51 protein-coding genes, 1 tRNA gene and 1 pseudogene (1 of these 53 only partly in view) are annotated in these 57,671 nt (G+C 68.0%); 14 read left to right on the top strand and 39 right to left on the bottom strand.

Annotation, left to right across the window (positions count from 1 at the left end):
- Positions 1-59, bottom strand: the 5' portion of a protein-coding gene (locus ACFVXE_RS08490) for a major capsid protein (protein ID WP_389670248.1). It extends 1,654 nt beyond the left edge of the window; the window shows 59 of its 1,713 coding nt (coding positions 1-59); the start codon lies at positions 57-59; the stop codon falls past the left edge of the window.
- A 280-nt stretch (positions 60-339) separates the two neighbouring features.
- Between ACFVXE_RS08490 and ACFVXE_RS08485 the strand changes: the two genes are divergently transcribed.
- Together ACFVXE_RS08485 and ACFVXE_RS08480 are read left to right on the top strand one after the other, a co-directional pair.
- Complete coding sequence (locus ACFVXE_RS08485; RefSeq protein WP_389670247.1) at positions 340-2,376, top strand: DEAD/DEAH box helicase family protein; 2,037 nt, start codon at positions 340-342, stop codon at positions 2,374-2,376.
- Between the two features lie 9 nt (positions 2,377-2,385).
- Positions 2,386-3,672, top strand: coding sequence for a hypothetical protein (locus ACFVXE_RS08480; protein ID WP_389670246.1), 1,287 nt, complete (start codon positions 2,386-2,388; stop codon positions 3,670-3,672).
- A gap of 1,024 nt (positions 3,673-4,696) precedes the next feature.
- On the opposite strand, the gene ACFVXE_RS08475 is transcribed toward ACFVXE_RS08480, so the two are convergent.
- From ACFVXE_RS08475 to ACFVXE_RS08465, 3 genes are all read right to left on the bottom strand, one after another.
- Positions 4,697-8,614, bottom strand: a complete 3,918-nt coding sequence (locus ACFVXE_RS08475; protein ID WP_389670245.1) for a phage minor head protein — start codon at positions 8,612-8,614, stop codon at positions 4,697-4,699.
- A 231-nt stretch (positions 8,615-8,845) separates the two neighbouring features.
- A complete protein-coding gene (locus tag ACFVXE_RS08470; protein WP_389670244.1) occupies positions 8,846-10,582 on the bottom strand; it encodes a hypothetical protein in 1,737 nt (578 codons plus the stop codon).
- On the bottom strand, positions 10,582-10,920 hold the full coding sequence (locus tag ACFVXE_RS08465) for a DUF1360 domain-containing protein (protein WP_389670243.1): 339 nt from the start codon (positions 10,918-10,920) through the stop codon (positions 10,582-10,584). Before ACFVXE_RS08465 ends, ACFVXE_RS08470 begins: the two co-directional genes overlap by 1 nt.
- 189 nt (positions 10,921-11,109) lie before the next feature.
- Between ACFVXE_RS08465 and ACFVXE_RS08460 the strand changes: the two genes are divergently transcribed.
- The 7 genes from ACFVXE_RS08460 (at position 11,110) to ACFVXE_RS08430 (ending at position 24,971) form a co-directional block, all read left to right on the top strand.
- Complete coding sequence (locus tag ACFVXE_RS08460; RefSeq protein ID WP_389670334.1) at positions 11,110-11,673, top strand: hypothetical protein; 564 nt, start codon at positions 11,110-11,112, stop codon at positions 11,671-11,673.
- A 1,364-nt stretch (positions 11,674-13,037) separates the two neighbouring features.
- On the top strand, positions 13,038-16,574 hold the full coding sequence (locus tag ACFVXE_RS08455) for a LamG domain-containing protein (protein WP_389670242.1): 3,537 nt from the start codon (positions 13,038-13,040) through the stop codon (positions 16,572-16,574).
- A 201-nt stretch (positions 16,575-16,775) separates the two neighbouring features.
- Entirely contained in the window at positions 16,776-23,231 is a 6,456-nt protein-coding gene (locus tag ACFVXE_RS08450) for an RHS repeat-associated core domain-containing protein (protein ID WP_389670333.1), read from the top strand.
- Positions 23,232-23,299: 68 nt separating this feature from the next.
- On the top strand, positions 23,300-23,515 hold the full coding sequence (locus ACFVXE_RS08445; protein ID WP_389670241.1) for a hypothetical protein: 216 nt from the start codon (positions 23,300-23,302) through the stop codon (positions 23,513-23,515).
- 53 nt (positions 23,516-23,568) lie between these two features.
- On the top strand, positions 23,569-23,844 hold the full coding sequence (locus ACFVXE_RS08440) for a polymorphic toxin type 43 domain-containing protein (protein ID WP_389670240.1): 276 nt from the start codon (positions 23,569-23,571) through the stop codon (positions 23,842-23,844).
- 22 nt (positions 23,845-23,866) lie between these two features.
- Positions 23,867-24,271 carry a hypothetical protein gene (locus tag ACFVXE_RS08435; RefSeq protein ID WP_389670239.1) on the top strand — a complete coding sequence of 135 codons (405 nt, stop codon included), beginning with the start codon at positions 23,867-23,869 and terminating at the stop codon, positions 24,269-24,271.
- A 475-nt stretch (positions 24,272-24,746) separates the two neighbouring features.
- A complete protein-coding gene (locus ACFVXE_RS08430; RefSeq protein WP_389670238.1) occupies positions 24,747-24,971 on the top strand; it encodes a hypothetical protein in 225 nt (74 codons plus the stop codon).
- Positions 24,972-25,512: 541 nt separating this feature from the next.
- Here the strand turns inward: ACFVXE_RS08430 and ACFVXE_RS08425 are convergent.
- The 7 genes and pseudogenes from ACFVXE_RS08425 to ACFVXE_RS08395 all read right to left on the bottom strand — a co-directional run bounded on the left by ACFVXE_RS08425 (position 25,513) and on the right by ACFVXE_RS08395 (position 31,471).
- Positions 25,513-26,688, bottom strand: a complete 1,176-nt coding sequence (locus tag ACFVXE_RS08425) for a hypothetical protein (protein WP_389670332.1) — start codon at positions 26,686-26,688, stop codon at positions 25,513-25,515.
- Positions 26,580-27,518: an HNH endonuclease gene (locus ACFVXE_RS08420; RefSeq protein WP_389670331.1), complete on the bottom strand. Its 939-nt coding sequence runs from the start codon at positions 27,516-27,518 to the stop codon at positions 26,580-26,582. The genes ACFVXE_RS08425 and ACFVXE_RS08420 overlap by 109 nt, the downstream gene beginning before the upstream one ends.
- Positions 27,519-27,615: 97 nt before the next feature.
- Positions 27,616-27,909: pseudogene (locus ACFVXE_RS08415) on the bottom strand (hypothetical protein); the annotation flags it as partial.
- 419 nt (positions 27,910-28,328) lie between these two features.
- Entirely contained in the window at positions 28,329-28,982 is a 654-nt protein-coding gene (locus ACFVXE_RS08410) for a hypothetical protein (protein WP_389670237.1), read from the bottom strand.
- Positions 28,979-29,917, bottom strand: coding sequence for a ParB N-terminal domain-containing protein (locus tag ACFVXE_RS08405; RefSeq protein ID WP_389670236.1), 939 nt, complete (start codon positions 29,915-29,917; stop codon positions 28,979-28,981). The genes ACFVXE_RS08410 and ACFVXE_RS08405 overlap by 4 nt, the downstream gene beginning before the upstream one ends.
- Positions 29,914-31,260: a hypothetical protein gene (locus ACFVXE_RS08400; RefSeq protein ID WP_389670235.1), complete on the bottom strand. Its 1,347-nt coding sequence runs from the start codon at positions 31,258-31,260 to the stop codon at positions 29,914-29,916. Before ACFVXE_RS08400 ends, ACFVXE_RS08405 begins: the two co-directional genes overlap by 4 nt.
- A 137-nt stretch (positions 31,261-31,397) precedes the next feature.
- Positions 31,398-31,471, bottom strand: a tRNA-Gly gene (locus tag ACFVXE_RS08395).
- Between the two features lie 135 nt (positions 31,472-31,606).
- On the opposite strand from ACFVXE_RS08395, the gene ACFVXE_RS08390 reads away from it, so the two are divergent.
- Positions 31,607-32,227, top strand: coding sequence for a hypothetical protein (locus ACFVXE_RS08390; protein ID WP_389670234.1), 621 nt, complete (start codon positions 31,607-31,609; stop codon positions 32,225-32,227).
- Between the two features lie 241 nt (positions 32,228-32,468).
- On the opposite strand, the gene ACFVXE_RS08385 is transcribed toward ACFVXE_RS08390, so the two are convergent.
- The 14 genes from ACFVXE_RS08385 to ACFVXE_RS08320 form a co-directional block, all read right to left on the bottom strand.
- A complete protein-coding gene (locus ACFVXE_RS08385) occupies positions 32,469-33,254 on the bottom strand; it encodes a hypothetical protein (protein ID WP_389670233.1) in 786 nt (261 codons plus the stop codon).
- Between the two features lie 84 nt (positions 33,255-33,338).
- A complete protein-coding gene (locus tag ACFVXE_RS08380) occupies positions 33,339-34,310 on the bottom strand; it encodes a magnesium chelatase domain-containing protein (RefSeq protein ID WP_389670232.1) in 972 nt (323 codons plus the stop codon).
- A gap of 136 nt (positions 34,311-34,446) precedes the next feature.
- Complete coding sequence (locus tag ACFVXE_RS08375; RefSeq protein WP_389670231.1) at positions 34,447-34,761, bottom strand: hypothetical protein; 315 nt, start codon at positions 34,759-34,761, stop codon at positions 34,447-34,449.
- Between the two features lie 111 nt (positions 34,762-34,872).
- Positions 34,873-36,663: a DNA cytosine methyltransferase gene (locus tag ACFVXE_RS08370; protein ID WP_389670230.1), complete on the bottom strand. Its 1,791-nt coding sequence runs from the start codon at positions 36,661-36,663 to the stop codon at positions 34,873-34,875.
- 166 nt (positions 36,664-36,829) lie between these two features.
- A complete protein-coding gene (locus tag ACFVXE_RS08365; protein WP_389670229.1) occupies positions 36,830-37,756 on the bottom strand; it encodes a hypothetical protein in 927 nt (308 codons plus the stop codon).
- Positions 37,757-37,832: 76 nt separating this feature from the next.
- Complete coding sequence (locus tag ACFVXE_RS08360) at positions 37,833-38,255, bottom strand: hypothetical protein (RefSeq protein WP_389670228.1); 423 nt, start codon at positions 38,253-38,255, stop codon at positions 37,833-37,835.
- 102 nt (positions 38,256-38,357) lie between these two features.
- Positions 38,358-38,819, bottom strand: a complete 462-nt coding sequence (locus ACFVXE_RS08355) for a hypothetical protein (protein WP_389670227.1) — start codon at positions 38,817-38,819, stop codon at positions 38,358-38,360.
- Positions 38,820-38,864: 45 nt separating this feature from the next.
- Positions 38,865-39,863 carry a hypothetical protein gene (locus tag ACFVXE_RS08350; RefSeq protein WP_389670226.1) on the bottom strand — a complete coding sequence of 333 codons (999 nt, stop codon included), beginning with the start codon at positions 39,861-39,863 and terminating at the stop codon, positions 38,865-38,867.
- Between the two features lie 90 nt (positions 39,864-39,953).
- Entirely contained in the window at positions 39,954-40,397 is a 444-nt protein-coding gene (locus tag ACFVXE_RS08345; RefSeq protein ID WP_389670225.1) for a hypothetical protein, read from the bottom strand.
- 103 nt (positions 40,398-40,500) lie between these two features.
- Positions 40,501-41,325, bottom strand: a complete 825-nt coding sequence (locus ACFVXE_RS08340) for an rRNA adenine N-6-methyltransferase family protein (RefSeq protein ID WP_389670224.1) — start codon at positions 41,323-41,325, stop codon at positions 40,501-40,503.
- Between the two features lie 89 nt (positions 41,326-41,414).
- Positions 41,415-44,270 carry a ParB/RepB/Spo0J family partition protein gene (locus ACFVXE_RS08335; RefSeq protein ID WP_389670222.1) on the bottom strand — a complete coding sequence of 952 codons (2,856 nt, stop codon included), beginning with the start codon at positions 44,268-44,270 and terminating at the stop codon, positions 41,415-41,417.
- Positions 44,271-44,296: 26 nt separating this feature from the next.
- The gene (locus tag ACFVXE_RS08330) at positions 44,297-44,683 is read right to left on the bottom strand and encodes a hypothetical protein (protein WP_327123687.1); all 387 of its coding nucleotides are present in this window, start codon (positions 44,681-44,683) and stop codon (positions 44,297-44,299) included.
- Between the two features lie 33 nt (positions 44,684-44,716).
- Positions 44,717-45,031, bottom strand: a complete 315-nt coding sequence (locus tag ACFVXE_RS08325; protein ID WP_327123688.1) for a hypothetical protein — start codon at positions 45,029-45,031, stop codon at positions 44,717-44,719.
- Positions 45,032-45,202: 171 nt separating this feature from the next.
- Positions 45,203-45,847: a hypothetical protein gene (locus ACFVXE_RS08320; RefSeq protein ID WP_389670221.1), complete on the bottom strand. Its 645-nt coding sequence runs from the start codon at positions 45,845-45,847 to the stop codon at positions 45,203-45,205.
- A gap of 180 nt (positions 45,848-46,027) precedes the next feature.
- Between ACFVXE_RS08320 and ACFVXE_RS08315 the strand changes: the two genes are divergently transcribed.
- Positions 46,028-46,309 carry a sigma-70 family RNA polymerase sigma factor gene (locus ACFVXE_RS08315; protein ID WP_389670220.1) on the top strand — a complete coding sequence of 94 codons (282 nt, stop codon included), beginning with the start codon at positions 46,028-46,030 and terminating at the stop codon, positions 46,307-46,309.
- Positions 46,310-46,422: 113 nt separating this feature from the next.
- On the opposite strand, the gene ACFVXE_RS08310 is transcribed toward ACFVXE_RS08315, so the two are convergent.
- The 3 genes from ACFVXE_RS08310 to ACFVXE_RS08300 form a co-directional block, all read right to left on the bottom strand.
- On the bottom strand, positions 46,423-46,914 hold the full coding sequence (locus ACFVXE_RS08310; protein ID WP_389670219.1) for a hypothetical protein: 492 nt from the start codon (positions 46,912-46,914) through the stop codon (positions 46,423-46,425).
- Between the two features lie 116 nt (positions 46,915-47,030).
- Entirely contained in the window at positions 47,031-47,729 is a 699-nt protein-coding gene (locus ACFVXE_RS08305) for a hypothetical protein (protein ID WP_389670218.1), read from the bottom strand.
- Positions 47,730-47,751: 22 nt separating this feature from the next.
- Entirely contained in the window at positions 47,752-48,099 is a 348-nt protein-coding gene (locus ACFVXE_RS08300) for a hypothetical protein (protein ID WP_389670217.1), read from the bottom strand.
- A gap of 333 nt (positions 48,100-48,432) precedes the next feature.
- On the opposite strand from ACFVXE_RS08300, the gene ACFVXE_RS08295 reads away from it, so the two are divergent.
- The gene (locus tag ACFVXE_RS08295) at positions 48,433-48,699 is read left to right on the top strand and encodes a hypothetical protein (RefSeq protein ID WP_389670216.1); all 267 of its coding nucleotides are present in this window, start codon (positions 48,433-48,435) and stop codon (positions 48,697-48,699) included.
- Positions 48,700-49,093: 394 nt separating this feature from the next.
- On the opposite strand, the gene ACFVXE_RS08290 is transcribed toward ACFVXE_RS08295, so the two are convergent.
- Together ACFVXE_RS08290 and ACFVXE_RS08285 are read right to left on the bottom strand one after the other, a co-directional pair.
- The gene (locus ACFVXE_RS08290) at positions 49,094-49,420 is read right to left on the bottom strand and encodes a hypothetical protein (protein WP_389670215.1); all 327 of its coding nucleotides are present in this window, start codon (positions 49,418-49,420) and stop codon (positions 49,094-49,096) included.
- 284 nt (positions 49,421-49,704) lie between these two features.
- Positions 49,705-50,625, bottom strand: a complete 921-nt coding sequence (locus tag ACFVXE_RS08285; RefSeq protein WP_389670214.1) for a hypothetical protein — start codon at positions 50,623-50,625, stop codon at positions 49,705-49,707.
- A 255-nt stretch (positions 50,626-50,880) separates the two neighbouring features.
- Between ACFVXE_RS08285 and ACFVXE_RS08280 the strand changes: the two genes are divergently transcribed.
- Complete coding sequence (locus ACFVXE_RS08280; protein WP_389670213.1) at positions 50,881-51,216, top strand: DUF6233 domain-containing protein; 336 nt, start codon at positions 50,881-50,883, stop codon at positions 51,214-51,216.
- Here ACFVXE_RS08280 and ACFVXE_RS08275 read toward each other — a convergent pair whose 3' ends face one another.
- A complete protein-coding gene (locus ACFVXE_RS08275; RefSeq protein WP_389670212.1) occupies positions 51,217-52,149 on the bottom strand; it encodes a Ku protein in 933 nt (310 codons plus the stop codon).
- Positions 52,150-52,312: 163 nt separating this feature from the next.
- Here ACFVXE_RS08275 and ACFVXE_RS08270 point away from each other — a divergent pair, with 163 nt between their 5' ends.
- On the top strand, positions 52,313-52,522 hold the full coding sequence (locus tag ACFVXE_RS08270) for a hypothetical protein (RefSeq protein ID WP_389670211.1): 210 nt from the start codon (positions 52,313-52,315) through the stop codon (positions 52,520-52,522).
- Between the two features lies 1 nt (position 52,523).
- Here the strand turns inward: ACFVXE_RS08270 and ACFVXE_RS08265 are convergent, their stop codons facing one another.
- The 8 genes from ACFVXE_RS08265 to ACFVXE_RS08230 all read right to left on the bottom strand — a co-directional run bounded on the left by ACFVXE_RS08265 (position 52,524) and on the right by ACFVXE_RS08230 (position 57,527).
- Positions 52,524-52,700 carry a hypothetical protein gene (locus ACFVXE_RS08265; RefSeq protein WP_389670210.1) on the bottom strand — a complete coding sequence of 59 codons (177 nt, stop codon included), beginning with the start codon at positions 52,698-52,700 and terminating at the stop codon, positions 52,524-52,526.
- Between the two features lie 170 nt (positions 52,701-52,870).
- Positions 52,871-54,019, bottom strand: coding sequence for a hypothetical protein (locus ACFVXE_RS08260; protein WP_389670209.1), 1,149 nt, complete (start codon positions 54,017-54,019; stop codon positions 52,871-52,873).
- Positions 54,016-54,417: a hypothetical protein gene (locus ACFVXE_RS08255; protein WP_389670208.1), complete on the bottom strand. Its 402-nt coding sequence runs from the start codon at positions 54,415-54,417 to the stop codon at positions 54,016-54,018. Before ACFVXE_RS08255 ends, ACFVXE_RS08260 begins: the two co-directional genes overlap by 4 nt.
- 33 nt (positions 54,418-54,450) lie before the next feature.
- On the bottom strand, positions 54,451-55,218 hold the full coding sequence (locus tag ACFVXE_RS08250) for a hypothetical protein (RefSeq protein ID WP_389670207.1): 768 nt from the start codon (positions 55,216-55,218) through the stop codon (positions 54,451-54,453).
- A gap of 4 nt (positions 55,219-55,222) precedes the next feature.
- The gene (locus ACFVXE_RS08245; protein ID WP_389670206.1) at positions 55,223-55,876 is read right to left on the bottom strand and encodes a nuclease-related domain-containing protein; all 654 of its coding nucleotides are present in this window, start codon (positions 55,874-55,876) and stop codon (positions 55,223-55,225) included.
- Complete coding sequence (locus tag ACFVXE_RS08240; protein ID WP_389670205.1) at positions 55,873-56,853, bottom strand: hypothetical protein; 981 nt, start codon at positions 56,851-56,853, stop codon at positions 55,873-55,875. Before ACFVXE_RS08240 ends, ACFVXE_RS08245 begins: the two co-directional genes overlap by 4 nt.
- A gap of 84 nt (positions 56,854-56,937) precedes the next feature.
- Entirely contained in the window at positions 56,938-57,144 is a 207-nt protein-coding gene (locus ACFVXE_RS08235) for a hypothetical protein (RefSeq protein WP_389670204.1), read from the bottom strand.
- Entirely contained in the window at positions 57,144-57,527 is a 384-nt protein-coding gene (locus tag ACFVXE_RS08230) for a hypothetical protein (protein WP_389670203.1), read from the bottom strand. Before ACFVXE_RS08230 ends, ACFVXE_RS08235 begins: the two co-directional genes overlap by 1 nt.
- Positions 57,528-57,671 lie beyond the last annotated feature (144 nt).

The following is a 57,671-nucleotide window of genomic DNA, read 5'->3' as shown; positions in this document are numbered from 1 at the left end:
GGAGAGTCCGGCCCAAAACCAGCGACATCGTGACGAATCCTAGCCCGCCTCCCACCCAAGCGGGCGTCAAGGCAGGACTCCTTCCCCGGGCCGGTCAGGCCTGATCCAGCTGTCCGCCACTTGTGGCCGTTAGCTGCCTCCCCCCAGGCGGGAAACAGCGAGCGACCTCTCTTCCCGAGTGCCCGTCAGACGGGGAGCGCCGCTCCGCCGACTGACAGTCACCGCCCTCCAGTCGGCAGTCACGTCATCCACCTATCGGACGACAACTCCTGATTGCACGCTCGTTGTCAGTGCAGAGCCTTACGCTGCGTCCAACGACGGTTCTGAGGGGGGCTGTTAGTGCAGCTTGATCCACAGCGCTTCTTCAATTCCCAGCAGCGTCACGTGCTGTATTCGCTCGCCGAGGGGCTCTGCGAGCTCTGCGGTGAGGAGCTCGGGATCGGCTGGCACGCCGACCATCGCATCCCGTGGGTCTCCGGTGGCCCGACGACGATCGAGAACGGACAGGCCCTGTGCGCAGGGTGTAACCACAAGAAGGGGCGGGAGATGCATTTCCAGGACACGTTCAAGCCGCGGCCATTCCAGGCAGACGTCATCACTCAGGTCATCGATGGTATCGAGTCGGGCCGGGACCGCACGGTGGTGCTCGCATCGCCAGGATCAGGCAAGACGTTGGCCTATCTCTCGTTGGCCACGCGTCTCTTTCGTGAGGGTCGTATCGATCACATAGCGGTTTTCGTGCCGCGAGTCACGTTGGCACAGCAGTGCGAGATCGGGTGGCAGCATCTAACCCCAGACCGGAATGAAGCAGGGCTGTGCGAGCTGTTCGAGTCGCCGCGCTTCGGAAAGATCTGGCATCGCACGAACGAGGTGCCGCTCACTGCCGGGAAGGGTACGGGGTTCGTCGCCACGTACAGCGCTCTGGCAACCAGCGAGTCGATCTTCACTGAGTGGGCCGTCAAGCATCAGGGCCGCTTCCTGCTGATCGCCGACGAAGCGCAGTTCTGTGGGGACGACAGGGACGGTGACGGTGGGGGGACGCGCGCCGGCACGCTGATACAGAAGCTTCATGGCTTCGCACTGCACAGCCTTCTGCTGACCGGCACTCCTTATAGGGCCGACAACAACCCTCTGGTGCTGGCGGACTACGAGGATGCGCGCCCAGGCGATCCCAAGGGTCTGCGACCCCTGGTGAAGCACGCAGAGGCCACCTACGCGGACGGCATCGCCGAGAACTACCTCCGCACCTTCGAGCTCTCGCGTACAGAGGCCCTGGTCTCCCGACGCACCCTCGGCGACCCCTCTGACCGCGGGAGCGGGGAGTCCCTCCTCACCTACAACCTCTCTGATGACGGCGACGGCCTGGCCGAAGTGCTGCGGGACCCCAAGATCTGGGAACCGCTGGTTGACCAGGTGGTTGCTAAAGTTCGGGACAAGCAGAAGTTCAACCCCTCCTACCGTGGGCTGATCTCCTGCATGGGCCAGAACGAAGCGAAGAGGGTCCAGAAGTACCTGCAGCAACGCCACCCCGGCCTGCGGGTAGGTATCGCCGTCTCGTCGGACACGGACGCTCCACGGGCGCTGGCAGAGTTTCGCTCGCTGCCGATGGACATCCTGGTCACGGTACGAATGGCCTTTATCGGCTATGACTGCCCGGAAATCACTGTGGTGGGAATCCTCACCCACTACCGCGACCGCGGGCACCTCATGCAGCTGGTCGGCCGTGGCCTGCGCGTGTGGAGCGGGATGCCGCCCCGCGAGCAGTCGTGTCTGATCATCGCCCCGGATGACCCGAAGATGCAGGAGTTCCTAGAGCACCTGCGCGGCGAGAAGGAGGAAGGTCTACGTCGCGTCAAGGAACGCGAGGCTGCTGCCGAGGGCGGGGATACGCCGGAGGAGCAGCAACTCGCTCTGACTTATGTGGAGTCGGCCGTGGCGACCACGGTACGTGCGGCGAGCAACGACACAGATATCGAGTCCGACGAACTGATGCTGATCGAGTCCATCAAGGTCGAAGTGGACTCCGCCGAAGACGCCACCAAATTCGCCCGGTTCCTGGAGCTCTACGGAATCCGGACGAAGCGGGTCCAGGACGTGCCAGGCCCTCGCAGCGATCAGGACACCGAAGTGATCGTTCAGATGCCTCAGCCGCCTCGCACGGACAAAGAGATCATCGAGGACGTCCGGAGCAGGACCACCAGTGCCATCACCAAGTATCTTCACGCCCGGGGGGTGACGCCTGGGTCCCCCGGCTACCAGGACGCCGTAACCAAGGCCACCTTTAGGGTCAATGAATCTGCTGGCTACACCGCGAAGACGGCCAACACCGTGGATCGCGCCGAGAAGCGGCTCAAGGCCGCGCTAGCCCTGAAATAGGAGGGCAACATGACCGTACGCGTAGATTCGAACTCACAGCTCACACCCGAGCAGGAGCGTGTCTACCGGCTCCGTAACGCTGCGGAGCGCGACGGCGGAACGCCCGGCGGGTTCCTCGAACTACTAGCCGCTGTTGTGGCTGACGAGACCTGGCGGCAGATTCCCTCAGGGGTCAGCTCTTCAGACCCGTTCTCCTCCTTCGCAGAGTTCATTGAGGCGAAGCCACCCTTCGGTCTGGGGCAGCGAGTCGAGGACGTCCACGTCCTTCTGCAGATGCAGCATCCCCACGAGGCGGCTGCTGAATTTCGCTCGAAGATGGACGCCATGCGCTCCGAGGTCCGTCGGCTGCTGGCACAAGACGGCATCACCGGATACTCCGAGCAGCAGCGCGACCGTGACATCCAGGCGTGGGCGGCGCTGGACAAGTCGGGCAGCTGGTGGCTGGCGTTCTTTGTGGCGTGCCAAGTGCATCCACAGACGTCGGGAGCGACGGCGGAGGACGGGGGGCGGGGGCGGGCAGCCAAAACGAAGATCTCCGCCAACGAGTTCGCCAAGCGGGCAGGAACGAGCGCCGACCGAGTCCTGCGGTACTACAAGGCATGGGAAGCGGCACATACCGCAGGCGCTGTAGCTCACGGTGCCGATCAACTCTGCCCAGGGCATGAGCCCGTGGACCTGCCGCCTGCCGAAGACTGGACGCTCTACTACAGCAGCCGGCGGAGCGCCTCAACGGACCGAGGTGCACTGATCAGTGCCGCGGCCGAGGCGCAAGGCATCCGGCCGACCAAGGCCCTGGAGGTTGCTGAAAATCCCACCGCCCTCCGAGCCGCCATCCTCGCCGACCCGAGAACCGCGGATGCGGCTCGCGCCGCGCTCAAGGCCCTGACGGTGGAAGAGCGCCGGTCCGAGCAGGTCGAGTACGTAAGGCAAGTAGCGGAGGAGGGCAAGGCTCAAGCAGCCTCCGGGCAGCTGATCGAGCTGCCCGAACAGATCAGGGCACAGGTATCCGAACAGCTGGCCTCCGTCACGGATACCCCTACCGATCCAGAACTAGTGACGAGCGCCTACGACCTGGTGCAGGAACTCGTCAATCGTGCAGTGGAGGCTGATCCGGAAGCACACGCCACAGAGCAGCGAGCACGATTCCAGACCGCGCTCAAGGCCACGCGGAAGACCATCGCGACCATCGATCCGGCCAGACTCCCGGATGTGATCGATGACGGGCTTCGCGAGGAAATCAGCGCGCTGCAGGAGTCTGTGAACGCTCTCGTAGCGAGCATCGCCCGTAACAAATAAAAACGAACTGGCGGCTGTTCCCACTCGCTGGCTGGTGTGGGTCAGCCGCCCCTCGTTTCAGGCTGAAGTCACATCACTGCGGCGGACCACGTAGTGCCGCTCGCACACCTCAGGGTCACTCACCAGCGTGGTGTCCCCAACCTGCGTCCATCCGCGCCAGTACGCCGCGCCGCCATGGTTCTCCCCCATGCAGCGACAGACACAGTCATCGCCCCGGGCATCCTGGCACCTGACATCACACCTCTGGCGGGTGGAGAACTGCAGGTAGACGTCGATTACCCCAAACTTGATGGCCATCGCCTCGATGAGCGTGCGCAGGTGAGGCCGGGCTATCTCCCACCGCGCTGGCTCAGCATCTGGGTTCCAGGTGGGGCGCATGCCATCCCCCAACTCCGCCAGTATCCATCTCCGGTTCGATCCGCCCGCGTATGGCATCCAGGCATGCAGTCGAACTTCGTCTATCGGACGTCGCACCCACGGTCTCGTCGTCACTCGGCCGCTCCTTCCACTCAGGGACGGCAATCCCTCCCCTGCGCGGGACAGTAGTCTGGCGCCTAAGCCCTTGTCCCTCGTACAAGCGGAACCCGCCACAGCGGCGGAACCGCATGGTCGGTCACTCGTCGCTACGAGCACGCGACCGATCGACTCACAGCACGTCAGTGGCCTCGTCGTCCTCGACATCCCGGCGCCGACCAAGCAACCGCCGGCGCAGCCATGACCGACCTCGAACAGCACTGGGCCACACCAGGAATCGGCCCCGTACGGCATGCCCCGGGAACACCCGGCGTCGCGGCACGCGTATATGCCGCTAGCCGCCGGCCCCGCCGCATCCGCGCGATTCGGTGTCTCTTCCTGAAGCCCGAGCCGGGCCGCGGCCCGGCCGCCAGGTCCGCGGAGTCCTCGCGGCTGCGGAGCAGGCGCTGACGCCCAGCGAGTAAGGGTGCCCGCTGGGCCCGAGCGTTACGGCTGTGTGGCCTTCTCCTTCTCCCTCACGATGCTGCCCGGGTACCGGCGGGCTACCGACTCACTCGTGGCTTTCGATGAGGAGCTGTACAGCACTTTCCCCTTGCCGGCCTCGGCTACGACTTCCCACTGCTTGCGGTTCTTCTGGCAGGAGCAGGCCATCAGACCTTCCCTTCGTTTCGGTGGTGGTTCGGCCGGCCACGAGGTCGGCTCGGGCCGGTGCGATGACGGAGGCTGCGAGATGAGCGGCCTCTTCGCGCGCTGCCGCGTCTCGCTGCTCCTGGCGGCGGTCCATGGCCTCCAGGAGGACGTCGATGAACGGGACGCTGGATAGGAGCGCGGAGGCGACGGCGTGCGCTTCCCCACTCGGCACCGGCGAGCGTTCGGACATGTCCAGGCTCAGGTCCACGGCGGTGTCCGGGCGATGTCCGGTCAGGTCAGGGACAGTGCCGGGCGAAGTATCCGAGTGCTGCCCGGCCGTGTCCGGGGTGGTGTCCGGACGGTGTCCGACCGTGTCCGGGGACAGGAGGACGTTGGCCGCTGAGGCGGCGAGAGCAAGGTTCGAGCGCTCGGTGACCGCGGTGGCGAGCAGCGGCGAGGAGTGACCGGGTACCGGCACCGACAGGACCGCCCGGAGCTGCCACTGGCCGCCCTTGCCCTGCTTCATGTGGTAGCTCGGCTGGCAGCCCTGGAACACCGTGCGGTCCCAATCCGAGAGCCAGGGGCCGGCTGCGCCGGAGAACCAGAGGCCGCCGCTGTTCTGCCCCACGGTGATAATCCCGGCGACAGTGCGACTGTCGTCGAACTGGCACGCTGCGGACTCGCACTCGGCGCCGTCGCGGTGGTGTGGTGCGTTCATCGTGAACGCCCCGGCCCGTACGGTGCTGCCGTCGTCCAGCTGGAACTTGGCCCGTAGGAAGTGGGTCAGATCGAGCCTCCCCAGGGACTCGACCGTCAGGTTCCGGCCCGGAAACCCCGCGTGCGGTTCGCCGGCCAGGGCAACCCACCCGTAGATCCGGCCGTCCGCGTAATGCACTCCCCCGGAGCCGGGCGGCAGTTCGGCGGCCGTGGGCTCGCGGAACCAGGAGGCGGGCATCGGCGGGAGGTCCTTCATCGCAGTCCAGGCGGACGCGACCAGCTCTCGCATCGACGCGGTCTCTTCGTCACCGTCGTCCATCCACGGCGGGATGACCGACGGATCGTCGAAGGCGGCGGCCAGGCGGCCATAGAGGGTCTCCACGCGGCCCTTGAGTGCGTCCCGGTCGTCGTCGGGGATATCCGCGTCGTCCTGCAGGGCGCTCGCGGCGGCGTAGACACCAGCGGCAACGGTCCGCAGCTCGCCGTCAATGACGTCGGCGAACGGGAGCCTGTACGCGGCGACCGTGCCCGGGTCGACGTCCTCGTTGCGCCACAGGAACGCGGAGCCGAGCTTGTCCGCGTCCACGGTGTCGCCGTCAGTCGCCCAGGCGAGAACGTTCTTGCCCGCCTCGTCCCCGTCCCACGGCCGATCGCGGTCGTCATCGACGGGGAGGTCGAGGTCGCCGGACGCCGCCGCGGTGATGGCGTTCGCTGGCGCTTCCGAGGAGGGGCCGATGTACAGGCCGGGGGCGAGCCGTACGATCCGGCCCGCCTTCGCCGCACGGGCCAGGTGCCCGCGCGCGGCCTCCATCTTCATGCCGAGCGCACGGGCAACCAGACGGGCACCGACCGGTGATGGGGAGCTCTTGACGAACGCCACCACCTGAAGGTGGGCGGCACTCGGCCCGGACCCGGCCGCCAGGTCGTATTCGCTGTCCTGGTCGTTCCGCTCGCCGGTGAGGACGATCCGCGCATCGTGGTAGGCGGGCATCGCTACGAGCGTTGCGCCGCGGAGCCGGGCGCGGGTGACCCTCAGCAGGAGGTCTCCGGACGACTCGCGGTGCACGACAGTGCCGAGACTGTCGTCGTCGGGGTCTCCGGCAGCCGCAGTAAGGACGCCTGTCCCGGCGAACGCTTCCCGTACGGCTGCGGCGGACAGCAGGCCGTCCTTCCCAGTGACGAGCTGGGCCCCGGACGCGGTCCGCGACAGCGACATCCCGGACGCCGTCCACTCACGGGTCGTCGAAGCGGTCACCATCCAGGAGCCGTCATCAAGGCGGAGCATCGACGCGGACGGCAGCGATGCGAGAAGCACCACCTGGTCGTCTTCGCTATCGGTTGCGGTGCGGTCGACGAACTCCACGCTGACGTCGTCAAGGTCGACGGACACGCCGAGCGGTGCGCGCTCCTCCAGCAGCATCAGGGCGTCGGCACCTGCTGGCCGGTCGGGGTAGATGACGCCGGTGCCCGTGATCCGGTCGCCGTCGCGGGTGATGGACTGGATGGCACCGGCGAGCTCGGCGCCCTGGTGTCCCATCAGCATCTCGTCGGCGTGCTGGAGCGGCCACGGGCCGGCCCCGGTCCAGTACAGCGACCCGGGCCGGAACACGCGGCCGTCGCCGGTCTCCGTGTTTTCGTAGGCCAGGGCGGCGTCACCGGGGGTATCCCAGGGCCGTCCGCTGAGGCCGGGGCTGGTCATGGTGTCGTCGTCCATCTGGGAGGTCTCCTCTACAGGTCCGAGAGGGATGTCGGTGTGCTCCCCCGCGAACGCGACCCGGAGGCGGTCGAAGCGGATGGGGCCGAGGCGCTTGTTCATCTGGGCCAGCAGGGACGTGTTGCGGCTGTACGCGGCGGCTACGTGCGCCTGCCAAGGCGTGTGCTGGGCCGGGATCTTGGGCTGGCGGTGCATGTCCTCCAGCGCGTTTACGGCGGCGTAGCGGGCGGCTTCGAGGTTGGGGCCATCGGTGTCGGGGTCATCACTGACGGACCACACCCAGCACGGTTCATCGCGGTCGGCGTTCCACTGGTTCGCACCGAACGCCCGCCCGCCGATGTGCTGGTCGAGGTCAAGGGCACGGGAGCGGAGACCAGCGATCAGGTCGGTGCGGCACTCCTCGTCCCAGTCGGCGCCCTCGCCGAGGTAGAACAGCGTCAGGTGTAGCTCGTGGGCGGGTTCGGCGTCGGGGGCGTTGAGGGCCAGGCGCTCGGCGTCTTCCTCTCTGGGCATGAGCGCGATCATCGCGCCGCTGTGGCCGCCCGAGGCGGTCACGGACAGGTCGGGTTGCACACTGCTCTCCTCAGATTCCAAGGCGTAAGGGCGCCGGGCGTCCTTCACTTCGTGGGCGGCTGCTCGCAGTTCGGGGGCGACTGCAAGGCGACATCGGCAGTTGATGACCAGTCCGGCCGGGGCGGTCGGGTCGCCGGGGGTCTGCATCTCGACGCCGGCGACGGTGAACGGGTCGGCGAGCAGCCGGATCTGCCCGTCGACCTGGTCGTGGGCGGTGCGCACCTTCGCGTCGTGCCGGGTGACCCACTGCTTCACCAGGGGCCGGTCCGGACCGGTCACTGCCTGTGCGGCGGCGAGCGTGGCCGTGTTCCATGCCCGGGACGCTTCGGTCTGGGCGATGCGCTGCTCGCGCACGGGGCCGAGGTTGGCGCCGTCGCGGGCGAACGCCGCACGCAGCCGGGCCCGGAGCTGGTCCACGTCCTCCCCGGCGTCAATACCGGCGGACAGCTCGGCGCGGGCGGTCTCCGCGAGGCGGTCGCCGACCACACGGAGCAGATGCTCGGTCGTCTCGACGTACTGGCCCAGGCCTTCGGGCAGGGTGTCGACGTCGTACCGCCCGGGGAGGTCGTCCCACCCGTCGGGGAGTTCGGTGCCGGCGTCCTCGGCTGCGGCAGCCGCGGCGGTCTCGGCGGTCCCCAGGAGGCGGCGCACCAGGCCCCTGGTTCGGTTGCCCCACATGCGGGCGATCCGGCCAACGGCGAACCGGGCGGCAACGAGCTCCGTCGCGGCCTGGACTGCGTCGGCGTACTCGCCGGCCGTCTCCGTGAGAGCGAGAGCGACCGCTTCGGCGAAATCGGCTTCGGCCTGGTCGAGCTGGCGGTCACGATCGGCCACTGCCGATCCTCCTTACCGGTAGCGGGCTATCCGGGTCCTCGCAGATTTCGCACCACGCCCATGTGCCGACCGTGGTCAGGCCGCCAGAGGTGAGGAGCAGCAGGTCCGCGCTGATGTGGGTCCACGCCTTGCAGTCGAGGCACCAACCGGTCCGGGGCGTCCCGGGGTGGAGCGCGACGCCGGTCCCGGCCGACTGCTGGACGCCGGGGCTGCGTCGTACGGGCCGGGCCGTCATGCGGCTGTTCCGAGGCAGGAAGAGAGAACCGTCGGCACAAGCCGGTATTCGTGCTCGACTCCTGCGGCGATCAGCTCGCGTGCGTACTCGTCGAGCGACGCGGTCAGGCACCCGGCATCGATGCCGTACCGGGCGGCGATCTCCGGTGCACGGGACCAGGCGCCATCGAGGAGGCGCCACTGCTCAACCTGCGTGGCCTGGACCGGGAGCAGGGTGTGCACGCGGGCCGCCTCGACCTCGCGGATCCTCCCTCGCTCGCTGCGCGGACAGGCCGGAGTCTTGCGGAGCGTCTCCCCCGCCGCGGTGAGGGCGTTCCAGATCAGACCGTCGGCTGCCGCGAGAAGGCCGTCGTGCGCGGCGGCCGCGGTGGACGACGTCAAGGTGCCGGGTACCGACTCCGACTCGTCGACGGGCAGGCCGGGCGCTCCGGGCGGCGCCTCGTTGCTGTCGTTGGTCTCGACGCCCTGGGAGGACCGGCGGGCAAGCTCCTCCGGTGTGGGGGCGTCGCCGTCGTCGAACCCGGTTTCCCTGCGCAGTGCGGCGTCGCTGATGACGAGCCGGTCGTGGGCCTGCAGGGCGGTCTCGGACCGGTTGGTGCGGACCCGCAGAGGGCTGGTGTCGTACCAGACCATCCATCGGTGCCAATCCGGGTCCTTCTCCGCCGCGAGGATCGGCTGCAACCACTGCTGCGTGAGGGCGTGCGCGACCGTGGCGAGCTTCGGTTCGATGCCGAGGCGGATCGCCTCACTGGTCAACGCCCAGGCCCCCCAGTGGTTGACGTCGCCGAGGCCGAGGAGGATCTCGGCGGGGATCTCCAGGCCAGTCGCGAAACGGCGGATGGCTTCCTCGCGCAACTTCAGCGCAAGGTCGTCGAATTCCGACTCGAACTTCAGGTGCTTGAAGTCGGCGATCGCGTCAGCGGGCAGTTCGAGGATGATCGGAACGGTCGCGGCGGCCGACTCGGGGTCACGGATCGCGGTCTCGGCGATCGACATGAAAATCTCAAGCAGGTCGTCCTCGGCGCCGCCCTGGGTGTTGCTGGTCGGGAACCTGGTGCCCTTCGGGATGAGCAGGAGACCACGGCCGGTGATGCGGGAACGGGCGATCGCCTTTACCGCAGCGTTCAGCAGCACCAGCTCTTCGAGGAGTTCGAGGCTGGAGCGAACCGGGCTGTCGGCCTCGATAGACCGTTCGGGGTCAGGCTCCCACACCCGGATTGCGACCGGCCCGTCTGGGTTCAGGGTCTCCGGGTCACCCGGATCGATGCCGATTTCCTCGCCGTCGATCTCGGCGGTGAGCTTCCCCGACTGCTGCTTGACTTCCTTCACGGACAGGACACGCCAGTCGTGGCCGTCCACGGGGCTGTAAGGGCTCTTCACCTCGGCGTTGGGGCGGACGATGATCCACCCTTCCCCGGGGATGGTCAGGTGCTTCCCGAACGCGGCAAGCATCTTCGCCTGGCCGTCGGCACCACCAGCGATCTGCGACACGATCTCCGAGGCCCGGTGACCGGTGGGGGCCCGTTCAACCGACCCGTCCTCGGCGCGCCTTCCCGCGAAGAGCCGACCGGCGGACATGGCGTTACCGATCCATGCGGCGGCAAACCGCACCTCGGGGACACGGTGGTACATGTCGTAGGAGCGGCCCTGCCACGCCTGGTTCCCCGCACCCTTGCCTTGGATCTTGCGGGCGGTGTACCGGGAGGCTGCCGCGGTGATCTCGCGACGCGCCATCAGGCGCTGTCCTTGCGGGAGTCATCCCAGCGGTTGAGAAGAACGGCCGCGCCGGCGACCGCCAGCCACTCGATGCCGTGGACGAGGAGCGGCGCCTGGTGCCATTGGCTGGTGACGAGGAGGTAGGTCAGCAGCAGGGTGCCGGACACCCACCAGCCGGTGCAGTAGACGCAGGAGATCAGCGTCACCACGAAGTCTCGGGCGGTGGAGTCGGGGCGCCTATGGTGCCAGGCGTGGACCCGGTCGCGGGCCGGGTCGAGGATCGAGTCATGGACGGCGAACTGCGTGCCGCGGTATCCGGCGAGCGCGAGGGAGGCGAGTTCTACGGGATTGATCATTTTCGTACCCCGATGTGCAGATCATCCGGCCGAGTTCAGCGGAGGATGATAGGCCATCTCGCACGATGGGGTCCGGCATGGTCTTCGCAGGTGCCACAGCGGGGTCATCGCATCAGATCGGCCCGACGCCGGGCCGATCGTTGCAGCTACGCTTCCACGACACAGCCGATGTTGAGCGGGGGGCAGATCGTGGACCGGCCACTGCTGTTTCTCGACGTCGACGGGCCGCTCAACCCCTATGCGGCGAAGCCAGAGAAGCGCCCCGCCGGCTACACGACTCTCAGGGTGCCCCGTGACAGCAGGACACCTACGGATCACGGAGGGCTCTCGGTTCGGCGGCGGCCCCTGAGGGTCTGGCTCAAACCTGAGCACGGGCAAGCCCTGCTCAGGCTCGACTACGAGCTGTGCTGGGCCACCACATGGATGGACGACGCCAATCGGTGGATCGCCCCGGCGCTCGGCCTTCCCGAACTCCCCTTCGTCGACTTCGGAGACGCCCTGTTCCAGGAACGTCCCGACGGGGTCCACTGGAAGACCCGCCCCCTTGTGGACCACGCCAGCGGTCGTCCGTTCGCCTGGGTGGACGACGAGCAGAGTGATCTCGACGACGTGTACGTGGCTGCCCACCACCAAGGCCCTGGTCTTCTCCACCACGTCAACCCTCGAATCGGTCTACGCGAGGAAGACTTCCGCACGCTTACCGAGTTCGCTCGGTCACTGGCCGCCCCACAAGCCGCCTGCCCAGACACGTAACAAAGCCCTACTAGGAACGGTCCGGCCGATCACGGTAAGGCGGCTCACGTGGGAACCGAATTGATCGTTCTTTGGCCAGTGTGAGTGAAGTAGTAGCGCGGTCGCCTCGGGGGAGGTCGGGCAGTCCGCTTGCTCGGTCACTCTGCGGGGCGGTCTTCAGGGGGAGGCACAGGAATGCATGTCTCAAGGATGGACGGCGGGGCGCCCGCTTCTGCGCCGGGGTGCGGCTGGTACTTGCTGGCTCCCTCCCTCTCCGCCTTCGGCGTGTATGGCGGCACAGTGTGGACCATTCGGTCGTGGGCGAGTTGCCCACTCGGGAACGACGCCAGCAACAACATAGGGCTGCAGATGATGCTGCCTGTCGTGTGGCTCTGCATCACTCTGCTGCTGCTTCTGCTCCAACTCGCACTGCGGAGGTGGCCACTTCGGGGTGGGCGGGCAGCCATGTGGCTCGCACCGCTCGCGGTTGTCATCGCACTGACTCTGCTGTACCGGTTTGGGATGGGTTGGCCGTACCACCCACCCGGGGACCAGTGCGTGGAGGGCTATCCACTCTTCCCGTTCACGGGCAAGACGGGCCCGCACTCCGCCGAGTAACCGCTGCCGGGTCGATCATGTACGGAGCCAGATGATGAGGGCTGCGGCGGTTGCGAGTCCGGGCTAGACGGAGCCGCGCTTGTCGTATCGGGTGGCGACGGCTCTGGCGCGCTTGAGCTTGTTGATAGTTCGCTCGACGTTGTTGCGTTTCTTGTACCGCTCTTCGTCGAAGCCTGGTGTCGGATCGTCGAGGCCCTGGGGATTCCCGGGGCAAGGGTGAATCAGGTGAACGACGAGGCCACCCCGTAGCAGCCGACGCGCCCGGTGCGAACCTCGTCTGATACCTCGCCCCGGCCGGCGTATGACCAAAGCTGCCGTCCGCCTGACAGCCCGACAGCCCGTCACCAAGATCTTCATGAGTTTTACAGGCCACCGATCCGGGGCTTCAAGAAAAGCGGGGATGAAGGTCGAACTCGCGCTCTCATTTGGGGAGTTCCAGGGGCGGGAGCCTCGCTGACCTGCAACGAAAAGACCAATGTGATGTGTGTCACCATTGACCAGTGCGTTCGACCGCCACATGATCCTCACAGTTTCTTGTAAAGAAAAGCTAAGGGGACGGGTGCGGCGTGTTCACGCAAAAGAGGCGGCACGGCTGGCGTCAGGCGGTGGGGAGTTGGGCGGTAGCCGTCACGCTCCTAGGGGGTGCAGTTCCGATAGTCGGGGCCGGGGCGACTCCGGCACTCGCCAGTGACAGGGCGGCGTCGGTAGCGGCTGACGGGACTCCGGAGTCGAAGGCGAGCGCTCTCGCGGCGGAGACCGGTGAGCGGGTGGCCGTGAACGCGGCGACCACCGAATCATCCCAGGTCTTCGCCAACCCCGATGGCACCTTCACCCAGGAGATGAACGCAGCCCCTGTCCGTGCCCGGAAGGCCGACGGTACCTGGGCCGCCATCGACACCACCCTGATGCGCGAGGCCGACGGCTCCGTGCGGGCGAAAAATACGACGGCTGGTCTCACCTTCTCGGGCGGCGGCAGCGGGGACGGACTGGTCACGCTGGAGGACGAGGGGCGCAAGCTGCAGCTCGGTTGGCCCACCGCGCTCCCCGAGCCCCGGCTCGACGGCGACACAGCCACCTACGCCGGAGTCCTCCCGGATGTCGATCTGCAACTGACCGCGCTGAGCTCCGGTTACACCTCGGTGCTCGTGGTCAAGACTGCGGAGGCCGCGGAGAACCCGGCACTCGCGACAATCAAGATGACCGTCTCCGGCAGCGGCCTGGACATCGCCCCGACGGCCGACGGCGGGTTCGTTGCACGCGACGGCGACGGCAGCCCGGTCTTCGAGAGCCCGGCGGGGCGGATGTGGGACTCGGCCGGTGACACCCCCGCCACTGTCACCACGCAATCCGCCCGCACTGCTTCTTCAGCAGAGGCGGAGGCCGAGGGTGAGCCGGAGGCGACGGAGGCGGTCCCGCTGCCCGCTGCCGGGGGCGAGCCGGCTCCTTCGGAGGGCCCCGGCAGTGGTGATGCGGCGGCCGAGGTCCCGCTCAAGGTCAGCGGCACCACCCTGGAGATCACGCCCGATCCGGCCCTGCTGCACGGCGAGGACACCGTCTTCCCGCTGTACATCGATCCGCCGACCAAGGGCATCTCCCTGGGCGACTGGACGGCTCTGGCCTCCAACGGCACCAAGTACTGGAAGTTCGACGGGGACAAGGGCGTGGGGCGCTGCTCCAACTACGCCGGCTACCTCTGCTCCAGCAGCCCCTACACCCAGCGCATGTACTTCGAGTACCCGCTGTCGTCGATCCACGGCAAGAAGGTCCTGGACGCGACGATGGAGGTGTACCAGGAGTGGACGTTCACGTGCGATCCGCACTGGTACGACCTGAGCCGCGTCGACAAGGGCATCTCCTCCAGCACCACGTGGTCGTCCCGCCCCACGGGGGTAGACCTGATGGGTGACCGGAACGTGGCCTACGGCCGGGGCACCTTGTGTAGCCCGTCGCAGCCGGCTAACTCGGTGCGCTTCAGCGACAACGTGGACGAGGAGACGAACGAGAACCTGACGACGACCCTCGCCTCCTACGCCACGAACAAGGAGTCGCAGATCACCTTCTCACTGACCGCGCACGACGAGTCCGACGCGGCAGCCTGGGCGCGGTTCCGGAACGACGCCAAGCTCTCGGTGACGTACATCTCCTACCCGGACAAGCCGACCTCGTACGGCGTCCAGCAGGGCACCACCGGACTGGCCTGCAATGCCTCCACGCTGCCCTTCGCCACCAGTAGCACCAAGCCGAAGATGCTGGCCACAGTGCAGTCGGCCGACGGCTCCAACGCCCAACTGCGCGCCCAGTTCGAGGTATGGAAGGCCGACGGCTCCAGCCGCGCCTGGGACGCGGCCTCGCCGGACAGCGCATGGGTGGCCGACAACGCCGCCCGCGACGCGACCTCCAGCACGCTGCCAGCACAGACGGACTACCGGATGCGGGCCAAAACGCAGGCGTACTACAAGACGGACCGGGGCGCCACCGGTGTCCTGGACTCAGCCTGGACGTCCTGGTGTTACTTCCGGGTCGACACTGACAAGCCGCCGCCCCCGGTGGTGACCAGCGCGGACGGCGTCTACCAGCCGGCCGAGACCGACCCGGCCGCGGGCGGGATGGGCACGTCCGGCAAGTTCACCTTCACCCCCGCGGACACCAACGCCACCACGGCCGGAATCCAGTCCGACGTCGTCAGCTACAAGTGGAGGCTGAACAGCGGCGCGGTCTCTGCCCCGATCACCGTTGCCAAGGGCACGGCCACCACCCAGACGATCACCCCGAACCAGGCCGGCGAGAACACCATCCAAGTCTGGGGCTACGACGCGGCCGACCACAGCTCACTCACCGGCTACTACAGCTTCCTGGTGAAGGGCGCCGAGAACCCCTCGGGCATCTGGCACCTGGACAACGCCCTCACCGACGCCGCCACCACCACCCAGCACCCGCTGACCTCCTCGGGGGCCACCTGGGACACCCTGGCCCGCAGCGGCTCCGGCGCGGCAAAGCTCAACGGCACGAGCGCCTACCTCTCCACCTCTGGCGCGGTACTGGACACCACCAAGTCCTTCACCGTTTCGGCGTGGGTCCGTCTGGAGAAGAAGGACGTCAACTACACCGTTCTGTCACAGGCGGGAACGAACGCCTCAGGGTTTCAGCTCTACTACTCCACGACCTACAACGCCTGGGTCTTCAACCGGCACCAGACGGACGTCGCCAGCCCGGCGATCACACGCTCGCTCGGAGCGAAACCCCCGGTCCTGAACGCCTGGACCCATCTCGCTGGTGTCTACGACGCAGCGGCGCAGACGATCCAGCTCTACGTCAACGGCGTCCCGCAGGGCGAGCCGGTGCCGTTCACGATGACCCCGTGGAAGGCATCCGGCGGACTGCAGGTCGGCAGGCTCTGGGCCTCGGCGACCGGCAAGGAAAACTTCGCCGGCACCATCGATGAGGTCAAGGTCTGGTCCCGCACGCTGGCGGACACCGAGGTCGCCCACGACGCCTGGCTGGAGGACGAGGACCTCGGCGACGGCACCGCCGGCGACCCGGTCCCGGCGCTCGTCGCCAAGTGGGACGCCACGGACGTGGCCAACGCCACCGGCACCACAGTGAAGGACACGAGCGGCTTCAACCGAAACCTCGCCCTAAACGGGGCCGCGCTCACCCAGTTCACCACCGGCGACCCGGATATCGGCGAAGAGGTCACGACCACGCAGAAGATGACCCTGAACGGCACCAGCGCGTATGCCACCGCCACCGGTCCGGTCGTCGACGACTCCGGCTCGTTCACCGCGACAGCTTGGGTGACACTGGACCCCGCCAAGCTCGCTGACACCAGCAAGTCGTACGCGGTGCAGGTGTTCGGCCAGTCGGGGGCGAGCCAGTCCTCCTGGGGTGTCTGGTACGAGCAACCGGCCGGCAGCACCCAGGGGCGGTGGACGTTCGGCCGTCCCGACAAGGACGGCACCGGGGCGGTCTGGACCGAGAGCGAGTCCACCGCGTTCACCACGGCCCAGTTGGGCGTCCCGGTCATGCTGTCGGTCGTTTATGACGCGCAGGCGGCAGCCGACCCCGACGACACATCCAAGCTCGGCGCGCTCAAGCTCTACGTCGATAGCGCCCTGATGGGTGACGAGGACGGCGTGCCGTACTCGGCCCCCTGGCAGGGCGGCGAAGCGTTTGAGATCGGCCGGGCGAAGATCAACGGCGCTGCCGCGCGCTACTTCCCCGGGGCAATTGACAGCGTCCGTGTCTGGGCCGGAGCCACCTCCACCGACATGATCGCCAACCGCCGTAACACCGAGCAGCAGTAGAAGTGGGCGGGGCAGGGCGGGTTTCCTTGCCCGTCCTGCCCCGTTCTGCTCGAAACACACTCTGCGCGTCTTCGCGGACGCGCCGTCGAGATCCGGCGTTCTCGGGCGTCCACGCCGCCCAAGCGCCTCCTGCCCATATCCGAGAACCGGGAAATCACCGTGTCTTCATCACCCTTCCGCACACGCTTGCCAGGGGCGGTCATACGCCGCTGGCTCGGCCGTGGCGCGCTCGTCATCTCCCTTTCCCTCCTTCCACAAGTCGTGGTCCCCTCCGGCTACGACTTCGCCGCCCAGGCCCAGTCCCTGGCCGCCCGCAAGCAGCTGGAGGACCGGCCCGACGCGAAGATCAACAAGGTGGGCGTGCTCAAGCCCAGCACGTCCAAGGCCCCGAAGGACAAGGCCGCCCCCGCCTCCCGCGAGACCCGTGAGCGGTTGAAGAAGACCGCATGGCCGAAGGCCGGGAAGGCCACCGCCGAGGTCGAGGCGACCGGCAAGGCCACTGTCACCGTCGGCGGGCTCGGCGTGGAGCTGGCCCAGGAGCCCGCAGCCCCGGCGCCCAAGGCGGCGAAGAGCAAGACGAAGGCAAAGGCCACCGGTCCGGCCGATGAAGTGGCGCTCAGTGTCCACTCCCAGTCGGCCGCGAAGAAGGCAGGCGTCAACGGCGTCCTGCTCACCGTTGACCCGGCGGGAACCGCGTCCGGGGACTCCGCCGGTGACACCGACAAGCTCCGGGTCTCCCTGGACTACTCCTCGTTCAACGACGTCTACGGCGGCAACTACGGCCCCCGTCTGCGCCTGGTGACACTTCCGGCGTGTGCGCTGACCACCCCGGAGAAGGAGTCCTGCCGCACCCAGAGTCCAGTCGCAAGCGCGGACAACGACGCAGAGTCCCAGACCCTGACGGGCACTGTCTCCGCCCGCACCCTCGCAGCCGGCGCCCCGGTGCTGCTGGCGGCGGCTGCGGACAGTTCGGGCGGCGGAGGCGACTACGCCTCCACCCCGCTGTCCCCGACCGCGACCTGGGAGGCCGGCGGCAGCACGGGTGACTTCACCTGGAACTACCCGCTGCGGGTTCCCCCGTCGACGGCCGGCCCGTCCCCGAACCTGTCCATCTCCTACAACTCCGCCTCGGTGGACGGCCGCACGGCCGGGGAGAACGACCAGACCTCGGTGGTCGGCGAAGGCTTCTCGATCACCGAGTCCTACATCGAGCGCAAGTACGGCTCCTGCAAGGACGACGGCCAGTCCGGCAAGGGCGACCAGTGCTGGAAGTACGCCAACGCCACCCTGGTCCTCAACGGCAAGGCTGTCGAGCTGGTCAACACCTGCGCCGACAAGGCTGCCTGCGACACGGCGGCCCTCTCGCAGGCGTCCGGCGGTTCGTGGAAGCTGAAGAACGAGAACGGCACCCGCGTTGAGCACCTGACCGGCGCCACCGGTAACGGCGACGACAACACCGAGTACTGGAAGGTCACGGACTCCTCCGGCATCCAGTACTTCTTCGGCAAGGATCGGATGCCCGGCTGGAGCGACAAGGGCACCACCGCCACCACCGACGACGACCCGGTCACCAACTCCGTGTGGACCGTGCCGGTCTTCGGCGACGACTCCGGCGAGCCTTGCTACAAGTCCACCGGCTTCGCCGACTCCTCCTGCAACCAGGCCTGGCGCTGGAACCTGGACTACGTCGTGGACACCCACGGCAACGCCTCCACCTACTGGTACAGCAAGGAGACGAACTACTACTCCAAGAACGCCGACACCGCCGTCAACGGCACCAGCTACACCCGCGGCGGCTACCTCAACCGCATCGACTACGGTCTGCGCAGCGATCTGATCTACTCCAAGCCCGCCGCTCAGCAGGTCAGCTTCACCTACGCCGAGCGCTGCGTCGCCTCGGGCGGCTGCTCCAGCCTGACGGCGGACACCAAGGCCAACTGGCCTGACGTGCCCTACGACATGATCTGCGCGGCTAGCACCAAGTGCACCACCCAGATCGGCCCGGCCTTCTTCACCCGCAAGCGCCTCACCGACGTCACCACCTCGGTGTGGACCGGCACCGGCACCACCCGGCGGGACGTGGACGCCTGGCACCTGGAGCAGGACTTCCCCGATACCGGTGACGCCTCCTCGGCGAGCCTGTGGCTGAAGTCCATCCAGAACACCGGCAAGGCCAACACCACCGCGGCCGCCATGCCGCCGGTCGTCTTCGGTGGCATGCAGCTGTCCAACCACGTCGAGGGCAGCGGTCCGGACACCCTGCGCTACATCAAGTGGCGCGTGCGCACCATCAAGTCCGAGACCGGCTCGACCCTCACGGTCAACTACTCCGACCCGGACTGCATCTGGGGCACCAGCATGCCGGCGGACATCGACAAGAACACCCGCCGTTGCTTCCCAGTCAAGTGGTCCCAGTCCGGGGCGGCCCCGGTCACCGACTGGTTCCACAAGTATGTGGTCACCTCCGTCTTCCAGGACGACCCCTACGGCCACGGCGACACCGGCGAGAAGTACTACGACTACCAGGGCGGCGCCGGCTGGGGGTACGCCGACGACGAGGGTCTGACCAAGGCCTCCAACCGCACCTGGTCGCAGTGGCGCGGCTACGGCAAGGTCGTGGAGACCTCCGGCGACTCCGAAGGCCCGCGCAGCAAGAAGTCCACGCTCTACATGCGCGGCCTGAACGGCGAGAAGGAGCTCGACGGCAGCGCACGCGTGGAAAAGGTCACCGACTCCACCGGCACCGCTATCGACGACTCCCGCCAGTACGCCGGCTTCGTCCGCGAGACCATCGCCTACAACGGCACCGAAGAAGTCAGCGGCACCATCAACAACCCCTGGTCCCACAAGACCGGCAGCCACGACTACAGCTGGGGCACCACTGACTCCTGGATCGTCCAGGCCGACGAGACCAGCACCCGCGCCAAGACCTCCACCGGCACTCGCACGGTCAAGCAGAAGACCACGTACGACACCACGTACGGCATGCCGATCACCGTAGAGGACACCGGTGACATCGCTACGACCGGCGACGAGTCGTGCGTGCGGACCACCTACGCCCGCAACACGTCGGTCTGGCTGGTGAACGCGGTCTCGCGCACCGAGTCCTACTCGGTTGCCTGCGCGACCACCCCGGTGATCCCCGACGATGTCGTCTCCGACATCACCATGGCCTATGACGGCCAGGCGGTCGGGGTGGCGCCAACCAAGGGCGAAATCACCGCCTCCTACCGGGTCGCGAGCTACGGCGAGCTCGACAAGACCCCCGTCTACCAGCAGGTCTCCAGCTCCACCTACGACAAGCTGGGCCGCCCGCTCACTGCGACCAACGCCGTCAACAGCACGGTTAGGACCACTTACGTCCCCGACGACACCGGCTACGGCCCGCTGACGTCCAAGACCACCACCGACCCCAAGCTCTACACCTCCACCACCGAGGTGGACCCGGCCTGGGGCACGGCCACCAAGACCACCGACGCCAACCTCAATGTCACCGAATGGTCCTTCGACGCGCTCGGCCGCCTGCGGTCACTCTGGAAGCCGGACCGCTCCCACGCGCTCGGCGACGCCGCCAGCATCGTCTACGCCTACAGCATCAACAACGACAAGGAGACCTGGGTCCGCACCGACGCCCTCAAGGCCGACGGACAGACCTACAACAGCTCCTACGAGATCTTCGACAGCCTGCTCCGGTCCCGCCAGACGCAGGTCCCCGCGCCGAACGGCGGCCGGGTGATCTCCGAAACCCTCTACGACGACCGCGGCCTGGCCTACATCACCAACACGCAGGTACACGACAACAATGCCCCCTCGGGCACCCTGGCCAACACCTATCCCGGCTCCGTCCCCGCCTCCACCGAGACGGTCTTCGACGACGCCGGCCGCGCCACCGAATCGATCTTCCGGGTCTACGACCAGCAGAAGTGGCTCACCAAGACCGACAAGCAGGCCGACCGCACCACCTACACCGCCGCCGAGGGCGGCACCGGCACCCTGACGATCGTCGACGCCCGCGGCCGGCTCACCGAACGCCGTGAGTACGGCGGCCCCGTCCCGACCGGCAGCGACTACACCCGCACCCTGTACGAGTACACCCCCGGCAGCCAGCTCAAGAAGATGACTGGTCCGGACGGGGCGGTCTGGACGTACGGCTACGACCTGCGCGGCCGCAAGACCACCTCCACCGACCCCGATAAGGGCCGTATCGATACCACGTACAACGACGCCGACCAGCCGCTGAGCGTCGCCACGTCCCTCAATGGTGTCTCCCGCACCCTGATGACCGACTACGACGAGCTCGGCCGCAAGACCGGAACCTGGGACGGGGTGAAGGACAACGCCCACCAGCTGACCAAGTTCACCTACGATTCGCTGGCCAAGGGACAGCCGACCGCCTCGATCCGCTACGTCGGCGGCACCACCGGCAAGATCTACTCCCAGGTCGTCACCGGCTACGACGCGCTCGGCCGCCCCAAGGGCACCAAGACCGTCATCGCCGCCACCGACCCCCTGGTCACCGCCGGCGCGCCGCAGACGTTCACCACTTCCACCGCCTACAACATCGACGGCACCGTCCAGTCCACCTCGGTGCCCGCGGTGGCCGGCCTTCCCGCCGAGACCGTGGCCAACAGCTACAACGACCTCGGCATGCTCACCGGCACCGACGGCATGACCGACTACGTCCAGAACATCGGCTACTCCCCGTACGGCGAGATCGAGGAGACCCGCCTGGGCACCTCCACCGGTGCCAAGCAGCTCCAGATACTCAACCGCTACGAGGACGGCACCCGCCGACTGGCTAACACCCACACCGTCGACCAGACCAACACCGGCAACACCAGCGACGCCGACTACGTCTACGACACCTCTGGCAACGTCAAGTCGATCACCGACAACGCCAACGGCAAGGACACCCAGTGCTTCGCCTACGACGGCTACCGCCGTCTGGCCGAAGCCTGGACCCCGTCCTCCAACGACTGCGCCACCGCCCGCTCTGCGTCCGCCCTCGGCGGGCCGGCCCCGTACTGGACCAGCTGGAACTACAAGCCCGGCGGCCTACGCGACACCCAGACGGAACACAAGGCCGCCGGTGACACCAAAACCGGCTACGGCTACCCCGCCGTCAACGCCAACGGAACCGGCCAGCCCCACACCCTGACCTCCGTCACCGTCAACAGTGGCACCGCGAAGACGTACACCTACGACGAGCAGGGCAACACCACCAAGCGCTACGGCCCCATCGGCACCGCGCAGAGCCTCACCTGGGACGTCGAAGGAGAACTCACCCGCCTCACCGAAGACGCAAAGACCACCGACTACCTCTACGACGCCAACGGCGACCTTTTGATCCGCCGCGGCCCCGTCAACACCGTCCTCTACCTGGGCGGTCAGGAACTCCACTACGACACAGCCGCCAAGAAGTTCACCGCCCAGCGCTACTACCCGGCCGGCGACGCCACCGCCGTCCGCACCGAGACGAGCCTGTCCTGGATGGTCGACGACCACCACGGCACCGGCTCGATGACGGTGGACGCCACCACCCAGGCCGTCACCCGCCGCTACACCAAGCCCTTCGGCGAGAGCCGCGGAGTCGCACCGTCGTCCTGGCCCGACGACAAGGGCTTCCTTGGCAAACCCGCAGACGCCGACACCGGACTCACCCACATCGGCGCCCGCGAGTACGACCCGGCCACCGGACGCTTCCTCTCCGTCGACCCCATCCTCGCCGTCGACGACCACGAGTCCCTCAACGGCTACGCCTACGCCAACAACACCCCCGTCACCCTCGCGGACCCCACCGGCCTGCGGCCCGACGGCGCGTGTGGTGGTGCGTCGGGCTCCTGCAGCGGTGGTACCGAGACCTGGACGCTCAACGACAAGGGCGGCTGGGACTGGAGCTACACCAAGACCTACACGAGAACGAACACATCTGGGGGCACCTTCACCGCGGTAGTCACCCAGACCCAGAGCAGCACAAACGCCAAGATCACCTACAAGAAGGGCCCAGAACCGGCCCCTGCACGGAAGACAGGCAGCGGCGGCGGCTCCGGGTGGGGCTGGCTGTCAAGCGTCAAAGACAGCATCGAAGACTACGGCGACGCCATCTTCTCCCAGCCCGAGATCTGGTGGGGCTCCGCGGAAATAGCCGGAAGCATGGTGCTCATAGGCCTCGGCGGAGACGGTGCTGCGGGCGGTGTGGCCCTCTGTCTGACCGGTGTCGGCTGCTTCGCTGGCGCGGCCACAGTCGCGGGTGGCGCGACCCTTGTCGGCGCGGGCGCCATCGGCACGGCAGACGGCATCGGACGCATCAACAACGGACTGGGCAAGGCGCTCAACGAGGCGAAGGCTGATGATGTCACTCAGGCGGTCATCTCCGAGACTCGGAGTGGCAAGGGCAGTATCGAAGGAAAGACACCTGTCAACGGCGATGAGGCCTTGGACGCTGGAATTGATTTCCTAGGCCCGGGCTATAAGGAACTGGGTAAAAATCGGGGTGTCTTCAGGAGTTCTGATGGCCTCAGGCAGTTCCGAATGGATCCCGACTCGCTGGAAGGTGGCCACTGGCCGGATGTGCCTCACGTGCACTACCAGATATTCGAGCGGCCGACCGACAAAAAGTCGATCGTGAACAACCATGTTCCGCTCATTGGAGACTAGTCAAATTCAGTGAACGCCGGGGTCTCTCGCGGGAGGCCCCGGCCCGCGGAATGAAAGAGGAGTTTAGTGTGATTAGGATTGGCGTACTCGGAAAGATTGCGGAGGGTGATGAGGCTGGCAGGTTCGTCTTCATCAAGGAACTTCCGGATGATCCGCCGAGCTATCTAGTTCTCACAGCTGCTGATGAAAACTTCAAAACCTCTGGTGGGGATGAGTGGGTTGAGGACTACCCCTCGCTGGTCGATTTCTTCAAGGAAGGGCAGTGGGTTGTGGAATGGCGGTGAATCAGAAGCTGCATTCGTTTTGACGGCAATAAGGGACAATTGCTGCTGACGCTTTGAGCTTCGTCTTCGATCCCGAGGCGGGAAGATTCCTGGCAGGCGACCGCGAGTACATCCCTAATGGCCTCAGCCCCCATGAGCAGTTGGCGAAATCACTCGGCGCCGACAAGAATACGGTATTGGGTGGCACACTCTTCCGCGAAGATGGTCGACTGGTGTTCACGGAGGAAAGCGGGCACTATGGACATAGGTGGACGGACGCAACGCGTCAGCAATTCCAAAAATTCATGGACGGCAATGGCGTTCAGTGTGACTACAGGTCGTGGAGCTGAGATGACCGTATAGACTCCGGTGGTGTATCGCGGCGACGGGGCATGGATCGGAATCATGCCTGACGGTCGGATCGGTGTGGGCGTTGAGCTGGAGGGTCGGGCGACTCTTGAGAGATCTGGATTCGTTCCCATGTGGCCCTATTTGGAGCGCGATCTCTCCGCCTGCCTTAGCGAGTTTTCCCGCGCATGGGAATCTCTCGCTGAGGGCGGCGTGTCGACCCCCGAGAAGCTGATGGAGCTGACGATTGAGTCAGCATGGAACTCTGGTCGCTCGTATTGGATGCAGCTAGCCGTTCCCTGGACCATCGAGATGGCGCAACAGAAAAATTTCGATCAGAAATTCATCCAGGAGCTTCTCGATGGGATGGCAAATTCAGAGATCCTGGCTCCCGAGCTGCGGGATCGAGCGCAACGGACCAAATCCTAGCTGAAACGCCTGCCATGGCGACGTTCACTGAGTCGTGGATCCCGTTGGTGAACACCGAAACAGGTAGCCTCCGGTAATTGAAGTCGCAGCGTCGGCATGCAATAAATACCCAGGGGTCCCGCTGGATTTAGTTCCATCGGGGCCCTTGGTGGTCATAAACGGCACCAACAGGCTGCTCGTTCGGGAAGGCATGGAAGCATCCGCACCCACGATAGGAGCCCGTGGCGCTCCTGGGGTTGTCGAGTGGAGATCGCCCGAATCGATGAACGGAAGCAATAGGAGCTGGGAGCTCAACATCGACGTCAATTCCAACAGAATCACCCCTTTGCTCTCAAGGGAATGAAGGGGTGATCACGAAATGAACTTCTCAGTCCGAGACGAATCTCTCCTCGAAGGCGTTATAGCCACCTCAAGACATAATGTTTTGAGGGCTTAGGCTCCGCTCAAGGCGCACACTCAAAAGAATCGTTCTGGTGTGGCAGATCTGTCTAATATGATCTGCCACACCAGATTTTTGGTTAATCGAAAGCAGGATCAAATGTCCTTTGAAAGCTTTTTCTATGGATGCCTGTTCGGGCTCTTTGCGGCTGGGGCTATTTTTGAGATCAAAGAAAAAAGAGGCGAGTCTCCCATGGGGGTAATTAAAATTGCTATGCTTGTGAGTGCGATCATCTCGCTGGTGGCTAGTATTTACTTTTGAGTATTGGGTCAGCTTCGACATCCAGACCGCGGCGACTGGCGTTGGCGGCAGTGGGGGCCAGGTATACGTGCCCGAGGTTGCGGCGGCGACCACAACCTGGACTGCTCGGTGCTGTTGCGCCGGGTCGAGACAGTCGGCCTCGCGCACAGACGGCACGGCGAGCCGATGTCTCCGAGGAAGGCAGGCCCCTGGCCGGCTGCCCCGCCAACCGTACGCACGACCAACCGCACGCCGATCGCCCGTAGCCGCCCGTTCCTCCTTCTCACGCTGACCTTCGCCCTCTCCTGCTTCGCCATGTACGACGGTCGTCCTCCTGGAAGAGGCCGCGCCCGTGGCCAGGGCTTGACCGTCACGACTCGGGTATCCAGGTCGTTGGGGGACTAACGCACTTCCATGCGGAGCGGTCGCAGGGCCTGCTCAGGGCCGGACGTGACCGACTGCACGAAGCGGCGTGTCAGCCCTGAATCCGCTGATACCCCCCCCGGCTGGACGACTTCCGGCCGGGGCACCTCGAAAGCCTGCAGCAGCACGCTATTCGCATTCACTTCCCGATCCTCCGCCCGTACGCGCCCGCCACCTGTGACGGCCCACGCCCGCCAGAGACCGGCGCCTGCGGCAACGGGGCGTGGACGATGGCGCCCTTGTTCGCCTCCGGGATCAGCCCGTACGTCAGGATGCACGACGCGTCGATGCGGCCGGGGCTGTCCGGGTCGGTCGACATCCACGTCGACCACTCCCGTTCCAGGTCGACGAACAGACCGCGCAGCCGCACCCGATCCTGCACCATCTGCTGCGCCACCGGCTCCGCGCGCAACAACTTCCCTTGCTTGGCGGTCACAAGGTCGATGGCAGGCATCAGGACGTTCTCCGGAATCTCCCCGTCACGCTGGAGGGTCTCCCACGAGGTGCGGATCGCGAGCGAGCACATGTCGCGCCCGTAGTTCGCCTCGACGTAGATGATCGCCGCGTTCGCCTCGTACGCAAGCCGGCAGGCCGCGGTAGACCAGTCCGCCGACGACATCACGGCCGACACGTCGTGCGTGATCCACACACGCTTGTCGTCGCCCAGGAACCCACCGACGACACCGGCGACGTCCCGGCCCCCACCGGACGGATCGACCGCAACGGCGATCTTCTGCGGTTCGACCTTGGTCGCCGAGTCCCGCAGCAGGCGCAGCAGCTCCTCCGAGACAAGCGCACCTTCGGCGGGCTGTGGGTCGCCCTGGGCGAGGCTGTGCCAGTCCCGCACAATCGACGTGCGTTTCATATCCGCCCACCACGCCTTGAGCGCCTTCCGGTCCCGGGTGGGAATCTTCGGGTGCGGCAGCGGATCGCCGGGGGCCCGGCCGAGCGGATCGGCACCGAACTTCGCGTCGGCAACCGCGGGGAGGTGCACGACCTTCCACCGGCCGCCTTCCTCCAAGCGGCCTTCCTCAGCGAGGCGGCGACCAGCGAAGTCGTCCGGGTGCCAACGGGTCTGAATACCAACCACCGCATTCCGGTCCGGCTGGAGACGCTTCAGGGCGGTGGACGAGTACCAGTCGTGCAAAGCCCGGCGCGACGCCTCCGATTCGGCATCGGCACGGTCCTTATGGGGGTCATCGACGATCAGGCAGTTGTGGACGAGTACCTGGCCTGCAAAGAAGTTGCTCGTTCCCTGGACTTGGAGGTCATAGACGCGGACGCGGTCGCCGCGTACTGGGCGAACCACGGCCACGGCGTCGTCGTCGACTTGTGGTGCACGGCGTGGCAGTTCGAGCACAGGCTGACCAGGTTCTCCGGCCGGTTGTCCCGTACCTCCTCGTTCACGTGGTGCACATGGAACGTCGTCCGCTGCTGCACCTTGCCCTTGCGGATGAACGTCATGAACGTCTCGGGCGCCTTGCAGGCCACACAGCGGCGGCCGTCCCGGTCGAGGACCAGCGGGCGCATCGCCCGGAACCACGACGCGTACGAACTGCCGTCCTTGAACCGAGAGTTCCCCTCCCCGGTCATCCGCGCGGCGTGCACCAGGTTTGCGCAGCCGCGGGAGCAGTACGCCCTCCGGCTGCTCTTCGGCCGGAACAACGTCCCGCACTGCTCGCACCCCTTCTCGGCGAGCTTCCTCGTGCCCGTCTTCGGGTGCTGCGCCTTGCAGGCCGGCGAGCAGTACCGGACATGCCTCCACTGCTGGTTCGGCATCTCCGTCCCACAGCCCACGCAGGCCCGGGTCATCAACAGCGCCGCGTCGCGGCAGGCGAGCGAGCAGGTCAGCGTCTTCGTATCGCGCCGCATTTTCTTCGCATGGTCCGCCTGCGGCAGCTGGTACTCCTTCTCGCACACGGCGCAGGTCAGCGTCACCAGGAACGCCTCGCGCCTGCACTTCGGCGAGCAGTACGTCATGCCGCCGCCGCGCGGCACCTCCTCCCCGCAGTGCTTGCAAGCCGGGTTGGGCACCCTCCGGGCAGCGTTCGAGCACGCCCGGCCGCAGAACGGCCCCGGCTTGCCCTCGCGCCGCGTCCTCGCGAGGACCGAGGGGAGGCGCCAGAACGTCTTGCTGCACTGCACGCACGCCACCTCGGCCAGCGTCCGGCCCCGCGAGGAGCGGGTCTCTCGGCCGGAGGTCGGCGGCGGCGACGTACCCGCGTCCGGGGACGTAGAACCGGTGGTCTGGGGTGCAGCGGACCGTTCGGCCAGCCCGTGTAACGACTTCAAGGGTCTCCCTCTCGCTCACGCTCGTAGCGGTGACGGGAGCCCACACCGCGCGCTCGCGGTCGTGGTCGTACGCCAGCACCGGGTCCGTGCTCCCGGACTCGACATAGGCACCGATTGGCACGGCTCCACGCGGCGTGCGAATGAGCACGTCACCGGATACACAGTTTACCGGATGCCCCGTCAAACCCTTTCCAACTGAGACAGATCGGACGCCGCCGCCACGGGTGAGAGACCAGTCCTGCATGGCCCCTGACCCGGGCTGCATGTGCAGGTCGTACTCGGCGCCGTACTCCTCGACGTAGCCACGGATCGTCTTGCCACGCCGGAGCGCCAGGTCGTCGCCGTACGACGTGACCGCGATCCGGTCCATCGGGTGCAGGCACAGCCACCAGAACGGGAACCACTCCGCGACCGTGGTCGACTTCCCGACCTGAGGCGGTGTGTAAATAAGAAGACGGTCGTAGTCGCCGTGCTGGATACCCGCCAACGCCTCACCGATCACCCGCAGGTGCGGGCGCATCCGATACGTGTGGTCCAGGCCGCGCGCGAGGACCACGGGGTCGCGCAGCAGGTCGCGGCTCATCGACTTCTTGGCCGCCTCCAACTGCTGGAGTACCCCGGCATCGTCCAGGTGCCGCAGGTCATCGGCGGCCGGCTGCCTCGTCACCCTTCGTCGCCGCCATCGTCGACGTGCAGCGCGGGCTCATCATCGTCGTCGACCTGGGGCTCGTCCTCGTCGTCGTCGCTGCCGTCGACTGCGCGGAGCCGCCGGTTCACCGACGCCGCGAGGTCCGCGAGGCGTACGCGCCGCTGCTCGGCGGGCATCTGCGCGAACTCGGCGAGCTGTACCGCAAGCGGGTTCCCGCCCTGGCCGGTGACCGCGATCGTCTCCGTGGGGTCGCCGAACAGGACGCGCCGGTGCCGCATGGCCACGTCCATCAGCCGGATGAAGTCCCCCGGCGACAGCTCAGCGGCGTTCAGCGTGCCCAGGCGCTGCGCCAGTTTCCCGATCGCTGCGCCCAGGATCTTCGAGTCCGTCTCGGCTGCCTTGCGGCGCTCTTCGAGCCACGTGGCCTCGTACAGGCGGTCCAGATGCCGGTCGTACGCCTCGACGCGCTCCCGCCACCGGAACTCGACGGCGACGTTCCTCACGTGCCCGGGCGCGAGTGTCAGGCTCTCCGCAGCCTTGACCAAGGTTCTGGCGCGCCCGAGGTCCCGGTACGTGGCGAATTGGCCGTGTTTGCGGGCTGACTCCTTGGGCTGGCGCTCCCAGGGGTCGAGTGCGGGGTCGAGTGTGATCGGGTCGTTCGTGGTCACGACTGACCTTCCGGGGCCGTGCTGGCGTAGTTCGGTCCAGACAGGTACTCCCCTGCCAAGCGCTCAAGGAGGCGCCATCCCTGCCCCTGCTCGATCTCTCCACGGCCCTCTGCTGCTGAGATGGCTTTGTTGATCGTGACGGCTGCTGGTGCTGGGAGTGAGCGGGCACCGAGGACGGTCTCAAGCCCTACGGTGCCGGAGTGCAGGGGGGTGCCGTCTGGGGACTGGTAGCCGGCCTGGAGGTCGGTGAGGTGGTTCTCGACGATGGTGAGGATGGCGTGGAGGGCGGTCGCGACGTTGCCGACCTTGTGGGCCGCGTGCGTGGACGCGAGGGTGTCGAGGGTCTGTTCGTAGTCGGCGCGTGCGGCGAGCCATGAGGCGTCCTGGCCGAGGCGGGCCTGGTCGAAGGCTTCGCGGGCCGCTTCGAGCTCCAGGGGCAGGAACACGAGGCTGACGGTCGCGAAGTCGAGGTTGGCCTCGGACAGGCCCTCGGGGCTGACTTCGGCGAGGAGCTGGAGCTGGTCGTCGTCGAGGCCGGAGTAGGCCCGCCAGTCGACGTCGTCGAGCTGCTCGTACAGCTGCTTGAGGGTGGCGGGGTCGTCCTCGCCCGCGATGCTGTTGTGGGACAGCTGGATCGCGATGAGCTGCTGCTCGTCGAGGTGCTCCTCGATGAGCATGACGTCGATGGTGTCGACCCCGGCATCCACGGCCGCCATGGTGCGGTGATTGCCGGACAGGACGAGCTCGCGGCCTTCGTCGTACTCGCCGCCGCCGTAGACGAGGGGCACGCTGGTCAGGCAGCCGTCGCGGCGGACGTTCTCGACCAGCCGGTCGTACTCCTCTTTCCGCATGAAGCGGGCGTTAACTGGGAGGAGCTGGAGGCTGCTGGGGTCGCGGCGTACGAGGCGGGGCCGCAGTGCAGGGAGGTTCGTCATCGCATGTCCTTACCGTGCTTGGTCTTCCACAGGTCCAGGGCTTCGGCGAGGTCGTAGCCGCCGAGGGGGCCGCCGTACTGGAGCTGGTAGCGGTGGATGCCGTCGCCGGCGTCGCCGGGCTCGGAGCGTTTCTGGAGCTTCACGCCGGGGATGCCGCGCCCGTACTTCGCGCTGTTGGGCCGGTCGGTGAACGCGGTGGTCGCCCAGCCGGTGATCCGCTTCGACAGGGATCGCTGGATGAGGAGCTGTGCCTCCTTCGTGGAGGCCGCCATCACGATCAGTTTGGCGAGGCGCCGGTACCGGGTCCACGACACGGGGAAGTCCGACATCAGGTAGGCGGTGTTCGGGTCGAACTTCGGCGGGAGGTACGCGAACGCGCCGATGAGCTTCCCGTCGACGGCGACACCGCACGCGATGAGCGGCGACCCGGGCAGGATCGTCTTCGACATGAACTGTGACCGGACGGCGGCGAACTGGCCGCCGGTCAGGATGTGCAGGCTCATCCGGTCGCCGAGTTCCTCGTCCTTGCCGATCTTCGGCATGGGGATCGTCTCGATGGGCTGCCGGGGGCGGACAATGCGCCGGGGCCCGTCCGCGGCGTACACGTAGATCGGCAGGCCGCGGTTCGCGGTCTGGACGACCCCGGCCAGCTGGTCGCGGAGCTCGGGGCGCTCGATGTGCAGGCCGAGGACCCAGTTCGGCCGGTCCTGCACCTGCTCGATGATGCGTTCCTTGCCGGTCTCGTCGAGCTCGCCGAACTCCGGCTCTGGCCAGGCAAACGCCGAGTCGATGGGCGCGAACTGGCTGGTGTAGTCGCCGGAGTAGAACGGCGGGAACATGACGACGGGGGCCTCGGGCGGGACCTGGTCAAGGTAGTCACGGACGTCGCCGGCGAAGAACGAACCGAGCGTCGTCTCCAGGCCCCGGAGCTTCGTGGCGGTCTTCTCGTGCATGCGGGGCCACTGGTCCTGGGTGGCATCCATCATCCGCCGGTAGTACGGGCCTTCCTTCCCGACGTACTGGAGGAACCGGGTGCCGAGCATCAGGGTGGCGAGGAGGTCCGTGCGGTCCTCCAGGTACGGGTGCAGCCAGCCGAGGGAGTCTTCGTACTCCTCGCGCAGCGTGTACTCCAGCGGTTCCCCGGCCAGGTACCAGCCGAGGGCGCACGAGTATGCGGTGATGTCGTTGCCGTGGACACGGCGCTCCGCTCCGAAGCGGGAGCTGAGAACCCGCTCGATGGTGAAGTTGCCGGAGCACCCGACGTAGATGTCTTTGCCGGGCCAAGTCCCGGCGTGCTCGTAGATGATCGACCGAAGGGGCGCGGGGATCGAGCCGTGGAACATGGGCCGCTCCTGTGACGGTTCCGCTGAGACGGGCGGCGATGTTAGCCGACCTGGCGGGGTCACCCTTGGGGCATCAATGCAGGCCAGGGCGCACAGCGAAGCCCCCGACCGGCCGGGGCCGTTCGGGGGCTTCGTGGTGGAGCGCCAGCCCGGACTTGAACCAGGACCTCCCGCCCGGAAGGCGGGTGTGCTGCTGTTGCACTACTGACGCATGTGGTCGGCTGCGCCGCTGCTCAGGACAGCCGCTCACGGAACAGAATGATACATGCACGTTTAGTAAGCATCCCGTGCCCTGCCTGTTCTTGCGGGGGTCCCGGGACCTGACGCCAAGTGAGAGAATCTTGTCATGGACGCTGGACTTGCTGCCGTGTTGGGCGCTCTGTCCGGGGCTGTGGCGACGACTGCGGCAGCACTGGCAACCTCGCGGGCCACCCGTGCGCAGGCTCAGGCTGCCCGCGAGCAGGCCGAGATTGCGGCTCGTGCCGAGCACCGCCGACAGCGGAGAGAGCCGCGGCACGGGGTCTACAGAGAGTTCATCGCCGCGGCGACTGCCTTACGCAACTATGCCGAGACGAGGATCAGCCCCCGCTTGCAAGACATTGCCGCTGGGGTCATCGACCCACCGGAGACGCCCGAGCTCGTGGTCACCTTTGAGGAGGTCCGGGAGTGTGAGCAACTCGCGGAACAAGTGAGGAGTCGGTGGGTTGAAGTCGTGCTCGCTGGGCCAAAGCCGATCGAGGAACCTGCCCGGAAAGTTGAGCGCATGGCTTTCCACCTCGGCCTGGCCTTTCGCCTCACAAACGCTCGGGCCGGGAGCGATCCTTCGCAAGCCCTCGGCCTTAACTTCAACCTGGAAGCTGCCCTTGGGTCCCGGGTTGCTCAGCAGGCACTGAGCTCGCTGAGCGAGGACTTGGAAGGGTTCATTTCTGTCGCGCTGTCCGCCCTGGACGATGACGGGAGCACGTAGGCGCCATCAGGCCCTTCCTGCCCGAAGCCGGGCAGGTCGAGGACGAGTTGTCCTCTGCTGGCCGCCATGGGTTGCTCTCCTTGGGTTTAGTGAGCAGGCAAACCCATCACTGGGGGCTGCGATCGGGGCTGAGACCGCCTCATTCGGGCCGTTTGGGGGTAGTGAAGCGAGGCCGGTGGACGGCTTGGACACACTTGTGGGGCCGTGACCTGGTGCTGGTCACGGCCCCACGGGCGGGCGTCTACTGCTGCGCTGGCGGAAGCTCCAGGTCGTACGTGTCGTCGTGTGCGCCCGGGTTGTGCCATCCGGCCTGTTCGAGTGACTTCTCGTCCGCACCGAATTCGAGGGCGTCGCGCATGAGGCCCTCGACTTCCTCCACGGTGGCGTCATCCAGGCCGACCGGGCAAGCGGGCGCGTACCAGAGGGTCTTGCGGTCGCTGTCGAGGACGGCGCGCAGTCCGCCGTTGGTGACGTCGACGGTGAGGGCCGCCGCGGTGGGCAGGTGGGGCCGGATGAGGTGGGCTGCGTAGGCGGCCGCGGCGGCCAGGGCTGTCTGTCGGGTCCGCTTCACCTCCAGGTAGGCGTCCTCGAACATGGCGGAGAATGCGGTGGTCACCGCGTCGGTGACCACCCTGCTGGTCTCGTCGGCGTCCTCCGGAGGCGCTTCTACGGCCACCGGGGGCAGGCCGAGGATGTTCACGCGCCGTTCGGCGATCTCGGCGGCGCTTTCGCGGCGGATCCGGGCGATCTCGTTGAACGCGAGGCCGATCGCTTCCCGTCGGGTGTCGGCCTCGGCCCACACCTTGCGGTGGCCGTTCACGTCCCGGACCTCCCAGCACTCGGCGGCGCTGGCGCGGGTGCGGTAGACGGCCATCTTCGAGGCGGTGACGTGCAGGCTCGCCGGGATGTCGTCGGGGAAGTCGCCGGGGACGGTGAACAGGTACCCGACGCGGCCGAATGGCTGGTGCTCCGCGAACCGGTCGGGGCCGTACGCGTCAAGCTGGATCTGATCAATGGCGTCGCTCATGGTGGTGCCGTCCTTCTATCGCGTGCGGGTGGTGGAGGGCAGGCGCCGGGCGGGGTATGCGCGTCCCCCGCCCGGCGCCGCCGGTCAGAACTGGGCGGGGCTGCTGCTCTGGCAGGTCGGGCACAGGCCGGCCGGGGTGCACGACTGGTGGGCGCTGACCACCGTTCCGGAGCAGTGGGCGCAGTTCGCCGGGTGGTGCCAGTAGCCGGTCAGTACCGCCAGGGCCTCGTCGAGCGAGCCGACACCGATTGCCCGGACGCCCGCAGTGACCGCGTCCTCCACGGCGCCCTTGGGGACGAGGACGGTCGTCGTGCCGCGCTCGGCGATCTGGCGGACGGTGCTGGGCAAGCCGTACGGAACGCGCACCCCGCCGTCGAGGCCGAGTTCACCGACCATGGCGACTCCGGCCAGGCAGTCACCGGGGAGCCGTCCGGCTGCGGCAAGGACGGTGCAGGCGATCGCGAGATCCAGGCCGCTGGTCCCGACGCTGGTGGCGTCGTCGCCATCGGTCCCGATCGGGGCGATCTTCACGAGCACGTTGGACATCGGCCAGTCCAGGCCGCTGTTGATGACCCCCGCGCGTACGCGGTCGCGGGTCGAGGTGGTGCTCCTGACCGGCAGGCCGTCCACGCTGAACGTCGCGGTGCCGGGGACGCTGCTGGCCTCGACCTGGAAACCGGCGTCCCGGGTGGCCGACAGTGCGTGCGCCTTGCCGTACGGCTCGGGCTCGGGGGCGGGCTCGGTGGCCGGCTGGGGCTCGGGGGCCGCCTGGCAGCTCTCCAGCTGGCTGGCCGGGCTCAGCGGGTAGTCGTCGAGGCCGGACTGCTCGCGCAGGGCCGAGAGAAGCTGATCGACGGCCGCGCGGGCGCTGGTGGCGTGCTCCAGGTGGACCGAGCCGAACGCGTCGTGCGCGTCGATCTCGATTTCCTCGAGCGCCATGGCGCGCTTCGTGGCGTCGGTCGGGGACGGGGCGACGTCCCACAGGAGGTAGCTGGTGCCCTGGTCCTGGCCGACGATGATGAACTCGCGGGTCTCGGTGGTCGTTTCGGTGCTCACGCGTTCCTCCGGTGATCTGGCTGGGGGGTACGGTGGGCCGCACGCGCCTGGTCGGGTTGTGAGGCCCTTCGGTGCTGGGCTGCGTCTGGCGGCCGGTGGGATTCCCTCGCTTTTGCGCCCCACCGGCCGCCGCCAGCTAGCAGACCTTCGAGTAGGTGCCCCTCTGACGCCCGCCCGGCTGGAACACGTACGGGCTGGTGCGGAGGATGGTGACCTCGTCCGGGCTGCTTTGCTCGATCTCCTCCATGGCCACTAGGAGTTGGTGGCTGATGTGCGACCTGACCTGATAGCCGCTCAGGACCTCTTCGGTGATCTCGGGCTCCCGGCCCGGCCTGTCGACCTCGGTGAGCCGGTAGTACGTGGCGCAGTCGTCGATCTCCAGTTGGGCCATTGCGGCGGTCACGTCGATGACGAGGTCGGCGTACTTGGCCCTGCGGATCGTGGCTCGCATGCTGGCTCCCTGTGTGGGGGGGAAGTGGTGAGTGGTTCTACTTACATCATTTCCCAAGACGACTTGGGGTAATCCATTTGGGCAAGGGGATTCGGGTAAAGTTTCCGCAGGTCAGACGGCCAGGGCCATGCGCTCCGGGTTGGCGTAGCGGTCGATCTCCTCGCCCGTGATGCACTCGACCAGGGCGCACAACAGCACCTCGGCCGCGTTGGGGGTTACGGCGTTTCCGTACTGGCGGACTTGATTCCGCTTCGACCCGAGCACCCGGTACTTGTCCGCGAACGCCATTGCCCTGCCGATCTCGTGGGGCTGGAGCATCCTGAACAGCACCTTCGAGAAGTCGTACTGGCCGCTGCCGTCGAGCAGCGCGTACCGGTCGCGGGTCGGCAGGGTCCCGATCGGCTCGGACGTCGGCCGGGCCTGCCCGTTGCCGTAGTACGGGACGAGCAGGCTCCGCTCAGTGGTCACGAGGCCGTGGTGGTTGCCGCCGGCCGAGACGGTGTGGAGCGGGTGGCCCGTGTGCCGCGCCTTCTCCTTGTCGCCGCCGCCCCGCATGGGCACCACGAACGGTGCATAGGCGATCGCCGTCTCCGCCCGGGCGGTCTGGGTGCGCAGGGGGTCGTCCAGGCGCATCGCCTTCTTGCCGTCGCGGCCCTCGCAGGGGATCAGCAGTGGCGGGATCACCAGGCCGTCGCTCTCGACCGTCGTCCGGGTCGGCATCGGGGTGTCCACGCTGGTCCCGCCGGTCCGCCAGGTGCCACCGGTGGGGACGAGGAGCGGAGCGAGCCGCGCCGCCTGCTGCTCGGCGTCGCCGAACAGGGCGCCCTGCTCGTCCTCGTCGATCGGACCGCCGGGCTGCGGCCAGTAGCGGGCGACCCCGGCCCGGATTCGTTTCATCGTCGCTGGCGCCAGGCCCTCGGGGCAGTCCTTGCTCTTGGGCCGACTGCCGATCGGCGTGCCCTTGATGGACCAGTCGATCGCCGCCGCGGCCGGGAGGACGTCGGGCTCGACCAGGGCGCGGCACGAGGAGCGCGGGCACCGGTAGTCGTAGCTCTGGCGGTACCGGCCCATGTCCTTGCCGGGCTGGCGGAAGACCTGGAGCGCCATGACCACCTCGTCGCAGTCCGGGCAGTAGGCCGCGGGGCGCAGCCACTTGTCCCAGTCGGGCGTGCGGCCGAGGCTCTTGTGCCAGTAGGCGACGTACAGCCGGTCACGGGACTGCGGGCAGCGGTGCACGCTGCGCGGGTCGGCGTGCATCGAGTTCAGCGCGATGACCTTCGTGCGGTAGCCCATCTTGTGGAACTCGCGCAGCCAGCTGTCCCACTCGGCCCACGCGCGGACGTCGATGACGTTCTCGACGATCCCGGCCTTGACCAGGCCGCCGCGCTCGATCACACCTCGGAGGTAGAGCGGGATCTCCTCCATCAGGGCCCGCGACGCTTCTTCCTCCTGGGTGGGGGCGTTGTCCTCGTCCTCGCCTGTCTGGAACTTCTCCTCCTCCTGGTCCGCGTAGAGGTCGAGGAGGTCGCCCTGTACCGCCTTGGCGAAGCTCCGCTTCTTGCCCTTGGCGATCGACCAGTTCGTGCACTCCGGCGACCCCCAGTGGAGGTCACAGATGGGCCAGGCCCAGACGGGGGCCTTGCGGATATCGCCCATGTAGTGCGCGACGCCTGGGAAGTTCATCGCGTGGCTCTGGAGGGCTTGCTTCCAGTGGTTCGCGGCGCGTGCTACGCGGAGGCCGGGGACCGCGTGTGCGCCCTGGGAGCTGCCGCCTGCCCCGCAGAACCAGTCCATGAGGCTGAGGTCGCCGCCGTCATGCTTGAACACGCGCACGCGGCTGGGGGCTTTCGCCTCTGCGGAGGCTTCCGCCCAGGAGCGGGTAGTGGAGTCGATGTAGGGCATGGCGGAGCTCCTCGTGAGGTCGGTCGGTGCTGGCCGAGCGAGCGGGGATTCCCGCCCCCGCTCGCTTGGCCGGTGGAGCGTGGCTTAGTGGGTGGGCACTATGCCTAACGCCTAACGTTCCGTGAAGTACCGGGGCAAACCGGGGGATTTCAAAGAAAACCGCAGGTCAGAGGCCCGCCAGCCGCCTCGTGCAGTTGCGGACGCTGATGCCGTCGGCGATGTACGACTCGTCCTCGGCGACGTCCAGGCTGAACACCTCGGCTGTCGGCCCGTGTTCGACGCGCGTGACGGGGTGCCAACGGAACCCGTCGTGGTCGGGGCGCCGGCCGCCTTCGCGCTTCCACGAGAGCAGCCAGCCCTGCTTGCCGGGCCTTCCTTGGTCGCTGAGGCCTCCGGCGAATCCCAGCGAGCAGACGAGCAGCCGCAGGCCGACCATGAACGGCTTGGAGTGCATGCGCACCGAGAACTGGTCGCGGTGGGGGCCGTCGTTGACCAGGCCGTCCAGGAACGCCTGTCGGAGCTCTTCGGGCATCGCCAGCGCCCAGGCAGGGAAGCGGCGACCGGCCCCGTACCCGCCGAAGTGCTCGGCCAGCCAGTCGACGAGGTCGGGGCAGAGCGCCGCCGCCGCTTCTCCCTTGAGCCTGATCATGTTCCCGGCTGTGCGGAGGACCTCGATCGGGTCGATTCCGGTGAGGGATGCGGGCAGGTCAGGGACCGGGAGCGGCTTGCCGAAGTCGAGGGGCGAGGCGAGGCGGTGCCCCTCGGCCAGGTCCCGCGCCCTGGTCCATCCCGCAGATGACAACTCCCCCGCCTCGCCGCCCTCCAGGAAGACTCGTGAGACGCGCGTGCGGAACGGACGATCGGCGGTCGCCGCCAGGCCGCTGGCCAGGGATGCGCAGTGGACTCGGACGGTGGGCGCGGTCGTCCGCCTGGTGGCCGTCACCGGCCTCCACAGGCGCTGGTGCGTGAACACCTCGTCGCCCTCGATGACGTCCTCGATCGGGACGAGGCCGCGACAGGTCAGGATCATCGTCCCCGCCGGGAAGCCGGTGGGCGTGGGATAGCCGGGGGGCTGGGGGGCGTGAGTGGTCATGTGACGTCCTCGATCTCTTCGGGTGGGATGAGGGAAGCCGGGGCGGGCGCGGTGCCCGCCCCGTGGGAACCGCAGGTCAGATGGCGCGCTGCTCCGGGAGGGGCGGCAGCGGGGTCCGCTTCACCTGGAAGGGGATCAGCGGCGAAAGGTCGGCCGAGAGCACGTACCAGCACCACTCGTGGCCGCCGATGGCGTACCGGCCGTCGTCGTTGGGCTGGGCGATCTCGGCTGCTTCCTGGTGGCGCTCGCCGCCGAGGTACATCCAGCAGATGCTGAGCACGATCGCGTGGCTGTCGCCGTCGACGGTGCCGTCCGTGACGTGCACGGTGTCGGCCGAGCCGTGTCCGAGGCGGGCGGCTTCGGCCTGGGTGTCGTCCGCGATCCGGCGGACGGTGTCGAGGTCGAACCACGGCTTCACGAAGCCGTCGCGCTGGTCGTCGGGGTCGATCCAAGCCGGGTAGCGGTCGCGGTCGTTGCAGGAGACGAGAACTTCGATCATGGGGGTTCTCCGTGAGGTCGTTTCGGTCGGTGCGCATGGGGCGACACCGGGACGGGCGGGGATTCCCGCCCTCGCCCATCCCGGGGCAGGGGTGATGCGTGGTCAGTCGAGGGGTAGGCCAGCCGCCTTGGCGAGGTCGATGCGGTAGACCGCCTGCCCGTCGCGCTCGGGCAGTTTGGTGACGAGGGGCTTCCAGACACGCTCGTTGCCGTAGTTCAGGTAGGGCACCCACTCGTTCATGTCGAAGATTTCGTCCCCGGCGTATGTGCCGAGCGTGGCGGTGAATGAGGTCTCCGTGCCGTCTGCCGTCCAGTACCGGCCGGTGGCGAGCAGTGAGCCGTCGGCCGCTTCCATGAGTTCCGCGTGCTTGGCGTCGAAGGGGACATCCGCACTGTCGTTGCCGGTCAGGATGTCCCGCACGGCCACCGCGGTGACGACGGCCATCACGCGGCCGAGTTGTTCGGCCGCCGCGTGGTACGCGTCCAGGGCCGCTTGGGCTGCGGCGGACAGGGCGCCACTGTCGGGGAGCTCGTAGGCCCGGGTCTGGGGGTCATGAGTGGTCATGGGACGTCCTTGATCGGTTCGGATGGGGTGGAGGAGGGGCTGGCGCTACCACTCGCGGGGCAGGGCCGGGAACTTGATCGCGTACGCCTCGGTGCCCTGGTCGTTCCGGATGGCCTTCCATCCGCCGGTCGTGAGCGCTTCGGGGCCGGTACTGGACAGCAGTGCCTGGCGTAGGGCCTCGTCTGCTCCGCCGATCCGCTCGTAGTCGAACGCGCCATAGTCCTGCTCGTCGTTCGTCCAGACGATCGCGTCGGCGGTGGCCACGGAGATCAGGCGCGGGTGGCCGTCCTCGACGATCAGGCCGGCTGCGGTGGCGTTCGGGACGAGCTCGCGCAGGATGTCACCGGCCTTGCGGACGCCTTCCCTGAGCGCGTCGCAGCCGCAGGCGCACGGCTTGCCGTCCTTCTTGCTGTCGCGGTTCAGGTGGCAGTTCGTGCAGTCGTACTCGTGCCAGTCCATGCCCTCACCGCACGCGCACCACCAAGAGGCGAAGGCCCACGTCCATTCCCAGCCGCCGATGCCGTACAGGCCGTCGCGGCTGGGCGCTACGACGTCGGCGGCGGTGTCGCTTTCTTCGATGAGCCACTGCCAGCGGGCGTGGACGACGACCGTGCGCGGGGCTCCGCGGCCGGTGACCTTGCGCCGACGGGCCGCCTTGCGGTCGTTCGCTGTGGCGTGGGTGATCGTGGTGGCCGCGACCGCGTCCCGGCTGACGTTGCGCCACCGGATGCGGACGGCGATCGCTACACGCTCGTCTCCCCGCTCGTCGTCGCTGTTGTACCGGCAGGTGCCGCCTTCGATGATGTGGACGGTGTCCTGGCTGTCCGCGCGCCCGTCGATGACGTGGATGGTGTCGACGCAGTCGTAGCCGTACTCGTCGGCCTCGCGGAGCGTCTGGGCGGACAGCTCCCGGGCGGTGTCGAGGGTGAAGTACGGGCTCAGCCACCCGTTCCACCGGTTGGCGGGGTTCAGCTTGCAGTCGAACGGGCCGAGCATGTCGTCGATGCAGACGCGGGTCTGGATCATGTTGCTGTCGCGGGACATGGTGACGCTCCTTGCGTGCTGTGAGGTGAGTTCGGTTGGCTCCCGGGTGGGCGGGGATTCCCGCCCCCGCCCGCCCGGGGTGTGGCTCGCTTAGAGCTCGAACAGCGTCGGCGGCGCCTTCGCGGCCGTCATCGGCTTGGCGCCCAACTCGGGCACTTCTTCGCCGGTCTGCTCGGTGAACCACTTCGAAAATTGCAAGCGGTGGCACCAGTCGTTCGGCGGCTTCAGCTTGTCGAAGCGGTCGAAGCAGAGCAGGACGAGCGGGCCGTCCGAGCCGCTGGCGGCGGCGATGGTGGCCAGCTCGCGGCGGATGTTCTCGAGTCCGTTGCCGTTGAGCAGTCGGCGGTAGCTGAACTCGTAGGCGTCCCGGGCGTTGATCTTCAGCAGCTCCCGTGTGGGGGTGATCAGGCGCGCGTGACCGGCGAGCTGGTAAGGGAGGGAGAACCGCGGGTGGCCGGCCGTGGTGCGCACGGGGGTGCCCATGTGCGGGGCGAACTCCTGGTACGTGCAGGTCGCGAGGCGGATGGCGTCCATTCCTTGCCCTTCGTGTGGTTGATGGGTACAAGATCAACTTTAGTGGCTACCCACTATGAGAGCCAGTTGAACAACCCTAGATCCAGGGTGTGTTGCGGGGGGTCTACGCGGCGAACAGGTCGAGCTGGCACGGCTGGCGGCTCAGCCAGTCGTGCGTCCGGAGCGGGCCCCCGGCGTAACCGGGGAGGAACACCAGGCACGTCCGGATCGACGTTCCGCACACGGCGAACGAGTCGTCGGGCAGGACCTCGATCTCCCCTCCCACCTCCTCGACCACTTCGCGGAACTCGGTGCTGGCCTTGTCCGACCACCACATGAGGCCCTGGGACATGATCGAGACGAGGATCCCGTCGTCTTTCATGAACCCGATCGCGTGCTTGATGTGGTCGAGCCCGTTCGAGAACGGCGGGTTCATCACCACCCGGTCGAACCCTTCCGCGTAGTCGAGCGGGTCGAGGCCGAGGAAGTCTCCTTCCACGACCCGGCGGCTGTCGCCCTGTTCGCGCAGCAGCTCGGCCCGGCGGGAGTCGAGCTCGACGGCGTCGACGACTCCGCCGCGCTTGACGATCTCGGCCGTCATGGCTCCTGAGCCGGCCGAGGGTTCCAGCACGGTCATCCCGGCGTCGACGCCTGCGAGGTCCACGACTTGCGTGACGAGGCTGGGCGGGGTCGGGAACCAGCCCTGGTCGCGACTCGTCGAGTACTCGCCGGCCGCGAGGCAGTGACGCATGAACTCCTCGATCCGGTACGGGAAGACGTGGCCCCGGACCGCTTTGCGGCCGTCCCACTTCCCGCTCATCGCCTTGAGCACCGAGTTCACTTGCTCGTAGACCACGCGGTCGATCTCGAACGGGATCCGCACCAGGTCGCCGCTGATGACGGTGCGCGGGTCGGTCAGGACGCGGAGGACGTCGGTCGGGAATCGCATGAGGCTCCTTCGGTTCACGGTCGGGTTCGGGGCGGGCACCCACGGTCGTAGTGGGTACCCACTAAAGTCCGGGCCTGGAAGCAGGCAGATCAGGCGGCGTCGACCTCGGCCGGGGCCGCCGGGGCGACCGCGTCCGGGTTGATCTCGATGGCACCGGCCCGCACGGCTGCGATGGCCTGGGCGTCGCGCAGGTTCTTGATGACCTTCGTCGTCAGGCTCCGCAGGTGCTCGATGCGGTGCTGGTGTGCACCGACTCCCCCGGCGACTCCGGCGAGCAGGAGGGCCAGCTCCTCGGGGTCGGCGGTGGCCAGCTCGGACAGGATCTCTCCGGCGGTCGAGAGCTTGTCGATCTTCTTCGTGAGCTTCGTCCGGTCGGCGATGATCCGCTCGCGCTCCTCCTCGGGGACGTCGTGCGCACCGGGGAGCGATTCCTGAACGTCGCCCGGCTTGGCCGGGGTCTCGTCGGCCAGGACGAAGAACGACCCCTGGGACTCGCGGCGCTCCTCCTCGATCCGGGCGGCCTTCACGAACGCCTCGGCGTCGCGGTCGCTGTTGAAGGCGCCGCGCGCGTACTTGGCCAGGAACCGCAGCTGGTTGTCACAGCTCAACTGGGAGGCGTACCAGGCCAGGTTCAGCGACAGGTGCCCCTTGGCGACCGCTTCCTGTGCGGGCTCGCACAGCCTGAGCAGGTCCATCCGCCATCCGACGTATGCCGGGGACTTGCCGCAGACTCCGCCGATCTCGTCGATCGTGTAGCCGCCCTTTTCCAGCCGCTTGAACGCCTTGGCCTCTTCCATGGGCGTCATGTCCGCGCGGCCGACGTTCTCAGCCACGGCCATGGCCAGGATCTCGCGGGAGTCCGCTTCGACGCCGCGCAGGACGAGGGCGGCCATCTCGGTGAGACCGGCCATGCCCGCCGCCCGCCACCGGCGTTCGCCCATGATGATGGTGTACCTGCGGGTTCCGGCGTCGTACCGGACGGTGATCGGCTGGAGCTGTCCGAGCTCGCGCATGGAGCCGGCGAGTTCCTCCAGCTTGGCCTGGTCGAAGATCTCGCGGGGCTGGTTCGGGTCGCGGTCGATCCGGTCGATCGGGATCGTCTTCTGGACCGACTTCACCTCGGCCGCCGTTGTCGCGACCTTCTCGGCGACGACCTCGCGGCGCTTGCTGACCTTGGTGGGCTCGATGGCCGCCTTCTGGGCCGGGGCCTTCTTCGCGGGGGCCTTCTTGGCGGCCGGGGCCTTCTTCGCGGGGGCCGTCTCGGTGACCTCGGTGACCTGGGCGGTGGCGGTGGTGTCGGTCATGGCGTCCGGCCTCTCACTGTGCGGTGTGGGATTTAGTGGGTGGACACTATGACTAACGCGTGACTCTCCGTGAGGTACCGGGTGATTCAGAAGAAATCGCAGGTCAGAGGCGGTTTGTTCACCTCCGGCCGTGTCCTCGGCGGGCACCTCTGAGGGGGCGTCGGCCGGGGCCTGGCCGTCGTCGACGACCGCGGCGACGTCGGCCGCCGGGGGCTCCTCGGCCGGGGGCTCCGGAGCCGGTTGCTCGTCGACCGCGGGTGCCTCCGGTTCCACCTCCGGGACCGGCTCGATGGCGCGGACGATGCCGCGCCCCGGGCCGCCGGTCCAGGCCCCTGCCCCGTAGGTCAGCCCGGCCCCGGTCAGGAGGGCGGTCACCTGGGACAGCAGCGACTCCGACCACACCGACTCGGTGAACTTCACCCCGTCCGGCGCGGTGATCGTCACGGGCGGGTGCCCCTTGTGCGGCTGACTGTTGCCGTTGAGCCACGTGAACGTCGCCTCGGTGGCGTCCCACCGGCACTCGACCTTGATCCGCTTCGGGATCTTCGGGTCGGTGCGCTTCTTCGGCTTCTGCGCCTTGGCCTTGGCCTGTGCCTCGCGGATGGCGTCGGCCGGTGCCGCCTCCGATGCCTCGCGGGCCGACTTCTTGCCGGGGACCTTCCCGTCGGCGAGGAAGGCGTCCATCGCCTCTCCGGGGCATCGGCCCTGTACCTGGGTGTAGTCGGCCGGGTGCGTCGAGACCCGCCCGTTGAGCGTGGCGTCTTCCAGGCTCATGACCTGCTTGGGGGCCAGCCGCAGGTTCCAGGCGATGGACAGCGTCTTGGGGTTGACCCGGGCCACTCCGTACCAGGAGCCGGCGTACAGCGCGTAGTCGCCGGGCGCGAAGTCGTCCGGGCCCCACACCTTGACCCCGTCGGCCTTGGCCTTCTCGACGAGCTGCTCCCAGTGGGCGATCTCCTCGGTCAGGTCCTGGATGAGGCGGGCGTGCCGACCCACCGAGACCCAGCCCTTCTCGACCGCGTTGGCGTGGGCCCGTTCCTGCTTCCTCAGGTCGGCCTTCAGCCGGTCCAGCCGCCGCAGGGTGCGCTGCGGATCGATCCGGTGCGCTTTGTAGTTCTCGGCCGCCCGGGTCCGGTCCGACCAGTACCCGGCCCGGTCGCGTTCCTCGAACGACTTCCGCATGTTCGTGTCGATCCGCGCGGCGTCACGACGGGCGCGGCCCTCGCTGTGGTGCCCGACGAGGATCGGCTGGCCGAACTCGAACCGCCGACTGATGTCGTCGGCCGCCGCGCGCCGCGCGTCGGCGGAGGAGGCAGCGCGGTCCGCGCGGTCGCCGAACCGCTCGGCCCGGTCCTCGGCGCGCTGCTCGCGGTCGGCCTCGGCCTCCGCGAACGACCTCCGGGTGTCCTCGTCGATCGTGACCGTCACCTCGTGACCGGCCGCGCGGAGGGCGGCAGTTGCGCCGTCGATCCGCCACATCTGGGCTTCCTTGTCCTGCGACCGCCGGATGTAGAGGCCGGTCACGTTCCGCGAGAACCAGAAGCCGTGATCCCTGACGATCTCGAAGACGCCGTCTCCCTTCCGGGAGCCTTCGAGGAGCGTGCCTTCCGCCCGCGTGTGGGTGATCGTGATGTCTGCCATCTGGCGCGACTCCTTCGTCTGGGTGGTCAGGCGTGGTCGGGGCGGGGGGCGGCGTCGCCCAGGTGCTCGCCGAGCCAGGCGAGGACCTTGGTGGCGCACAGCTCCGCGTCGGCCGCCGCGTCGAGCGGGGCGGGTGAGCCGTCGAAGACGGTGTCCACGTAGTCGCCGTGGGCGTCGTGCAGGTGGGCCGACCAGGGTTCGCGGTGCTTGGCCGCCGGTCGGTCGGCCTGCTCACCGGCGTACATGAGGAGGTGCGGGCCGCCGTAGGCGCGCTGCTCGCTGTCCTGGCCGGCTGGGGTGACGGCCAGGATCAGGTAGCTCATGCCGCCCTCGCCGCCGAGGAAGGCTTGCCGTCCGGCCTTCGCGAGTGCGGCGCGCAACAGGTCGCCTTCGGTGATCGTGACGTCCGCCATCTGGCGAACCTCCTTCTGATTGGGGGTGGGTGGTCAGGCGGTGCGTGCGATCTGGCCGATCGCGGTCGTCAGCTGGGCGGGCAGGTTGAGGGTGCGGGCCTCGCGGGCGAGCGAGCTCCACTCGGCCTGCACCCACCGCTGGTGCTTCGCGGCGTCCTCGGCGACGGTCACGGCGAGCTTGCGGAGGGCGGCCCGGTCGAGAACGCCTCGCACGACCGTGCGCCGGACGTCGATCGCGCGCTTGGTGTTGCCCTTGCGGATGAGCTGCCGGGAGAGGTCGAGGGCGTCCTCGGCGTCTCCGGCTTCGGCGACCAGGGTGATGTCCTCGATCAGGGTCTCGATGCGCATGGCGTTCTCCCATGGGGGTGGTTTAGTGGGTCGACACTATGACTAACGCTGATCTCTCCCGGGGGTACCGGGGTGACGGGGAGAGATCGGGAAAGTTTGCAGGTCAGAGCCCTGCCGACCGGTCGCACGGTCGACCGGGGGCGGAGCCGGCTGGCCCCGCCCTGCTGGCCGTCAGGCGGCCAGGATGTGGCGGCCGGTCGCGGTCAGGGTCACCGGCTGGCCCTCGGTGAGCGAGGCCTCGGTGTCGACTTCCGCCCATCCCCGGCCGATCAGGAAGTCACCCAGCTCCGTGTCCAGTCGGACGCCATCCATGCTGGTGGCGTACTTCCAGCCCTCGCTGGCCTTGAAGCCCTGGCGCTTCACGAACGCGTCCCGGATGGTCCGCAGGGCGTTCCTCTGCTCCTGCGTCGCCTCCGGGATGGCCACCACGGTGGGCGCGGGCTCGGCCGACTCCTCTTCGATCTCGATGGTGTCCGTGGCGTCCAGGAAGCGGCGCAGACCGTCCTGCTCGGCGAACCGGGCCGCGTTGGTGACCAGGCTCGTGCTCATCGAGAACCCGTACATGAGCAGGGCCTCCATGCACTCTTCGCGCTGCTTGGCCAGGCCCTCGCGGACGCCGTGGCGGTCGATGCGCTTCATGAGGTGCATCCAGGGCTTGGCCTTGCCCTCGGCCACCAGGACGGCGTCCATGAGGTGATCGAACTGGGCGCCCTGGATCGCGAGCGCGTCGGCCAGGTTGGCACGGGCCGCGGCGGCCCCTTCGAAGACGCGGTCCGCGCGGGTGATGAGGTGCTTGTGGGCGGTGCTGGCGTCCATGGCTGGCTCCTTGTGAGGTGATGTGTTTAGTGGGTAGACACTATGACTAACGCCGGACACTCCTTGGGGTACCGGGGTAACGGGAAGAAATCGAGAAAGATTGCAGGTCAGGGCGCTGCGGGGTCAACAGGCGTACGCGTCGAGACGCGCTCCGTAGTGGGTACCCCCTACACTGCGCGCATGGATCGCCTCGAACTTCCCGCACCCTTCGCCGACCTCGCCGACCTGGCGGGCGAGCCCACCATCGAGCGGGCGCAGGCCCTCGGCCGCGCGCTCAAAGCCGTGCCTGACCTCCAGGCCTGGCTCCGTGAGCAGAGGCAGCTCACCGTCCGCGCTCTCCTTGACGGCCCGCTCACCAAGGAGGACCTGGCCGCGCGCCTGGAGATCAGCCCGCAGCGGGTCGCCGACATTGCCAGCGGCCACGGCCGGTCCAAGGCCAAGCGCGCCACGCCGGCCGCCTGACCCGTCCGACCCGCTGAGGTTCCGGGTACTGGACAGGGAAAGCGCAGGTCAGAGGCTTGTCCGGGCTCTGTCCGGACAAGCGGTCGGACAGTGTCCGGCTGCCTGTTCGGGGGTCAGTCCCGGCCGTCGTTCTCGGCGAGCTGGAGCACGAGCGGCCAGGCCGAGAACGCCGCGTCACCGACCGCCGTCTCGTGCTCTGCGGGCCGGTCGGCCAGGTCCCGGGTCTCCTCGTTGAACCCGGCGACCATCTCCGCCGCCTGGTCCGCGAGGTCGTCGAGCGCTTCCTGCCGGGCGTACTCGGCGCGCAGGTCGTGCCAGTAGGAGCCCACCCTGGGCGGGGCGCCTTCGAAGGACTCGCCCGCGACCACGAGCGCGTCGACCGTCTCGTGTTCGACCATGTACCAGGCCAGCACCTTGGCCCACGCGCTCTCAGTGCTGTAGCCGTCGACCACGAACAGGTGGGGCAGCTCCCCGATGTGCCGTCCAGGTCCGGCGACGGCCACGGTGAAGGCGCGCACCGTCTGCCGGTAGTCGAGGGGCAGCTCGTACATCGGCGCTCCCGTGAACTCGACCTCGACCGGCTGGTGGGTGGCGGTGGTGCTCATCGTCTTGGTCCTCTCTGTCCGGACACCGGCCGGACCGCTGTCCGGCCGGTGTCCGCGTGCTGGCGTTCTTGCAGGTCGGCGCGTGTCCGGACGTGTCCGGACACGCTGTCCGGGGATCAGGCGGCTGCGAGTTCGGCACTGAGGCCGTCGGTGAACGCGGCGGCCGTGTCGCGGGCGGGCTGGGCGGTCTTGATGAGCTGCCAGATCTCGCCGGGGGTGATGGCGAACGGGACGGGCAGCTCGGCGAGGATCAGGCCGCCGTCGAACACGGTCAGGTGGCCCGGCAGGTGGACGGCCGTGCGTGTGCCCTCGTGCGGCCGGTAGGTCGTCGGGAGCTGGTCGGCGCGGCCGTGAAGGGCGACGTCGGCGGCCAGGCGGTCGTAGTCGCTGTGCAGGCGGATGAGTGCGACGAGCGCGGCGTTGGCTACGTCTTCGTCGCGGGCGTCGAGGTGCCGGGAGAGGTCGAGGAAGCGGGCGCGCAGCTCGTCCTCCTGGCGGACGTGCTCGGGGTCGGCGGGGAGCAGGTCGGACAGGTCGGGCTCGTAGCCGATGGCGAGTGCCGAGACGTGGTCGATGACCGCGGCCGGGATGCCGGTCTCCGTGCGGGCGGCGTTGATGCGGGCGCGCCACAGGGCCTGGTCGGCGTCGTCGGGGAAGCGGTCGCTGTCGGCCGCCTTGCGGAGGATTCCGGCCGCCCGGGTCAGGTTCGTGGCGATCGCGCGGAGGGCGGTGGCCTCGGGGTACCCCTTGGTGCGGCCTCGGATGATCCCGGAGAGGAGCGTGGCGCGGGTGGTGGCCTTCAGGTTGGCGTTCATCGTGTGGGTCCTCTCAAAGTGGTCAGGCGGCGTGGACAAGGCGGGCGGCAGCCGCGTGGTAACAAGCCGTGGAGCGCAGGCCGGCCGGGCAGTTGCACTGACCGGTGGCCGCGGTGCGGTAGACCTCGGTGCCGTCGTCGGAGACGACGAGGAAGATCCGGTTCTGGCGGAGCGGAACCAAGCCACCGAGCTCCAGGAGCTCCACGGCCTTGGCGACCTGGTGCGGCTTGAAGTCCGGGAGCCGGGCGGGGGCCGCACGGCGGATCTTCAGTCGGCACTTGGGGCCGTAGCCGTCCGGGCTGGGACGACGGAGGATCCTGCGGCACTTGAGACACCGGGCCGGGTGGGTCGCGCTGTCCGGTGTGCTCATATCCGCCTCTTTCTTGGTGATTTGTGGTTACATCCACCATTCTTTCCCAAGTCGACTTGGGAAAACCAGATTGGGCATCCGAGATAGGCAAAGGGTTGGCAAAATACGCAGGTCAGAGGCGTGCTCTGGATGCGCCCAGACAGCAGGAAGCCCCGCCTTCCCCAGGGGAGAGCGGGGCTTCCTGCCGCGCCTGGACTACTTCCGGACGGGCGCGGCCGCCGGTCGGACGGGCGCACGGGGCGGGAGCGTCTTTGCCACTTCCCGCAGGTCGGAGCCACCAACTCCACACGGCTAACGGGTTTGCCCAACTCCCCTTGTGGAAGACTCGACCGCATGACCACGCGAAAGAGCGCCGAGCCTCACGAGCCCAGCCAGAACCTCACCGACGCCCTCGATGAGCTGGCCAAGGCCGAGGTGCTGCTGGAGGAGAAGCGGCAGACCGCGCGGAAGGCCGTCGCCGACGAACTGCGCACCTCCGGCCTGTCTCACGCCAAGATCGCGGCGCTGACGCCGTGGACCGAGGAGACCGTGCGCGGCATCGCCAAGGAGCACGGCGTCGCCCCGAAGCGGAAGCCGACCGTGCGCTCCATCAAGGACTGACGTCGGTCAGCTCCGCCGGGCCGAATCGCGGCCGCCGGTCTTCGCCTGAATGCGGGCGATGTCCACCTTGGCCCGGGCGACGACTGCGACTACCGCAACGACGCAGCCTGAAAGAAGCACCCATACAAACGCCGTCGTACCCGCCATGCCGCCACCTTCCGAATTCACCGGCCGGGGAGCATACCCCCACGGAACCGACGGCGTGGGCGGTATCAGGCGTCCCCGTCCGGCCATGACTTCAGCAGTCGGCCGCCGTCTGCCTCGTCGGTGAGCGTGATGCGGGCACCGACGCGGCCTCCGCGCTCGCCGATCCATCTCGGCCGTCGTCAGGTCGGACCACCAGCCGTGCATGACGGGCCTGTCGCCGATCAACAGAGTCAGCTGAAATCGCAGGCTATGACCCGTCGGCCACGATCGTCAGGGCAACCCCCGCTTCGCGGGCTGCTTCGCGCAGCACGGCCAGCGTGTCCGCCAGCGGTGCACGAGGCCCGCCGCGGGGGGTGGTGGCGAGGAGGCAGGGCATGCAGCGGTCCAGCCAGCGGCGGCCGTGCTCGGGCGGGTCGACGACCCCGGTCGCTCTTGCGGGCTCGCCGCAGAGCGCGCATGGGTGGCTGCCGTCGAACCGCTCGGTGCCTGCCTTTTGGCGTGGCGCCCACGGTGGGGCGGGGTCCAGCCCCACCGGGTCGATGCCGAGGAATCGCAGCAGGTCAGCGTCGTTCATGCGACCCCCTCCTCTTCGGCTTCCTGAAACCTACTGACCTCTCGCAGTGAAGGTTGAGCATTGTCACCGAAGGTTGAGTGATCGTTTGGGGCTGACCGTCTGGGGCGTCGGTGGAGGAACCCGTACGCGCGTAAGGCGAGTTCCCGCTCAGCGCCTTTGACCTGGACACCGTCGGGATCGCGTCCCAGCCGTTCTGGCCGTACTGGCACGATGCCGGGCGAAGGCGTCATGCGCCCGATCAGAACGGATGTTGGTCAGCGCCGAGAACACTTGAGTCGATGGAGTCAAGTGTTGCCGTTAACGTTCCGCCACATGTTCGCCGACCCCTCCCAGGTCGCCGACCAGACGGCCTGACCGAGGCGCTGGGTGGAAGCCAGGAGATCCATCGCCGGCTCCCTCCCGTCAAGAAGCTCGCGAAGGCGATCCAAGAGAATCCCCGACAAATCTCCATTGGCCAGAATGTATTCCCGCATCTCGGAGACAGCTTCGCCTAGCGCAATGCTTTGCGGGGTCTCACGGAGAAGTGAGAGGTCCTCGATGAAGTCGCCTGCTGCTGTGACCAGATCCGTGAGTGACCGCGACCCTGGGACAATGGGGTCCACTACCGGGGCGAACGCCGGATGGAACCATGCCTCTCTCACGCCAATGCTCCATCCATCTTCAGCAGGGACATCGATGACGGGGTGCGATCTGAGAGCCGAGACGTCCAGGACCCTGGCCCGCAAGGGACGCCCAGCACCCAGCCCGACCGCCACGGTGAGCACCCGATCCGTGGATGGCGGGACGCGAACACTCAGTGAAGGAAACACGAACATCTCGCCAGCTTTAAGAATAAAGGGGAACTGCACTCGCGTGGCATCGTCGGCAAATCCCCCGGGAGCCGAAATTGCCACTGACGGGGAAAACGTCACCTGGGTGCGTCGCGCATGCGACCAGCCGAGTTTTCTGACCGCCTGGATCCGCCACCGAAAGCGGCGAAGGCGACGCCCGGTGAAGTCGGCCCACACTGAGTAGCTTTGGATGGAAACGTCAAGACGTCCCACGTTCAAAATGTGTGTCTGAATAGTCCATCCCTCATATGAGCGTTCCCGAAGCGCCAGCACCTGCAGACGTCGTCCGGTAAGCCAATGCGTGAAGATCTGCCACCCCAGTCCGACGAACCCGGTGACGAAGCCAAGCACTGCGAGCCACGTGGTCAAGTCCATGAGGAAAAGCTATCCGCGATCAACGCGCGCTCTCAACAATGCAGTTGAGGCCGTCGTGGGTGCGATCCACCCGGTGCAGCGCACCCCAAGGAGCGCCACATCACCTGGTGCGGCACTCCCGGGGCCACCTGCGCCCGCGGCACACCAACGCTGAGCGCCAGAGGGGCCAACTGGAGCACTCAACGCTCAACCTTCACTGCGAGAGGTCACCTACGCCGCCCGATGGTACTCAGCGCCCGACGTAGACTCGAACACATGTCCGATAGTTCGTCGCGCCTGGCCATGCTGCGCTTCGCTCGCCGCATCGCCGTGCAGCAGGTCGAGCAGATCGACCGCTGGATCGCCGATGAGGAGCGCCGCGAGACCGAGCGCGAGCAGGGCGAGCGGGCCCGGCCGCCGACGCCGGACTGGATTATCGAGCTCGGAATCGGTGTCGGCTCACGGCCCATCGATGTCCATGTCGGCGGGTGCTACGCGGCCGGGAAGCGGCGCCGCGCCATCACTCGCGAGCAGGCCCTCGCCGCCCTCGCCGATGGGATCCGGGCCTGCATCCACTGCCGGCCCGATACCGAGCTCGGGGTCCTCGGGTAGTCAGGCGCTGCGTGGCTTCCGGCTGGAAGTCTTCTTCGCCGTGGTCTTCTTCGCTGCGGCCTTCTTGGCAGGTGCCTTCTTCGCCGTCTTCTTCGCGGCCGCCTTCTTTCGGGGCTTCATCTCGTGGACCGTGGCGTGGCCGTCCGTCTCGCCGCGGGACTCCCTTGCCTTCTGTACGGAGGCGTTCAGAGCTGCCATCAGGTCGACGACCTGCGCGGGCTGCTGCGCCTCGCCTTCGACCGGCTGGGCTGGTTCCTTGCCTTCGCTCTTCGCCTCGATCAGCTCTTCCAGGGCGTCCCGGTACGCGTCACGGAAACCCGAGATGTCGTCGACGGTCATGCTCTCGGCGAGCTGCACGGCTTGCTCGATCTCGTCCTCGTTCAACTCGGTCTTCTTCGGGGCCAGCTCCGCCGGGTCGCGGATCTCGTCCGGCCACCGCATCGCGTGGAGCACGATGGCGTTGTCGCGGACCCGCAGCAGGCCGAGCCGTTCGCGGTTGTGCCAGGCGAACTTCGCGATGGCGACCTTGTCGGAGCGCTCCAGCGCTTTGCGGAGCAGGGTGTACGGCTTCGCCGCTACCTGCCCGTCGATCGCCAGGTAGTAGCTGTCACCGATTCGCACGGGGTCGATCGTGTCGGCGTCCACGAACGCCACGATCTCGATCGCCTTGGCTGTGGGCAGTGGCATCTGGTCGAGCTCTGCGTCCGTGATCGGGATCGTTTCGTCCTTGGTGAGCTCGTAGCCTTTGCCGATGTCCTCCTGCGTCACGACCTCGCCGTCGATCTCGCACACCTTTTTGGTGCGAACCCGGCCCATGTCTTCCAGGTGGACCTGGTGGAAGCGGATCGAGTGATCCTCGGTGGCACTGACCACCTTGCAGGGGATCGTGACCAGGCCAAAGCTGATGGCCCCGCTCCAGATCGTCGACGGCATGCGTACCTCCAGGACCCCCCTGTGGGCCGGTCGGGCAGCAGTCCAGGCCGCGGCAGGGAGACATCTGGGCCGCCGCCCGTACAGCGATCCTTACGCCGGACCGGGGCCCGCGCACCTGGGACAGCCGGATGCGCCCGCCGTCACCCCGGGCCACGCTGGAGTGATGAGCGCACCGATAGTCGTCCACGGCCTCTCACCCTCGGGCGGGCGGAGGGTGACCATCAACGGGCAGATCGTCGGGCTCGCCCACACGGACAACGACCTCGTCGAGTTCCTGAGGCGGGCCGGCCTCGACGATGCCTGGGATCTACTCGACGACCCGCACTGGATCGAATGGAGCGGCGGACGGGCTCACCGGTACGAGGCGGCGTGATCTACCCGAAGCGGTAGAGGAGGCCGAAGACGACGACGAGCATCATGATGCCGCCGACGATCCACTGTTCCCGGGGGACGTCGAAGACGTTGAACTTGTCCGGCTCCATGACCTGCTCGCCGTCGGGGACGAACGTGCCCGCCGTGGAAGAGGTTCCGGTGCTTGTCCCGCTCCTCATTCAGGCCGTAGCGCGTGACCACCCCCGGCGACGTCGTGCGGCACTGCTCGCACCGGTAGGCGTACATCCCCGTCCCCTCCTTCATTTCAGATCACTTCCCATCATGACGGACTTTCCGGCCTCGTGGCTACGGACTGCACCGGATCACAAACCGAGCGTGGTGTTCGAGGTCAGTCGGTGCGGCGGTGTTCGATCTTCCAGGCGGCCGGTCCTCGGTCGGTGTCCGGGACGATCCGGTGGCCCTTCTCCAGCTCCTCCCGTGTCCAGTCGGTGCGGTATGCACTCAACCTCTCTCCGGGGGGTGTTGGCGGCGTTGTTGGCGTTGGCGTTGGCTCTGACCTGCGCCAACAACCCTCTTGCTGGGGCCACTCCTGGGAGAGGGGCAGGGGCGGGAAGTCGTGGTGGTGGACGCCGGGCCCATTACCGGCCGGTGTGCGCACCCCCGGGCGGTGGGCAATACCGGCCCCGTCCAGCACCCTCTTCACGGCCTTGGTGGAGGGGAGCGGGAGGTGCTCGGCGAGGGCCGTATGGAGCACTCCGGAGCCCCCTCGGTAGAGGTGATGGAGCGCCCTGGACAGGTCCTCCGGGGAGGGGTCCGGGGAGGACTCGACGGGGGTCTCGTCGGCCTCGTCGGGAGACGGCTTCGCGGGGGTGCCGCCACCGCTCTTGAGGCGACGGGCGAGGCGGCCGAGGGGACCTCGCCGGGGTTCGGCGGGGGCGTCCTCCTTACTCACCTCGGGGGTCTCTTCGTCGTCGTCCTCGGCAGGGGTGCCCTTGCCCTTCTCCCCCGCGCCCTTCTTCTTCGCCGGGGTCTTCTTCTGCTGCTTCGGCTCGGGCGCCTTGATATGGCCGAGGCCGGCCAGGACCACGGCGGCGAGGAGGGCGAGGAGGACGAACCAGCGCGCGCCTGGGTACCGCATGGCGGTCTTCACTACGGCGTACGCGATGAACCCGGCGCCGGCGGACCGGGCGCCGATGCTGCCGTGCTTGCCGATGCGGCCGGACCACCATCCGGCGAGGAGGACCAGGAGGACGCCCACGCCACGGGCGAGGACGAACAGCCCTCCGGCGAGGGCGCGCAGGCCCCGGCCGGTGGCGCGGAGCAGCGGCGGGCCGCCGACGCGGGTGGCCTCGACGGCGAGCGGGCCGAGCTCGGCGAGTGGGCGCACGTCGTAGTACGGCCGCAGGTTCGGTATCCACCCGCGGTGCTCCTGTCCCCCGTCGACGTCGCCGACCGGAGAGTTCTCGAGCTGGTCGTCGACCGGGGGGCGGGGCTCGGGGTCGGGGTCGGGGACCGCGTGGAGGTGGGCGGCGCTCATGCGAGGCCCCGCATGATCACGGCGATCTTCTCCGCGACGATGGAGAACCCGCCGCCCGCGCCGGACGCGACGTACCAGAACACGATGCCGAGCATGGACACGCCTCGGGTCGTGAGCTTCTTGTAGAGGATGACGATCAGCAGCGTGAGGGCGAGCGCAGCCATGCTGTAGCCGGGGAACACGCTGCTGAACATGCCGAGCCCGTCGCGCACGAGGCTCGACACGATGTCGAAGGGCGGGCCGGCCGCGTTGTAGGCGGCTCCGGCGATCATCGACAGGACCAGGCAAGCACCCCAGCCGAGGGGCTTCATCTTGCCGCCGGTACTAGTGCCGAACCACAGGAGTGCGGACAGGGCACCGGCGAGTCCGACGGCGCCGAGGGCGGGGAGGAAGTCCATGCTTCGCGTTCCGTTCCGGGATCGGGGGCGGGGTCAGGCCGGGTTGCCGTACAGCAGGACGCCGACGATCACTGAGACCAGCGGCACCCGGGCGACGAGCGCGAAAGCCGGCAGCCAGTTGCGGGTGCGCTGGTCCAACATCCAGATCGCGACGGCGACGCCGTACCAGACGCACACGTAGAAGTCGGTCCACGAGTCGTACGTCGCCACCAGGTAGGCGGTCTCTGCGGTGAAGAACTGCGGGACGCCGAGGCTGAACCCGAGGGCCAGGGCGCCGCCGTTGTAGAGACCGTGACGGGTCAGCGGGCGCATCCCAGTCCACGCCTCGATCAGCGACTGCTTGGGCGACTTGCCGCAGTTGTACGTCGGACGGCTGTAGACCCTCTTGCCGGAGCCGCGCATGCTCCAGCCGCGCCGGATCCGGGCCGGGACCTTGTCGACGCCCTCCTCGCCTTCGTCGTCTCCCTCTTCCTCGTCGTACTCGTCGTCCTCCATGTCCTCGGGCACGGGGAGCTGCGTGTCGCAGTCCGCGCACCAGTAGGCGACGAGCTCGCCGGTGGGCCGGGCGTGGACCGCGTGCGGGTGCGGGTGCTCGCACGGCGCCTCTTCGGGGGCGTGCTTGTCCAGGTCGACGACGTCGCGCTTCGGCTCCCACCAGTTCGGCAGTCGGTCGCCGCCGCGTACCGGCTGGGTCGGAACGGTGACCACCGGAGCTGTGCCGGTGTCATCGGTGTCGTCGGGCTCGGTCACGGTCGTAGAGCTGTTGAGCCGCTGGAGCAGGGCGCGGGGGCGGAGGTCCACCGGGTCACTTCCTTCTGAAGAGGCGGGCGGCGCGCGGGCCGGGGTGCTCCCCGACCGCGCGGTGGCGGCGGGCCAGGGAGCGCAGGGCGGGCACCGTGCGGTCGGCGGGGACGATGCGGATGCCGTCGAGCACCAGCTCGCCGCCGACGAGCTGGGCGCCTTCCATGGAGACGAGGGGGATTACGGGGCCGCCGAGGACGCGGGTGACGGTCCGGGCTTCGTGACGGATGCCGTTCAGCCATCGGGTGACGTCGCGGTCGCCGTGCATGAGCCGGCCGGACTGAACCGTGAGTGGCCAACGGGCCGACCACTTCTTGCTGTCGAGGACGATCACGACTCCGCCCGGGCTCACCAGCAGGTGGTCGACGTTCGCGTTGCCGGTCGGCAGTGCGCGGTCGTGGAGGACCGTCCAGCCCTCGCGGGCGAGTGGCTTGAGGCGGGCCGCGGTGGCTTTCTCCCCTGCTGCCCCGGCGTCCCACTGGTTTGCCTGGCGACCGCGTGCGGTCTGGATGCCGACCAGGTCGGCGAGGCGGACCAGTGGACTGCGGAGGCGGCGGGCTCGCGCTGCGGCCGAGGACCCGGCGCCGGGCCGCCGCCGTAAGCGCTGTAGACACCAGGCGACGGCAACGGCCACGACGACAACGTGAGCGAGAGTCACGACGCCTTCCGGGACGGGTCCACGCGCAGCGCGGTACGCCGCACGGTGTCGGCCAAGTTCGGCCGGTCGGGGTGGCCCGCCTCCTTGACCGCGGTGACGAGGTCGGCGTCGCTGACCTTCGAGTTCTGGGCGATGACCTCGCGGACGATCGCGGCAATCGACTGGCGGTCGATCTCCGTGACCGGCGGGACAGGCGCCTGCTGCTCGTCGCCGCCCTGGCCGGCTGCCGGGGGGACCGGAGCGGACGGGGCGGGCTCGGGCGTCTGCTCGGCCGGAGGGAGACTCGTCGTCGTCTGGGCGTTGGCCAGGATCGCCCCGGCAGCCTGGTACTCGACGCCCCCAACCGCCCGCTGGTAGGCGGCCCGACGGTTGAGGCGCAGCAGACGGCCGGACAGCAGCTCGCGGCTAGCCAGCTTCTGCTCCTGCTGGGTGACCCAGTGCGCGACACCCTCATCGAGCGGGACGGCGTGGTGCCGAATCAGCAGCGCCCACAGGCCCTTGGACAGCAGGTCAATGCAGGCGCCGAAGCCACCGGCCCACGGCTGGTTCAGCGTGTGGCCGTACGTGAAGACGGCGCCCATGCTGATCGCCAGGGCGACCCATCCGGCAATCCGGGCGGGCTGGGCCTGATCCGGGTTGATCTTGCTTAGCCACTCAAGTGCCAAGCAGCTCAGCCACGAAGCCGTGAAGACGACTCCCATGCCGTAGGCGATGGGCTCCGGCACCATCCTGGACAGGAGGCCCCCGACGCTCGCGGTGGTCGCCACGACGGCGATCAACGTGATGACGACCGCGAGGCCAATGACGCCGCGCAGGATCATCTCGTCCCACTCACGGGGCGGTACCGGCTCCCACGCGACGTAGGGCACCTTCCGCGTCGAGGGGACACCGTCGATGACGGTCGTCTCCTCCCGATGACGGGTGATCTTGCGGTACTTCACTCCTGGGATGCGCGGCTGGTCGGTGGCCTCGTCCATCACTCTTGCCTCTCTGTGTGGCGTAACAGGGATGGCCGACCCGCCCCCGAGGAGAGGAGGGGCGGGTCGGCCGGTGTGCCGCCGTCAGCGGTGCCGGTCGCGCTCGCGGCGGCGGTCTTCGTCCTCCCACGCCTGACCGGCGCGGGCGGCCTTCTCGACGTCCTTCGCGCGCGCCTTGCGGGCCTTGGCCTGCTGCTTGCGGTCGGCCGTCTCGCTGGCAGAAGGTCCGCTGTACGAGGTGGCGGCGAGCTGGCGGTCGTTGCCGCCCTTGAGCCAGTCGAAGGCGCCCATCAGTAACGCCCCCTCGGTGCTCCGGCGGCCTCGTTGCCAGCGCGCGCCTGCTCGCTGTCCTCGCTGCGCCAGTCGTAACCGCACGCCTTGGCAGCCTTCAGCAGCAGCAGCGAGAACTCGCCGCGGGTAATCCCCTCCGGGGCCTCCGGCGCCTCGGCAAGCGCCGCCCGGGACATCTGGGCCGCCCCAATGAACATCGAACGGTCGGACAGCTTGTACGCCTCCGCACCAACGCACACCAGGAGCGAATACGGCTCCAGGACGCCGGACGGATCCGTGGTGGTGAAATGAGTCGCGACCATGGCCAGCACGCGGCCAGCGGTCACCCTCGGGTCTTCGGTCTGGACGGGGGCACTCCCCGCAGCCTGATCAGTAGAGTTCATGCGTCAGCTCCTGTTAACGGCAGGTGTCTGGCGTCCCGGCCCGTGTGCAACCACGGATCGGGGTTGAGGCGGTGCCCGGTGTGCAACCACCGGGCCCCCCCCCGTTGATGTCTGTTATAAAAAAAAAAAAGCCCCCCAGAAAGG

Origin of the sequence: Streptomyces sp. NPDC058231 (genome assembly GCF_042882275.1) — a bacterium.
In the GTDB taxonomy this organism is placed as follows: domain Bacteria; phylum Actinomycetota; class Actinomycetes; order Streptomycetales; family Streptomycetaceae; genus Streptomyces.
This window is presented reverse-complemented; position numbering and strand designations above follow the sequence as displayed.

Coding starts and splice junctions, on each gene's coding strand:
- ACFVXE_RS08400 (WP_389670235.1), bottom strand. CDS start 31,260: ATGTTCCACGGCTCGATCCCCGCGCCCCTTCGGTCGATCATCTACGAG.
- ACFVXE_RS08295 (WP_389670216.1), top strand. CDS start 48,433: ATGACCACGCGAAAGAGCGCCGAGCCTCACGAGCCCAGCCAGAACCTC.
- ACFVXE_RS08405 (WP_389670236.1), bottom strand. CDS start 29,917: ATGACGAACCTCCCTGCACTGCGGCCCCGCCTCGTACGCCGCGACCCC.
- ACFVXE_RS08340 (WP_389670224.1), bottom strand. CDS start 41,325: ATGCGATTCCCGACCGACGTCCTCCGCGTCCTGACCGACCCGCGCACC.
- ACFVXE_RS08365 (WP_389670229.1), bottom strand. CDS start 37,756: ATGACCACTCACGCCCCCCAGCCCCCCGGCTATCCCACGCCCACCGGC.
- ACFVXE_RS08305 (WP_389670218.1), bottom strand. CDS start 47,729: ATGAACGCCAACCTGAAGGCCACCACCCGCGCCACGCTCCTCTCCGGG.
- ACFVXE_RS08325 (WP_327123688.1), bottom strand. CDS start 45,031: ATGCGCATCGAGACCCTGATCGAGGACATCACCCTGGTCGCCGAAGCC.
- ACFVXE_RS08470 (WP_389670244.1), bottom strand. CDS start 10,582: ATGGCGCGTCGCGAGATCACCGCGGCAGCCTCCCGGTACACCGCCCGC.
- ACFVXE_RS08465 (WP_389670243.1), bottom strand. CDS start 10,920: ATGATCAATCCCGTAGAACTCGCCTCCCTCGCGCTCGCCGGATACCGC.
- ACFVXE_RS08375 (WP_389670231.1), bottom strand. CDS start 34,761: ATGCGAGCCACGATCCGCAGGGCCAAGTACGCCGACCTCGTCATCGAC.
- ACFVXE_RS08345 (WP_389670225.1), bottom strand. CDS start 40,397: ATGGACGCCATCCGCCTCGCGACCTGCACGTACCAGGAGTTCGCCCCG.
- ACFVXE_RS08300 (WP_389670217.1), bottom strand. CDS start 48,099: ATGAGCACACCGGACAGCGCGACCCACCCGGCCCGGTGTCTCAAGTGC.
- ACFVXE_RS08285 (WP_389670214.1), bottom strand. CDS start 50,625: ATGGACTTGACCACGTGGCTCGCAGTGCTTGGCTTCGTCACCGGGTTC.
- ACFVXE_RS08360 (WP_389670228.1), bottom strand. CDS start 38,255: ATGATCGAAGTTCTCGTCTCCTGCAACGACCGCGACCGCTACCCGGCT.
- ACFVXE_RS08275 (WP_389670212.1), bottom strand. CDS start 52,149: ATGCCGTCGACGATCTGGAGCGGGGCCATCAGCTTTGGCCTGGTCACG.
- ACFVXE_RS08235 (WP_389670204.1), bottom strand. CDS start 57,144: ATGGGCGCCTTCGACTGGCTCAAGGGCGGCAACGACCGCCAGCTCGCC.
- ACFVXE_RS08315 (WP_389670220.1), top strand. CDS start 46,028: ATGGATCGCCTCGAACTTCCCGCACCCTTCGCCGACCTCGCCGACCTG.
- ACFVXE_RS08370 (WP_389670230.1), bottom strand. CDS start 36,663: ATGCCCTACATCGACTCCACTACCCGCTCCTGGGCGGAAGCCTCCGCA.
- ACFVXE_RS08330 (WP_327123687.1), bottom strand. CDS start 44,683: ATGGCGGACGTCACGATCACCGAAGGCGACCTGTTGCGCGCCGCACTC.
- ACFVXE_RS08310 (WP_389670219.1), bottom strand. CDS start 46,914: ATGAGCACCACCGCCACCCACCAGCCGGTCGAGGTCGAGTTCACGGGA.
- ACFVXE_RS08350 (WP_389670226.1), bottom strand. CDS start 39,863: ATGTCCCGCGACAGCAACATGATCCAGACCCGCGTCTGCATCGACGAC.
- ACFVXE_RS08390 (WP_389670234.1), top strand. CDS start 31,607: ATGGACGCTGGACTTGCTGCCGTGTTGGGCGCTCTGTCCGGGGCTGTG.
- ACFVXE_RS08480 (WP_389670246.1), top strand. CDS start 2,386: ATGACCGTACGCGTAGATTCGAACTCACAGCTCACACCCGAGCAGGAG.
- ACFVXE_RS08255 (WP_389670208.1), bottom strand. CDS start 54,417: ATGGACTTCCTCCCCGCCCTCGGCGCCGTCGGACTCGCCGGTGCCCTG.
- ACFVXE_RS08265 (WP_389670210.1), bottom strand. CDS start 52,700: ATGAGGAGCGGGACAAGCACCGGAACCTCTTCCACGGCGGGCACGTTC.
- ACFVXE_RS08355 (WP_389670227.1), bottom strand. CDS start 38,819: ATGACCACTCATGACCCCCAGACCCGGGCCTACGAGCTCCCCGACAGT.
- ACFVXE_RS08385 (WP_389670233.1), bottom strand. CDS start 33,254: ATGAGCGACGCCATTGATCAGATCCAGCTTGACGCGTACGGCCCCGAC.
- ACFVXE_RS08230 (WP_389670203.1), bottom strand. CDS start 57,527: ATGAACTCTACTGATCAGGCTGCGGGGAGTGCCCCCGTCCAGACCGAA.
- ACFVXE_RS08240 (WP_389670205.1), bottom strand. CDS start 56,853: ATGGACGAGGCCACCGACCAGCCGCGCATCCCAGGAGTGAAGTACCGC.
- ACFVXE_RS08270 (WP_389670211.1), top strand. CDS start 52,313: ATGAGCGCACCGATAGTCGTCCACGGCCTCTCACCCTCGGGCGGGCGG.
- ACFVXE_RS08320 (WP_389670221.1), bottom strand. CDS start 45,847: ATGGACGCCAGCACCGCCCACAAGCACCTCATCACCCGCGCGGACCGC.
- ACFVXE_RS08335 (WP_389670222.1), bottom strand. CDS start 44,270: ATGGCAGACATCACGATCACCCACACGCGGGCGGAAGGCACGCTCCTC.
- ACFVXE_RS08290 (WP_389670215.1), bottom strand. CDS start 49,420: ATGAACGACGCTGACCTGCTGCGATTCCTCGGCATCGACCCGGTGGGG.
- ACFVXE_RS08260 (WP_389670209.1), bottom strand. CDS start 54,019: ATGAGCGCCGCCCACCTCCACGCGGTCCCCGACCCCGACCCCGAGCCC.
- ACFVXE_RS08280 (WP_389670213.1), top strand. CDS start 50,881: ATGTCCGATAGTTCGTCGCGCCTGGCCATGCTGCGCTTCGCTCGCCGC.